At 62.1% G+C, this 57,021-nt stretch carries 48 protein-coding genes (1 of these 48 only partly in view); 24 read left to right on the top strand and 24 right to left on the bottom strand.

The annotated features are described in order from the left end of the window. Together GG26_RS05150 and GG26_RS05145 are read left to right on the top strand one after the other, a co-directional pair. Positions 1-746, top strand: the 3' portion of a protein-coding gene (locus tag GG26_RS05150; RefSeq protein ID WP_414389206.1) for a pentapeptide repeat-containing protein. The gene continues 532 nt to the left of window position 1, outside the view; 746 of the gene's 1,278 nt are visible here — the last part of the coding sequence; its start codon lies off the left edge, out of view; the stop codon is at positions 744-746. Positions 747-791: 45 nt separating this feature from the next. Next, on the top strand, positions 792-2,420 hold the full coding sequence (locus GG26_RS05145; protein WP_414389204.1) for an AAA family ATPase: 1,629 nt from the start codon (positions 792-794) through the stop codon (positions 2,418-2,420). On the opposite strand, the gene GG26_RS05140 is transcribed toward GG26_RS05145, so the two are convergent. Continuing rightward, complete coding sequence (locus GG26_RS05140) at positions 2,417-3,340, bottom strand: NAD(+) kinase (RefSeq protein WP_011429193.1); 924 nt, start codon at positions 3,338-3,340, stop codon at positions 2,417-2,419. The genes GG26_RS05145 and GG26_RS05140 overlap by 4 nt on opposite strands. Before the next feature lie 359 nt (positions 3,341-3,699). Here GG26_RS05140 and ispE point away from each other — a divergent pair, with 359 nt between their 5' ends. After that, positions 3,700-4,629, top strand: coding sequence for a 4-(cytidine 5'-diphospho)-2-C-methyl-D-erythritol kinase (ispE, locus tag GG26_RS05135; RefSeq protein WP_099812544.1), 930 nt, complete (start codon positions 3,700-3,702; stop codon positions 4,627-4,629). A 150-nt stretch (positions 4,630-4,779) separates the two neighbouring features. After that, positions 4,780-6,183, top strand: a complete 1,404-nt coding sequence (leuC, locus tag GG26_RS05130; protein WP_099812543.1) for a 3-isopropylmalate dehydratase large subunit — start codon at positions 4,780-4,782, stop codon at positions 6,181-6,183. Positions 6,184-6,244: 61 nt separating this feature from the next. Here the strand turns inward: leuC and thiD are convergent, their stop codons facing one another. The 9 genes from thiD to GG26_RS05085 all read right to left on the bottom strand — a co-directional run bounded on the left by thiD (position 6,245) and on the right by GG26_RS05085 (position 11,420). After that, entirely contained in the window at positions 6,245-7,069 is an 825-nt protein-coding gene (gene thiD / locus GG26_RS05125; RefSeq protein ID WP_228375400.1) for a bifunctional hydroxymethylpyrimidine kinase/phosphomethylpyrimidine kinase, read from the bottom strand. A gap of 220 nt (positions 7,070-7,289) precedes the next feature. Further along, positions 7,290-7,490, bottom strand: coding sequence for a hypothetical protein (locus GG26_RS05120; protein ID WP_011429198.1), 201 nt, complete (start codon positions 7,488-7,490; stop codon positions 7,290-7,292). A gap of 69 nt (positions 7,491-7,559) precedes the next feature. Further along, positions 7,560-7,877 carry a 2Fe-2S iron-sulfur cluster-binding protein gene (locus GG26_RS05115; RefSeq protein WP_168173317.1) on the bottom strand — a complete coding sequence of 106 codons (318 nt, stop codon included), beginning with the start codon at positions 7,875-7,877 and terminating at the stop codon, positions 7,560-7,562. Further along, entirely contained in the window at positions 7,877-8,134 is a 258-nt protein-coding gene (locus tag GG26_RS05110; RefSeq protein WP_011429200.1) for a DUF1816 domain-containing protein, read from the bottom strand. Before GG26_RS05110 ends, GG26_RS05115 begins: the two co-directional genes overlap by 1 nt. Before the next feature lie 46 nt (positions 8,135-8,180). Continuing rightward, complete coding sequence (gene rlmB / locus GG26_RS05105; RefSeq protein ID WP_011429201.1) at positions 8,181-9,245, bottom strand: 23S rRNA (guanosine(2251)-2'-O)-methyltransferase RlmB; 1,065 nt, start codon at positions 9,243-9,245, stop codon at positions 8,181-8,183. 32 nt (positions 9,246-9,277) lie between these two features. Beyond that, the gene (locus GG26_RS05100) at positions 9,278-9,709 is read right to left on the bottom strand and encodes a ribonuclease III domain-containing protein (RefSeq protein ID WP_011429202.1); all 432 of its coding nucleotides are present in this window, start codon (positions 9,707-9,709) and stop codon (positions 9,278-9,280) included. A 384-nt stretch (positions 9,710-10,093) separates the two neighbouring features. Further along, a complete protein-coding gene (locus tag GG26_RS05095) occupies positions 10,094-10,570 on the bottom strand; it encodes a photosystem I reaction center protein subunit XI (protein ID WP_011429203.1) in 477 nt (158 codons plus the stop codon). A gap of 125 nt (positions 10,571-10,695) precedes the next feature. Next, positions 10,696-10,815, bottom strand: a complete 120-nt coding sequence (locus GG26_RS05090) for a photosystem I reaction center subunit IX (RefSeq protein WP_011429204.1) — start codon at positions 10,813-10,815, stop codon at positions 10,696-10,698. A gap of 59 nt (positions 10,816-10,874) precedes the next feature. Then, positions 10,875-11,420 (bottom strand): photosystem I reaction center subunit III, encoded by a 546-nt coding sequence (locus GG26_RS05085; RefSeq protein ID WP_011429205.1) that lies wholly within the window; start codon positions 11,418-11,420, stop codon positions 10,875-10,877. A 166-nt stretch (positions 11,421-11,586) separates the two neighbouring features. On the opposite strand from GG26_RS05085, the gene tsaD reads away from it, so the two are divergent. Continuing rightward, entirely contained in the window at positions 11,587-12,681 is a 1,095-nt protein-coding gene (gene tsaD, locus GG26_RS05080; protein ID WP_414389198.1) for a tRNA (adenosine(37)-N6)-threonylcarbamoyltransferase complex transferase subunit TsaD, read from the top strand. Here tsaD and mnmG read toward each other — a convergent pair. Further along, complete coding sequence (gene mnmG, locus GG26_RS05075; RefSeq protein WP_414389196.1) at positions 12,645-14,576, bottom strand: tRNA uridine-5-carboxymethylaminomethyl(34) synthesis enzyme MnmG; 1,932 nt, start codon at positions 14,574-14,576, stop codon at positions 12,645-12,647. The genes tsaD and mnmG overlap by 37 nt on opposite strands. Before the next feature lie 295 nt (positions 14,577-14,871). Between mnmG and thrC the strand changes: the two genes are divergently transcribed. The 6 genes from thrC (at position 14,872) to GG26_RS05045 (ending at position 21,265) form a co-directional block, all read left to right on the top strand. Continuing rightward, positions 14,872-16,212 (top strand): threonine synthase, encoded by a 1,341-nt coding sequence (thrC, locus tag GG26_RS05070; RefSeq protein WP_414389194.1) that lies wholly within the window; start codon positions 14,872-14,874, stop codon positions 16,210-16,212. Positions 16,213-16,310: 98 nt separating this feature from the next. Then, positions 16,311-16,835 carry a fasciclin domain-containing protein gene (locus GG26_RS05065; RefSeq protein ID WP_414389192.1) on the top strand — a complete coding sequence of 175 codons (525 nt, stop codon included), beginning with the start codon at positions 16,311-16,313 and terminating at the stop codon, positions 16,833-16,835. A gap of 36 nt (positions 16,836-16,871) precedes the next feature. Beyond that, positions 16,872-17,147 carry a ubiquitin-like small modifier protein 1 gene (locus GG26_RS05060; RefSeq protein ID WP_011429210.1) on the top strand — a complete coding sequence of 92 codons (276 nt, stop codon included), beginning with the start codon at positions 16,872-16,874 and terminating at the stop codon, positions 17,145-17,147. Further along, on the top strand, positions 17,144-17,752 hold the full coding sequence (locus tag GG26_RS05055) for a DNA-3-methyladenine glycosylase (protein WP_414389189.1): 609 nt from the start codon (positions 17,144-17,146) through the stop codon (positions 17,750-17,752). Before GG26_RS05060 ends, GG26_RS05055 begins: the two co-directional genes overlap by 4 nt. 16 nt (positions 17,753-17,768) lie before the next feature. Continuing rightward, positions 17,769-19,037 carry a peptidase C39 family protein gene (locus tag GG26_RS05050; protein WP_414389187.1) on the top strand — a complete coding sequence of 423 codons (1,269 nt, stop codon included), beginning with the start codon at positions 17,769-17,771 and terminating at the stop codon, positions 19,035-19,037. Positions 19,038-19,408: 371 nt separating this feature from the next. Further along, a complete protein-coding gene (locus GG26_RS05045) occupies positions 19,409-21,265 on the top strand; it encodes an NHL repeat-containing protein (protein WP_414389185.1) in 1,857 nt (618 codons plus the stop codon). 29 nt (positions 21,266-21,294) lie between these two features. Here GG26_RS05045 and GG26_RS05040 read toward each other — a convergent pair whose 3' ends face one another. The 3 genes from GG26_RS05040 to GG26_RS05030 form a co-directional block, all read right to left on the bottom strand. Continuing rightward, positions 21,295-22,761, bottom strand: a complete 1,467-nt coding sequence (locus tag GG26_RS05040) for a DASH family cryptochrome (RefSeq protein WP_414389183.1) — start codon at positions 22,759-22,761, stop codon at positions 21,295-21,297. A gap of 1 nt (position 22,762) precedes the next feature. Next, positions 22,763-23,074, bottom strand: a complete 312-nt coding sequence (locus GG26_RS05035; protein ID WP_240527288.1) for an HU family DNA-binding protein — start codon at positions 23,072-23,074, stop codon at positions 22,763-22,765. A gap of 259 nt (positions 23,075-23,333) precedes the next feature. Then, entirely contained in the window at positions 23,334-23,561 is a 228-nt protein-coding gene (locus GG26_RS05030; RefSeq protein ID WP_240527287.1) for a cytochrome b6f subunit family protein, read from the bottom strand. 125 nt (positions 23,562-23,686) lie between these two features. On the opposite strand from GG26_RS05030, the gene GG26_RS05025 reads away from it, so the two are divergent. Next, positions 23,687-24,148, top strand: a complete 462-nt coding sequence (locus tag GG26_RS05025; protein ID WP_414389180.1) for an ATP-binding protein — start codon at positions 23,687-23,689, stop codon at positions 24,146-24,148. 10 nt (positions 24,149-24,158) lie between these two features. On the opposite strand, the gene GG26_RS05020 is transcribed toward GG26_RS05025, so the two are convergent. Further along, positions 24,159-25,946: a DUF3352 domain-containing protein gene (locus GG26_RS05020; RefSeq protein ID WP_240530349.1), complete on the bottom strand. Its 1,788-nt coding sequence runs from the start codon at positions 25,944-25,946 to the stop codon at positions 24,159-24,161. Positions 25,947-26,042: 96 nt separating this feature from the next. Here GG26_RS05020 and pheT point away from each other — a divergent pair, with 96 nt between their 5' ends. The 3 genes from pheT (at position 26,043) to GG26_RS05005 (ending at position 31,674) form a co-directional block, all read left to right on the top strand. Further along, the gene (gene pheT / locus GG26_RS05015) at positions 26,043-28,520 is read left to right on the top strand and encodes a phenylalanine--tRNA ligase subunit beta (protein ID WP_414389178.1); all 2,478 of its coding nucleotides are present in this window, start codon (positions 26,043-26,045) and stop codon (positions 28,518-28,520) included. Positions 28,521-28,723: 203 nt separating this feature from the next. Then, a complete protein-coding gene (gene argB / locus GG26_RS05010; RefSeq protein ID WP_414389229.1) occupies positions 28,724-29,626 on the top strand; it encodes an acetylglutamate kinase in 903 nt (300 codons plus the stop codon). Positions 29,627-29,835: 209 nt separating this feature from the next. Beyond that, positions 29,836-31,674 (top strand): ABC transporter ATP-binding protein, encoded by a 1,839-nt coding sequence (locus GG26_RS05005; protein ID WP_414389176.1) that lies wholly within the window; start codon positions 29,836-29,838, stop codon positions 31,672-31,674. Here GG26_RS05005 and GG26_RS05000 read toward each other — a convergent pair. Next, complete coding sequence (locus GG26_RS05000; protein WP_041438058.1) at positions 31,671-31,877, bottom strand: hypothetical protein; 207 nt, start codon at positions 31,875-31,877, stop codon at positions 31,671-31,673. The genes GG26_RS05005 and GG26_RS05000 overlap by 4 nt on opposite strands. A gap of 176 nt (positions 31,878-32,053) precedes the next feature. Between GG26_RS05000 and GG26_RS04995 the strand changes: the two genes are divergently transcribed. The 3 genes from GG26_RS04995 (at position 32,054) to GG26_RS04985 (ending at position 34,609) form a co-directional block, all read left to right on the top strand. Next, positions 32,054-32,425, top strand: a complete 372-nt coding sequence (locus tag GG26_RS04995; protein WP_414389173.1) for a hypothetical protein — start codon at positions 32,054-32,056, stop codon at positions 32,423-32,425. A 190-nt stretch (positions 32,426-32,615) separates the two neighbouring features. After that, positions 32,616-34,127: an AAA family ATPase gene (locus GG26_RS04990; protein ID WP_011429223.1), complete on the top strand. Its 1,512-nt coding sequence runs from the start codon at positions 32,616-32,618 to the stop codon at positions 34,125-34,127. 131 nt (positions 34,128-34,258) lie between these two features. Beyond that, positions 34,259-34,609, top strand: a complete 351-nt coding sequence (locus tag GG26_RS04985) for a DUF1257 domain-containing protein (protein WP_011429224.1) — start codon at positions 34,259-34,261, stop codon at positions 34,607-34,609. Positions 34,610-34,727: 118 nt separating this feature from the next. Here the strand turns inward: GG26_RS04985 and GG26_RS04980 are convergent, their stop codons facing one another. After that, positions 34,728-35,966 carry a phosphoglycerate kinase gene (locus GG26_RS04980; protein ID WP_414389171.1) on the bottom strand — a complete coding sequence of 413 codons (1,239 nt, stop codon included), beginning with the start codon at positions 35,964-35,966 and terminating at the stop codon, positions 34,728-34,730. A 177-nt stretch (positions 35,967-36,143) separates the two neighbouring features. On the opposite strand from GG26_RS04980, the gene pds reads away from it, so the two are divergent. From pds to GG26_RS04965, 3 genes are all read left to right on the top strand, one after another. Beyond that, positions 36,144-37,562 carry a 15-cis-phytoene desaturase gene (pds, locus tag GG26_RS04975; protein ID WP_414389169.1) on the top strand — a complete coding sequence of 473 codons (1,419 nt, stop codon included), beginning with the start codon at positions 36,144-36,146 and terminating at the stop codon, positions 37,560-37,562. A 156-nt stretch (positions 37,563-37,718) separates the two neighbouring features. Next, positions 37,719-38,606, top strand: a complete 888-nt coding sequence (locus GG26_RS04970; RefSeq protein WP_414389167.1) for a phytoene synthase — start codon at positions 37,719-37,721, stop codon at positions 38,604-38,606. 75 nt (positions 38,607-38,681) lie between these two features. Further along, complete coding sequence (locus GG26_RS04965; RefSeq protein WP_414389165.1) at positions 38,682-39,497, top strand: ABC transporter permease; 816 nt, start codon at positions 38,682-38,684, stop codon at positions 39,495-39,497. Here the strand turns inward: GG26_RS04965 and GG26_RS04960 are convergent. The 5 genes from GG26_RS04960 to GG26_RS04940 form a co-directional block, all read right to left on the bottom strand. Continuing rightward, a complete protein-coding gene (locus GG26_RS04960) occupies positions 39,494-44,551 on the bottom strand; it encodes a DEAD/DEAH box helicase (protein WP_414389163.1) in 5,058 nt (1,685 codons plus the stop codon). The genes GG26_RS04965 and GG26_RS04960 overlap by 4 nt on opposite strands. Before the next feature lie 268 nt (positions 44,552-44,819). Beyond that, positions 44,820-45,215 carry a PIN domain nuclease gene (locus GG26_RS04955; RefSeq protein WP_011433301.1) on the bottom strand — a complete coding sequence of 132 codons (396 nt, stop codon included), beginning with the start codon at positions 45,213-45,215 and terminating at the stop codon, positions 44,820-44,822. A gap of 2 nt (positions 45,216-45,217) precedes the next feature. After that, on the bottom strand, positions 45,218-45,421 hold the full coding sequence (locus tag GG26_RS04950; RefSeq protein WP_011433302.1) for a type II toxin-antitoxin system VapB family antitoxin: 204 nt from the start codon (positions 45,419-45,421) through the stop codon (positions 45,218-45,220). A 44-nt stretch (positions 45,422-45,465) separates the two neighbouring features. Further along, entirely contained in the window at positions 45,466-50,130 is a 4,665-nt protein-coding gene (locus tag GG26_RS04945; RefSeq protein WP_414389161.1) for a DUF559 domain-containing protein, read from the bottom strand. After that, positions 50,127-53,021: a helicase-related protein gene (locus GG26_RS04940; RefSeq protein ID WP_099812524.1), complete on the bottom strand. Its 2,895-nt coding sequence runs from the start codon at positions 53,019-53,021 to the stop codon at positions 50,127-50,129. Before GG26_RS04940 ends, GG26_RS04945 begins: the two co-directional genes overlap by 4 nt. A 284-nt stretch (positions 53,022-53,305) precedes the next feature. On the opposite strand from GG26_RS04940, the gene GG26_RS04935 reads away from it, so the two are divergent. Both GG26_RS04935 and gap read left to right on the top strand, forming a co-directional pair. Next, positions 53,306-53,821: a cyclic nucleotide-binding domain-containing protein gene (locus GG26_RS04935; protein ID WP_168173629.1), complete on the top strand. Its 516-nt coding sequence runs from the start codon at positions 53,306-53,308 to the stop codon at positions 53,819-53,821. Positions 53,822-54,001: 180 nt separating this feature from the next. After that, positions 54,002-55,021 (top strand): type I glyceraldehyde-3-phosphate dehydrogenase, encoded by a 1,020-nt coding sequence (gene gap / locus GG26_RS04930; RefSeq protein WP_011429234.1) that lies wholly within the window; start codon positions 54,002-54,004, stop codon positions 55,019-55,021. Here the strand turns inward: gap and GG26_RS04925 are convergent. Then, positions 55,006-55,608: a 2'-5' RNA ligase family protein gene (locus GG26_RS04925; protein ID WP_011429235.1), complete on the bottom strand. Its 603-nt coding sequence runs from the start codon at positions 55,606-55,608 to the stop codon at positions 55,006-55,008. The genes gap and GG26_RS04925 overlap by 16 nt on opposite strands. A gap of 169 nt (positions 55,609-55,777) precedes the next feature. On the opposite strand from GG26_RS04925, the gene GG26_RS04920 reads away from it, so the two are divergent. Next, the gene (locus GG26_RS04920; RefSeq protein ID WP_414389158.1) at positions 55,778-56,200 is read left to right on the top strand and encodes a (2Fe-2S) ferredoxin domain-containing protein; all 423 of its coding nucleotides are present in this window, start codon (positions 55,778-55,780) and stop codon (positions 56,198-56,200) included. Here the strand turns inward: GG26_RS04920 and GG26_RS04915 are convergent. Next, complete coding sequence (locus tag GG26_RS04915; RefSeq protein ID WP_011429237.1) at positions 56,188-56,820, bottom strand: lysophospholipid acyltransferase family protein; 633 nt, start codon at positions 56,818-56,820, stop codon at positions 56,188-56,190. The two genes, GG26_RS04920 and GG26_RS04915, sit on opposite strands and share 13 nt — an antisense overlap. Positions 56,821-57,021 lie beyond the last annotated feature (201 nt).

Below are 57,021 nucleotides of genomic sequence, written 5' to 3'. Positions count from 1 at the left end.
TGAGCAGGGCTTACCTGAGCGGGGCCAACCTGAGCAAGACCGACCTAAGCAGAGCCGACCTGAGCTGGGCCAACCTGAGCGAGGCCAACCTGAGCAGGGCCAACCTGAGCAAGACCGACCTAAGAAGAGCCGACCTGAGCCAGGCCAACCTGAGCGGGGCCGACCTGAGCCAGGCCAACCTGAGCGGGGCCGACCTGAGCAGGGCCAACCTGAGCAGGGCCAACCTGAGCGGGGCCAACCTGAGCTGGGCCGACCTGAGCCAGGCCAACCTGAGCGAGGCCAACCTGAGCGAGGCTGACCTGAGCGGGGCCAACCTGATCTGGGCCAACCTGAGCGGGGCCGACCTGATTGAGGTCAACCTGAGCAAGACCGACCTAAGAAGAGCCAAGCTGATCCAGGCCAACCTGAGCGGGGCCGACCTGAGCCAGGCCAGCCTGAGCGAGGCCAACCTGATTGGGGCCGACCTGAGCAGGGCCAACCTGAGCGGGGCCAACCTGAGCTGGGCCGACCTGAGCAGGGCCAACCTGAGCGGGGCCAACCTGAGCTGGGCCGACCTGATCAGGGCCAACCTGAGCGAGGCCAACCTGAGCGGGGCCGACCTGAGCAGGGCTGACCTGAGGGGAGCAAAGCTGGGTGGCACGAACCTAAAGGGGGCAAACCTATGGGGCGCAAAACTAAGTCCCGGCTGGGATCAATTCGCCGACTTGAAAGGGGCCATCCTCCCCGACGGAGCCATCCATCCCTAGCCTGATCCCTTGGCTACACTACCTACAGCCGCTCTCAGTGGATCCATGAGTCCCTCAGATCTCGCCTTTGCCAGCAATCACCAAGACATCCTCACACTGCTGGACTTAGTGGTTCGCGCCCGCTACCCTTTGATCTACCTGGTTACTCCCGAAGAAGCCCCGGCAGAGGAGCTCCTGCAAGTTCTAGCCGATTCCCTCAAGCCCAAGCGCAAACTCCTAATCTGGGATATCGTCTCCGGCTGGTCAGATAACGGCCAAAACAAAGGCCAATTGATGCCTGCTCTGGGCCGCATCGGCGCCATCAAAGAGGACGAGGCGGTTATTTGTGTTCTCAAAGACCTAAACCCCACCCTGAGAAATCCGGAACGCTCGGACAATTACCCCGTCATCCGCTACCTGAAAACCCTGGCCAGAGAGAGCCGCCACAGCCGCAAGTCCATCATCCTCTTGGGCCAAGAAGCCGTTGTCCCTGCCGAGCTGCGCGAGGAAATTGTGGTCTATGATTTTCCCCTGCCCAGCATCGCCGAAATTGAGCGGATCATTACCCGCGCGATCCCTGCCCGTCAACTGGAGCTAAGCGGCCCGGCGCGGGAACAACTGGTTCGAGCCTGCCAAGGACTGACCCGGCAGCGCATTGAGCGGATCCTGGCCCGCGCCCTAGCCGCCAAGGGCAAGGTCAGCGAGGGCGATATTGACCTTGTTCTGGAAGAGAAAAAACAATACATCCGCCAGACGGAAATCCTGGAGTTTTACAACCCCTCCGAGACCTTGCAAAATGTCGGCGGCCTGGAAAACCTCAAAGCCTGGATTAGGGGGCGCCGCAACAGTTTTAGTGCCCAGGCCCGTGCCTATGGCTTGCCCAGTCCTAAGGGCATTTTGCTGGCCGGGATCCAGGGCACCGGCAAGTCTCTATGTGCCAAAACCATAGCCCGCGAGTGGCGCATGCCCTTGCTCAGGCTGGATGTGGGGCGACTCTTCGGCGGGATCGTCGGCGAAAGCGAAAGCCGCGTGCGCCAGATGATCCAAATTGCCGAAGCCATGGCCCCTTGTGTGTTGTGGATTGATGAGTTGGATAAAGCCTTTGGCGGCGTCAACAGCGAGTTTTCAGGGGATTCGGGCACCAGCAAGCGGGTCTTCGGCAGCCTGATCACCTGGATGCAGGAAAAAACCAAACCCGTTTTTATTGTTGCCACCGCCAACAATGTCCGCATCTTGCCGGCCGAGCTGCTGCGCAAAGGCCGGTTTGACGAAATTTTCTTCGTCAATTTGCCCAACCAACGGGAGCGGGAGGAGATCTTCCAAGTCCACATCCAGCGGCTGCGGCCCAACCGCGTGCGGGATTTTGCCTACCCTGAGCTGGCCATGGCCAGCGAAAACTTCAGCGGCGCAGAAATTGAGCAGACCATCTACGATGCCATGCACATGGCCTTCAACCAGGATCCGCCCCGCGAGTTTACCCAGGAGGATATTCTCGGCGCCATTCGCCAAACCGTTCCCCTGGCCGCCATCGCCCGCGACCAGATTCAAGACTTGAAAGCGTGGGCTGCCGAGTCCGGGGCCCGAACGGCCTCCCGAGATCAACACCTTGTGCACGAGCTGCAAACCCTGGTGCAAAAAAGAGGGCTGGGCCCCATCGAAGTCGACAGCCCCTCCTCATTTAAGTTTTCTAACTAAGGCAGCTCTACCGAGGTGGGCTTGGAGGCGTAGGTTAGGCCCCAGCCCAATTTCTCCCGCATGACGCGGAAAAACTCCGGTCGGCGTAGGCGAATCAAATCTGTGCAGTAGGGGGCGCGGACAACGCGAATTTGGTCTTCTGGCAGGATGTAGCAGCCGGCATTGCCGTCCGCTACCAAAACCAGCGGCTGAGGGCTGGCGGGGCTGATCCATACCTCTTCCGAATCGGGAAAGACCAGAGCCCGTGAGGCCATCGAGTGGGGACAGATAGGGATCAACTGCAACACCGGCAGGCCGGGAGTGATGACCGGCCCTCCCGCAGAAAGGGCATAGGCGGTGGAACCGGTGGGGGTGGCTAAAATAATGCCGTCGGCAGCCACATCCAGCGGTGAGTGATCCCCAATGGTTACTTCAAAGTGGCACATGCTGGTCAAGGGCTCGCGGTGGAGCACCATCTCGTTGAGGCTGAGCACCTCCCAGCGCAATTCGTTGCCGCGGTAGGCCTGCACCAGCAACATGCTGCGGCGATCGAGAATGTACTCGCCAGCAATGGCTGCCTTGGCCGCCTCCTCCAGGTGGGTTAGGTAGGTCTCTGTCAGAAAGCCCAGGTGGCCCGTGTTCACGGCCAGCAAGGGGATCCCTTTGGGGGCCAGTTGCCGGGCTGCTGCCAAAACGGTGCCGTCTCCCCCCAGCACCACGGCAAACTTCATGCTCTCGTCAAAGCCGGCGGGGGCCAGGCTGTCCACCTTGGTCAAGCAGACGGGACTGTCGGGCTTGGCGTAGCCAAGGATGCCGCCCCAGTTGGGTGCGACACAGACTTCCCAACCCTGTTCCTGAAACCAGCGGGACAGGGTTTCGCTGCTGCGCTTGGCGGCGGGCTTGGCGTCGTTGTAGAGGATCCCGGCTTTGGGCTTGCTCATGGGGCAGTGGTGAGGCAGAGGGTGCCAAAACTCTATCAGTTCTGGATCGGCTCTGGGATCCCTTCTGCAACCAGGACGGCAGCGGTCTCGGGTTTTGGTGAAGTAAACCTAGCTTCCGTTCCGGGGTGCCCTGGGCTCGCCTCCAGCTTCGCCCTTGGGCTGGGCAGCGGATCCCGCTTTGCGGGCGCTTTTGCAGCAAACGGTGGCCGGCCCGATGGCCATAGCCAATCCCATGCTGTTTCCTCCGCCCAGGGATCCCTTGCCTTAGAATCAGGCTGGAAGGCCTCCCCAGCAAGGTCTGGTTTCCCCTTGGTTTGGACAGGCTGAGGGGAGTTGCTGTCAACCTCGCTCCTTTCCCCATGCAAGCCTGTACCCTGATTGCCCGCGCCAAGATCAATCTCTACCTAGAAATCCTCGGCTCCCGCCCCGATGGCTATTCCGAGGTGGCCATGATCCTACAGAGCATCACTTTGGCGGATCGCGTGCATCTCCAGCGCCGTCCCCACGGGATCCTCTTGATTTGCGATCACCCGGAAGTGCCGGCAGATGCCCGCAACCTGGCCTACCGCGCGGCTGAGCTGCTGCAAAGGGAATGTCGGGCTGAGCTGGGAGTGGAGATCCAGCTGGAAAAACAGATCCCAGTAGCAGCGGGCTTGGCGGGCGGCTCAGCGGATGCGGCGGCAGTTTTGGTGGGTCTGAACCAGCTTTGGGGCCTGGGCCTGACGGTAGGAGAACTGCAGAGCTTGGCGGCCCGTTTGGGATCCGATATTCCCTTTTGTGTGCAGGGGGGGACGCAGTTGGCTACGGGACGGGGAGAAGTTTTACAGCCGCTGGCCGACTGGGAAGGGATCCCGCTGCTGTTGGCCAAGCCCCGGCATCTAGGGGTTTCCACCGCCTGGGCCTATCAGGCCTTTCGGGCTCGCCACGCCGCTGCCTCGCCTTCTGGCGCGCCCTCCCGGCCCACCTTGCCTCAGGTGCTGGCTGCTCTGGAGCGTCGGGATCTGCTGGGCTTGGCCCGCAGTTTGCGCAACGATCTGGAGCAACCAGTTTTGGCCGAGCACGCTATCGTGGGAAAATTGCGCCAGGCCTTGCTCGAGGCAGGAGCGCTGGGATCCCTGATGTCGGGCTCAGGGCCGACGGTGTTTGGGATCATGGCCAGCCTGGAGAGGGCCGCCCAAGCCCGTGACAGTCTGTGCCACCACTTTCCAGAGGTGGATTTCTGGGTAACCCAGTTTGCTCCCACCGGTATTCTGCTGGAGCCGGATCCCCAGGCCCTCCGTCTCCCCTAGGGCCGGTCAGCTCAACTGGGCTAGCCCGGCCTTGGGAAAGGTGCTTTGCCCGCCCCGACCTCTGACTTGACAAGCTTTGGTAACAAGTAGGACATTGAAGCTCTACGGAAAGCAGCTCAAAACTGGCTTGGCCGCAGGCCGGAGAGGAAGATGAGCGAGAGGACGTTGTTCGACAAAGTCTGGGACGCCCATACGGTGCGGGTTTTGCCCTCGGGGCAGACGCAGTTGTTCATCGGCCTGCACCTCATCCACGAGGTCACCAGCCCCCAGGCTTTTGCCATGCTGCGGGAGCGCCATCTGCCGGTTCTCTTTCCGGAGCGGACGGTGGCTACGGTAGATCACATTATCCCCACCGACAACCGGGCGCGACCTTTTGCGGATCCCTTGGCAGAGGAGATGATCCAGGAGCTGGAGCGCAACTGTCGCCAATATGGCATCCGCTTCTACAACAGCGGCTCCGGCCAGCAGGGGATCGTGCATGTGATTGCGCCGGAGCAGGGGCTGACGCAGCCGGGGATGACCATTGCCTGCGGCGATAGCCACACGTCTACCCATGGGGCCTTTGGGGCCATTGCCTTCGGCATCGGCACCAGCCAGGTGCGGGACGTGCTGGCCACCCAAACTCTGGCCTTGTCCAAGCTCAAAGTGCGCCGCATCGAGGTGCACGGCAGGTTGGGGCCGGGGGTTTACGCCAAGGATGTGATCCTCCACATCATCCGCAAGCTGGGGGTCAAAGGCGGGGTGGGCTACGCCTACGAATACGGCGGCAGCACCATCGAGGCCATGAGCATGGAGGAGCGCATGACCCTCTGCAACATGTCCATCGAGGGGGGAGCCCGCTGCGGCTACGTCAATCCCGACGCGGTAACCTTTGAGTATCTAAAGGGACGGGAGTTTGCTCCTCAGGGATCCGACTGGGAGGAGGCAGTGGCCTGGTGGCAAAGCCTGGCCAGCGGCCCCGACGCCGTCTACGACGACGTGGTGGTGTTTCAGGCCGCAGAGATCGCCCCCACCGTAACCTGGGGAATCACCCCTGGTCAGAGCATTGGGGTGGACGAGCGGATCCCGGCACCGGAAGAGCTGCCGGAAAGCGAGCGGGAGCTGGCCAAGGAAGCCTATGCCTACATGGGCTTGCGGCCGGGGGATCCCATCGTGGGCACGCCAGTGGATGTCTGCTTCATTGGCAGTTGCACCAACGGCCGCTTGAGCGATTTGCGGGAGGCGGCCAAGATTGCCAAAGGACGGCGAGTAGCGCCTGGAGTGAAGGCGTTTGTCGTGCCCGGCTCGGAGCGGGTCAAGCAGGAGGCGGAACGCGAGGGCCTGCGCGAGATCTTTGAGGCGGCAGGGTTTGAGTGGCGGGATCCCGGCTGCTCCATGTGTTTGGCCATGAACCCAGACCGCCTCGTAGGCCGGCAGATTAGCGCCTCTTCTTCCAACCGCAACTTTAAGGGTCGCCAGGGATCCCCCAGTGGGCGCACCCTGCTCATGAGCCCGGCCATGGTGGCGGCGGCGGCCGTGAGCGGCAAAGTGGTAGACGTGCGGGAACTGCTCTAGCCAGCGGGGCCGTTCAACCTCCCCCGGCAGCCTGAGCGGCTGCCGGCTGCGAAGAAGGGGGCTAAGACTGGAGAAGCGGGTAGAAGTGCCCCACCGGCCCTTGTCCTGCGCCGATGGCCAGAGGATGCCGCAGGGCTTCGGTAACATAGGCCTTGGCTGCTAGCGTCGCCGCCAAGGGATCCTTGCCCCAAGCCAGTTGCGCCGCAATGGCTGCCGAGAGGGTACAGCCGGTGCCGTGGGTGTGGCGGGTGGGGATGCGCTCGCTTTTGAGGATCTCCAGCCGCTCGCCGTCAAACCACACATCCACCCCCTGCAGTTCCCCTGGCATACCTCCCCCCTTGACCAAAACCGCCTTACAGCCCAGGGCGTAGATGCGGCGGCCCGCCTCCTCCATATCCGCCAATGACTGCAGCTCCATCCCTGCCAAAATCTGGGCCTCGTAGCGGTTGGGGGTAACGACCTGGGCCAGCGGGATCAGCCGCTCGCGGATGGCCTGGATGGCGTCTTCTGCCAGCAGCTTGGCCCCGGTGCGGGAGACCATCACCGGATCCACCACCAGCGGCTGCAGGGCCCACCGCTCCACTTGGCGGGCCACCTCCCGCACGATCTCGACATTGAGCAACATGCCGGTTTTGATCCCTTGCACCCCGATATCCTGCACCACCGCCTCAATCTGGGCGGCCACCGCCTCCGGCGGCAGCGCATCCACGCGGTTGACCCCGAGGGTGTTTTGGGCAGTTACGCAGGTGAGGGCGGAAGTGCCGTGGACGCGCTGGAAGGCAAAGGTGCGCAGATCCGCTTGAATGCCCGCTCCGCCGCCGCTATCGGATCCGGCAATGGTGAGGGCAACAGGGGGATGCTGCTCGGCCAACATTGGAGCCGACATTGGTTCAGATGTGGGGACAGACATTGGCCAAAGGACAAAAACTGCCGAGGGTACCGCTAGCCATTTCTGTCCTTCAGCGTAGCAACGAAATGATTCCCGCTAGCCTCTGAGGTCTTGGGAAAACTCTTTCAGACCCGATAGGCAACGCAGTTGCGAACGCGCCGGCGGCGCGGGCGCTATCCCCAACTCCCCTCTTCCTAAGGAGAGGGGTGGGCTGTCTTCAATCGGAATGGCCATCGTCGGTAGTAGCTACTACCTCCACCCAAGCCCTATCCCCCTCCACCGCCGTCAGGCTCCAGCGCAGAAGCTGAGCTGGCTGTCCTAGCTCCTGGGCCACCTGCTCGGTAAGGGATCCCTCCAGTCGAGCAGCAGAAACCGGCAGGCTTAGGGGCAGGGAAAGGCGGAGAAAGTGCAGCTTCACAGGCCGTTAGAACTCCTTTGAGTAACCCGCACAGAATTGCCCTCAACGGGGGTGGATATCCAAGCAGGGCTAGGAGCCAAACTGGAGACGATAGACCTCCTCCTCTTGGTCCGTCTCCACCTCTAGATCGGAAGTAGGATAGGCTACACACAGCAGCACAAAGCCCTGAGCCTTGAGTTCCGGCCCGATCCCCATGGCGTCAGGCTGGGCCACGGATCCCGACTTCAGCCTCCCTGCACAGGTGGTACAGACTCCCGCCTGGCAGGAAGAGGGCAGCTCTAGGCCGTGTTCGAGAGCCGCCTGTAAAACTGTCTGATCTGCCGCCGCGGTAAACCGGTAGGTTTGGCCCCGGTGATGAACGGTTACCTGGTAAACCATAGCCGTCATCAGGAACGAACCCGCGAAGGAGTGCGGACCACCGTCAGCGACTGCGGCTGGCGCATTTTCTTTATCTGAACCTCGATCTTCTCAGCCCCCTCCGCCTTCAGGTCGGCGATGTAGCGACCTTTATGCGCCTCTGCTTCTTTCTCGCTGGCGAAGGGGCCGTAGTAATAGGTGCAGTCGTCGGTGGTGATCTCAACCCAGACTGCTAGGCCCCGCAGCCTATCCAACAGCCAGACCAAAGGGTTGCCCACGGGATCCATCCCCCCTATTAAGCGCAAAGGATGACTCAGGATCTTTTGCAATCACCTAGATTCTACTGCCTTCGTTGAGGATTTGTTGAGAAATGTTTCGACCTCGGTGGGGGGAGCGCTGCCGGTGGATCTCGTAGAGGGCGATGCCCGCCGCCACCGAAGCATTCAAACTTTCCGTGCGGCCCGCCAAGGGGATCGACAGCAGTTGGTCGCAGTGGCGCTGGGTGAGCAAGCTGATGCCTTCCCCTTCGGATCCCACCACCAAGGCAATAGGTCGGCGAAAGTCGGCGCTGTAGATAGGGGCAGCCCCCTGGCTGGTGGTGCCATAGACCCAAAACCCCTGCCCTTTAAGATATTCCAGGGCGCGATTTAAGTTCACCACCCGCGCCACCGGCAAAGTAGAGAGGGCCCCCGCTGCCACCTTCATCACCGTCGCAGTGACGCCTGCCGCCCGCCGCTGTGGGATCACCATCCCCTGCATGCCAAACGCCTCCACGCTGCGGGCAATAGCCCCCAGGTTGTGGGGATCCTGGATCCCGTCCAGCACCACCAGCACCGGATGGGGGCCGGACTGGCGGCTCTGTTCCACCAGCTCTTCCAGATCCACATAGCGGTAAGGGGTGGCCTGGGCGGCGATCCCCTGGTGGTTGGCTCCAGCGGTGAGAAGGTTTAGCCGCTGGAGAGACACCTCATCGATGACGGTACCCCGTGCTTTGGCTTCTTCCAACAAAGACCAAAATTGGGGGCTGTAGCGCAACCGCGGCAGCACCCACACTCGGTTAAGGGTGGCCTGGCTTCTCAGCGCAGCCAACACGGTTTGGCGACCGTAGATGATCTCTTGTTCAGGTTCGGCTTCGGGATCCCGGTTAACCTGCAGCTCCCCGTCTTCTGGACTGGCAACGGGAGGGCTGGGATTTGGCTGGGGGCGCTCCTGCTCAGCCTTGCGACGAAGCGGCTTTACGGGCGGCTCTTGCGCCGCCGGCTGGAGATGGAGCGGGGAGCCCCCCTCGCGCCGTTTGGTCTGCTTGGGCTTGTTGAAGGGTTGCCCCGCCCCTTGCCGCTGCAGCTTGCTCCGGCGAGACAGCCGTAAGGGAGGTTTGCATTGGGAAGGCTTGGGCATGGGCAGAGAACGGTGCAGAGTAAAAGCCGATCTTAACCTTCCCCCTCGCCTATCGTCTTGGCCAAAACATCGGTGAGAGCGAGAATGTGGCGTAGCCGCTCGGGATCGGTGAGGTAAAGGTAGCCCAAGATGGTTTCCAGGCCACTGGCATTCTGGTAGTCGGCCAAGGGCAAGTGGCGGGGTGGACGACCGCAGCCGTTGCGGCCCCAGCGGACGATCTCCCGCTCTTCAGGGCTGAGATAGGGCAAAAGCGCCAACAACAATCTGGCCTGAGCAGATCCGCGTACCCGCCTTACCACCTGCCGATGGTAAAGCTCTGGCCGAGTGGGAGGAAACAACTGCTGCCGTCGCACGTGCAGTTCGTAAATGGCATCTCCCAGGTAGGCCAGGGCTGCAGGCGACAGGCGACCGATCTCAGCCAAAGAGAAGCTTGCAGAAGTGGGATCGGACAGGAGATCGCTCACGACAGCTTACAAAAACTATTTGGCTATTTGGAAAAATGCCTAGAACCGCTGCCGTCGGTTCATAGCAAATTCGAGACTCCACTGGCTGGCTCAGTCTATGCTAGGGCAAGCTTCCTGCCTTCTGCCAGTCTCACTGCTGCCCTGAACTTTTCCCTCGCCTGCTCAGGTTATTGGATCACAAAGACGCTGCAAGCCTTGAAAAGCCAGCTGAAACCCCGTCAAGAAGCTGGAGAGCAAAATCCAGGGAAGCTGTGGGCAAGCAAGCCGGCATCAACGCGAAAAGCTGGAAAGCAGAGCCCATCTGGCCAAGCCGCCGCTCAGCAGAGGATGGAGAGACTCGCAAGGCCGTCCAAGACAAGGGGATGGATGGAGAGGGGAAGCCGCTTAACCAAAATTGGGAAACAACAGATCTCCATTGAGCAGAAGCAGGTAGGCGACGATTGCCCCACCCATGCCCCCTACCAAAAAGCCGGCGGCCAGTTCGCTCCAAGATTGGGATCCCTGCACCGGCCCGTCGTTGCGCTGCGGGGAGACGGTGCCGTAGAGAGAGAGAGCTGCCGTCATGATTAAGATCAGGCCACAGGCTCCCAGGAAACCGCTCAGCAGGCCGATGGGCTCGCTGCGCAGCGGCCCCAGCTTGGCAAAAGGCCCCACCAACCAATAGCCGTGGGCCATGCCAATTTCCAAACCCCGCCAAATGGAGCTCAATCCCGGCCGGTTGATGGGCAACCAGTCTATCAACAGACGGACAACAGGCGCGTGGTTGATCGGCGTCCAGAAATCGCCAATCTGCGGATCCCCTTCCGGGACGGCGATATATCCCCTATTAGGAGAAACGGTATCGGCAGTGGGTTCAACCATGTCGGCAACTCTGGTTCCAGTGCAAAAAGGGTTAGAAAAACCTCAAATTCCAAAAAGTCTGGCTTAAAAGACCAGGGATCCCTGTGGGTGTTGCTGGCGCGGCTGGGGATCCCTGGCTTGCGAGTTCAGAACGTCAAAATGTCGGGGAAGAAGCGGTTGATCTCGATGAACAGCGCAAAAACGAAGCTGGAAAACAAGATAAAGGCCACTGGAGCCGTGGTGAGAAACTTGGTGAAATCAGACATACATACCTCTCAAGTTGGATGGGTGAAGCTAAGCCAAAAGCCGAGGAGAAGCCCCTTCTTCAGCGAGGAGAGATGGGCACGGCCTCTTCCGGCTCCTGAATTTCGCCGCTGGCAATTTCCTTGAAAGCAGCGGCAGGCCAGGCCAAAGCCGTGAGGAAACAGCGCAGCGCCAAGGGGACGTCGATGATGCTTTCTTTCATCTCCGGCTCGTCGCTATTCCGGACAGCAATCAGATAGGAGCGCCCAGCCCAGCCCAGCCAGCCGGCGATGTAGAGGAAAAGCAGGCCAGGGATGAGAAACTCGCCTGCATGGCTCCAGCGGCCATCGGTAACCAGGTGGGGCAAGCCTTCTTCGCCACAGAGCAGCTTGCTGTAGCGCTCAAAGCGCTTCTCGGTTTGGGCCAACTTTTGCTGGTAGAGAGGAGCCAGGTTAGGGCTGGCATTGAGGATCTTCTCTTCGAGGCTGCTCAGCCGTTCGTTCATCAGGGCCTGAAAAGCGGGAACTTCGCTGCAAGGCTTCAGACCGATCAAGGGCTCTGCCTGCACAGCCTGGGCGAGGCCAAGCGCCAGGCAAAGGGCTAAAAGGAGACTCAAAAGGGTTCGCATAGCAGGATGTGTCCTTAAGCTAGGGGTCTAGGTCTGTTAAATGTGCAGGAATGCTAAGTGCAGCAACGGGCACTAAACGGTTAGTATCATACTCCCGAGTACCTCGCTCCAACGGATTGCGAGTTTTAGCTCACACAATTCTTAAGGAAACTCCCGCCTTTCCTCTATGCCCCGCCTCCTCGCCATTGAAACCAGTTGTGATGAAACAGCTGTGGCTGTGGTGGAGGCAGATGCGGCCTGGCCGACCTTTGCCCCACGGCAGCTCAGCTCTGTGGTGGCTAGCCAGATCGACCTCCATGCAGCCTACGGGGGCGTGGTGCCGGAGGTGGCTGCCCGCCGCCATGTGGAAACTCTGCCCTTTGTGCTGGAGTCCGCCCTGCAGCAGGCTGGGCTGGGCATGGCCGAGGTGGATGCTGTTGCCGTCACCTGTGCGCCGGGCCTGGTGGGATCCTTACTGGTGGGGCTGATGGCGGCCAAGACCTTGGCGCTGCTCTACAACAAACCTTTGATCGGGGTGCACCACCTGGAGGGCCACCTGTTCAGCGGCTTTTTGGCAGCAGCCGACTTGCGTCCCCCCTGCCTGGGCCTTTTGGTTTCAGGAGGCCACACCAGCCTGATCTGGATGAAGGACTACGGGGAGTACCAGACGATGGGCCGCACCCGCGACGACGCCGCCGGCGAAGCGTTTGACAAGGTGGCGCGGCTGTTGGGGCTGGGCTATCCGGGCGGGCCCCAGATCGACCGCTGGGCGCAACAAGGGGATCCCGATCGCTTCCCTTTGCCCGAGGGCAAACTGGATCACCCCTACGACACCAGCTTCAGCGGCCTGAAGACAGCGGTGCTGCGCCTGGTCCAACAGTTGCAGCAGGAAGGCCAGGAGCTGCCTGTGGCCGATATTGCCGCCAGCTTCCAGGCCTGCCTCACCCGCGTGCTCACAGAAAAAGCCGTGGCCTGTGCCGAGGCGCTGGGCCTCTCGACGCTGCTGGTTACAGGGGGGGTGGCCGCCAACCGGGAGCTGCGCGCTCGCCTGCTGGAAGCGGGCCGCCAAAAGGGCCTGCGGGTGGTGATCCCGCCCCCAAACCTCTGTACCGACAACGCCGCCATGATTGGGGCAGCTGGCCTTTGCCACTGGCTGCGGGGAGAGACCTCGCCCCTGGAGCTGGGGGTGGCCTCGCGCCTGACCCTGGAAGAGATCCCTTCCCTCTACATGGATGGGGGCGGAGCTCACAGAGAAGAACAGACGGGATCCGCCGCCCTCTGACGTTGCCTCACCTCTAGGTAGATGAGCAGCGCGTTGATGTCGGCGGGGTTGACGCCGCCAATGCGGGCCGCCTGGCCCACGGTCAGAGGCCGGACTGCCGCCAGTTTCTCCCGCGACTCTTTGGAGAGGGTGGGGATGGAGTGGTAGTCCAGATCGGGGGGCAGGGGGCGGTGGTACTGCTTGCTCACCTGCTCGATTTGGCTCTGTTGCCGCTGGATGTAGCCGCTGTATTTGACAGCAATTTCTGCTGCCTCCTGCTCAAAGGGATCCAGCTCCTCATTTCCCAACCCCAGCTCTAGCAGGTCGGCGTAGTGGATCGGGTTGCGGCGCAGGAGCTCGGCCAAGGTGGCGGATCCTTTGATCCCCTGGCCGGTCAGTTGGCTGAGGTGGATCCCGGCGGGGTCGTGGGCCTTGACCCGCTGGGTTTCTAGGCGCTCGATCTCGGCGGCAATGCGGGCCTGCTTGGCCTGGAAGAGGGCCCAGCGGCGGTCGTCGATGAGGCCCCATTCCCGCCCCAGGGGGGTGAGGCGTTGGTCGGCGTTGTCGGCGCGTAGGATAAGGCGGTATTCGGAGCGGCTGGTGAGCATGCGGTAGGGCTCCCGCAGCTCTTTGGTACAAAGGTCGTCGATGAGGGTGCCGATGTAGCTGGACTCCCGCGGCAGGGTTACCAGCGGCTTCCCCTGCACCAGGCGGGCGGCGTTGATCCCGGCGATCAGACCCTGGGCTGCTGCCTCTTCGTAGCCGGTGGTGCCGTTAATTTGGCCGGCACAGAACAGCCCCTGCACCTTCTTGGTCATCAGGGTGGGGTAGAGCTGGGTGGCCGGCAGATAGTCGTATTCCACGGCGTAGGCAGGCCGCAGCATGACGCACCGCTCCAGGCCGGGCAGGGAGCGCAGCATCTGGATCTGGATCTTTTCTGGCATCCCCGTCGAGAACCCCTGGATGTAGAGCTCCGGCAGATCCCGCCCCTCTGGCTCAATAAAAATTTGATGGCTTTCCTTGTCGGCAAAGCGGACGATCTTGTCTTCGATGCTGGGGCAGTAGCGGGGCCCCTTGGCCTCCACCCAGCCGCCGTAGACCGGCGTCTCGTGGAGGTTTTCGCGGATGATGCGGTGGGTCTCCGGCGTGGTGCGGGTGAGATAGCAGTCCATCTGCTCCCGCGGCACCCACACCTCCGGGTCAAAGCTAAACCAGCGCAGGTCGGGATCCCCTGGCTGCCGCTCCATCACGGAAAAATCGACGCTGCGGCGATCCACACGGGCAGGGGTGCCCGTCTTCAGCCGACCTGTCTCAAAGCCGAGTTGGCGCAGGGTGTCGGTCAGGCCTTCGACGGCAAATTCCCCCGCTCTGCCAGCAGGCTGCCAGTGGCGGCCAATCCAGATGCGCCCTCCCAGAAAGGTGCCCGTGGTCAGGATCACCGCCCCACAGCCGAAGACGCTGCCAAAATGGGTAACCACGCCCACCACCTCATCGTTGCGCCCCAGCACCAGGTCGGTAACAGTGCCCTCGCGGATGCTCAGATTGGGCTGGTTTTCCACCACCGAGCGCATTACCCGCGCGTACTCCCGCTTGTCGGTTTGCGCCCGCAAGGCCCATACTGCTGGGCCCCGCGAGCGGTTGAGCACCCGCTTTTGCAAATAGGTGCGGTCGGTAACTTTGCCCATCTCGCCGCCAAGGGCGTCGATTTCGTGCACCAGTTGCGACTTGGCCGGGCCCCCCACAGCGGGGTTACAGGGCTGCCAGGCGATCTTGTCCAGGTTCAACGTCAGCATCAAGGTATTACAGCCCAGCCGCGCTGCCGCCAGGGCCGCTTCACAGCCAGCGTGTCCCCCACCCACGACGATCACGTCGTAGTGGTCGAGAAAGTCCACGTTGTCCCGTCCAACTTTGAGCATAGGATCGCCCCCGCGGAATACCGGGATCCCCTATCCCAATTAGGTTGTTACAGCTTGTTTCTCCAGTCTAGCGACGGATAGAGGGCTATCCCCAAATCTCGGCAAGAGAAAGCCAGACCTCCACCAGTCTGCCGCTCCGAGGTTGCCCAAACCGGCTAGGATCCCGCTCTCCCCAGCCGGATCTAATTCAGACTATTTTAGTCGGGTTTAGTTGACGGGGTCGATCGCGGGTGATAGGATTGCCCTCGACGACGGGTAAACAAGATCCAGCCCTTTCTCCTGTCTGAGGCTTCCTATGACCCAAACCCTTTCCCACCGCCCGCTCAGCCCTGCCGATTTGCCGCCCAGCTCGGCCTTGCGCACCCTCCAGGTGGGCTTTAGGCGCTTGCGCTGTCGGGAATGTGGGGCCGAGTATGAGCCGGTGGCCAAGCACGTGTGCGACCTGTGTTTTGGCCCCCTGGAAGTGGTCTATGACTACGACTGGCTCAAGAGCGTTGTCAGCCGGCAGAGCATCCAGGCCGGGCCGCTCTCCATCTGGCGCTACCGACCTTTCCTGCCGGTCCTTTCGGAGCGGCCCATCGATGTGGGCACCGGCATGACGCCGCTGGTGAAGGCGGAGCGGCTGGGCCGGCGGCTGGGGTTAAAAAACCTCTACCTCAAGAACGACGCCGTCAACATGCCCACCCTCAGCTTTAAGGATCGGGTGGTGTCGGTGGCCCTGACCCGCGCCAAGGAGCTGGGCTTTACCACCGTTTCCTGCGCCAGCACGGGCAACTTGGCCAACTCCACGGCTGCCATCGCCGCCCATGCCGGCCTGGAGTGCACTATCTTCATCCCGGCGGATCTGGAGGCGGGCAAGGTGCTGGGATCCCTCATCTACAATCCCACCGTCATGGCCGTGGAGGGCAACTACGACCAGGTCAACCGCCTCTGCGCCGAGGTGGCCGATCGCTATGGCTGGGGCTTTGTCAATATCAACCTGCGCCCTTACTACTCAGAAGGCTCGAAAACCCTGGCCTACGAGGTGGCGGAGCAACTGGGGTGGCAACTGCCGGATCAGGTAGTGATCCCGCTGGCGTCGGGATCCCTGTACACCAAGATTTACAAAGGTTTTCAGGAGTTTGTGAAGGTGGGGCTGGTGGCGGAGAAGCCGGTTATCTTCCACGGCGCCCAGGCCCAGGGCTGTGCGCCCATTGCCCAGGCCTTTCGCGAGGGGCGGGATTTTGTTACTCCGGTTAAGCCGAATACCATCGCCAAGTCTATTGCCATCGGCAACCCTGCCGACGGCATCTACGCCCTGGAGATTGCCCGCAAAACCGGCGGCCAGATCGCGACGGCCACGGATCCCGAGATCGTGGCCGGCATCAAGCTCTTGGCCGAGACCGAGGGCATCTTCACCGAGACGGCTGGCGGCACCACCATTGCCGTGCTCAAACGCCTGGCCGAATCGGGCCAGCTTGATCCTGAGGCGGTTACGGTAGCCTATATTACCGGCAATGGCTTGAAAACCCAGGAGGCGGTGCAGGCGCACGTGGGCCATCCGCTGGTGATCTCGCCCAAGCTGGAGAGCTTTGAACAGGCATTGGAGCGCGCCCGCACTCTGGAGCGGCTGGACTGGCAGGAGGCTTCGGTTTGAAGCGAGAGGGATCCCCCTGGGCTCTTAACGGCGTCTTAATGAAGAGAAGAACTGTTACGATCCCTGGCACAGACCCACTCGCTCAGGAGCTCTGCACCATGCCTATCCTCCGTTCTGTCCGTCACTTTGCGCGTCGCTGCTTGCCGGTGGCAGTGGCGGTGTTGACCCCCCTTGCTTTGGCTCCCACGGCTCGGCCTCAGGGGCTGAACACCATTGCCGTTGAGCTGGAAACTTTGCCCAGCAGCTACTCGACGTTGGCGACGGCTTTGCGGGCGGCGGGGCTGAACACGGCGTTGGCGGGGCCGGGGCCGTTCACGGTCTTTGCCCCTTCCGATGTGGCCTTTAGGAAACTGCCGCCGGGCACCGTGGAGACGTTGCTGCAGCCGGCCAATCGGGATCAGCTCACCCGCATCCTCACCTATCATGTGGTGCCGGGGCGGATTACCTCGTTTGACCTGCGGCCTGGCCAATCGGCCACTCTGACCACCTTGGCGGGGCTGCCGCTGCGGGTGCAGGTGGGAGCCGATGGCAGCATCCGGGTCAACGGGGCCAATGTGAACTTGGCGGATATTCCGGTTTCCAACGGGGTGATTCACGGCATTGACGGGGTGCTGCTACCCTAGTCTTCTAAGGTTGGTCGCTGGACGAAGCATTGGCTTATGGCAGTCAAGGTGTTAATTCCCACCACGCTGCGGGTGCTCACCCGGGATCAGGAGGTGGTAAGTTGCGAGGGATCCACCGTTCGGGAATTGCTGGAGGCCTTGGAGCAGACCTATCCGGGCATCAAGGCGCGGCTGTGCGATGAAAAGGGGGAATTGCGCCGCTTTGTCAATCTCTATGTCAACAGCGAAGACATTCGCTTCCTCCAGGGATCGGACACGCCTCTACAGGATGGGGATGAGGTGAGCATCGTCCCTGCTGTTGCCGGGGGATGAAAGTTGCCGAGCCGGCTGTGGCTGCTTGGGAGTGGTTAAGCAAGCCGGCGCCGCTGGTGGCGCCTACGTTGCTGGGCATGGTGCTGGTGCGGCAATTTGCCGATGGGCTGCAGGTGCGGGCGCAGATTGTGGAAACGGAAGCCTACACCGCCGGCGATCCGGCATGCCACGCCTATCGCCGCAAGACCCGCCGCAACCAGGTGATGTTCGGGCCGCCCGGCCATCTCTACGTCTATCGCATCTACGGCCTCTACCACTGTCTCAACATCGTCACCGAGGCGGAAGGGATCGCGTCAGCGGTTTTGATCCGGGCAGCCCAGTTGGATTGCCTGCCGGAGTGGATCCCGGCCAACAAGCGCTTGAAACCGGCGCGGGTGGCGGCGGGGCCGGGCCTGCTCTGCCAAGCGCTGCGCATCGACGGATCCCACAATGGCTGGCGGCTGGAACCGGTGGCAGCCGGCCAGGAAGGCATTTGGCTAGAGGGATCCCCTGCTTGGGAGGCACAGTTCCCCATTGTCCAAACTACCCGCATCGGCATTACCCGCGGTGCGGAGCTCCCGTGGCGCTGGTACATTAAGGGGCATCCGGCGGTGTCGCACTATTAGTGGGGGCAAGCCGACAATGCTGCCGCAAGGCAAAGACTCCTGGCAAAGGCTGTCTGGGCTGGTCAGCGGCGTTGTGCTGCTCCTGCCCGCGTTGGCCCAGCCGGTTGCAACTTCTCCAGGACTCTTGACAATGCAAGCCCAGCGCCACTCCCCCTATCGCACCAGGTTGCAGCGCTGGCATGCCCCCCAAGGTTTTCAGGGCTGGTCAGCCCGCGGGATCCGGCTGAACGCCCAAGGGCAATTGGTCTTAGATCCAGAGAGCTGGCGGCAAGAAGTCAGCCTTGAGGAGCCGCAGTCGCCATTGCGCGGACGTCCTTTTCATCCCCCCGGCAGCTATTGGGTGGGAGAAGCCATCAGCCCGGAAGTTCCCGCCAGCTTTCCTCTGGTGGAAGCAATCGTCTCCTGGAATGCCACCACCCCTCCCGGCACCTGGCTAGAAGTGGAGATCCGGGCCAAGCTTGCGGGGCGCTGGACGAAGTGGTATCACGCCGGCGTGTGGGCTGCCGATCCGCCCACCCTGGCCAGCCACTCCGTGCGCGGGCAGGAAGACGCAGATGGCAACCTGCACACGGACTTGTTGGTGCTCAAGGATACCCACAACGGGGCAGAGGCTTTCCAAGTCAGGGTGCGCCTGTTCACGCAAGAGGCGGGCCGCTCTCCCCTGGTGGATCAGGTGGCGGTTGCCTTTTCCAACCAGCCGGCCCAGCCCGACCGCCTCTCCCCTGGGGATCCCAGCCGCTGGGGCCAGGTCTTGGAGCTGCCCTTGTGTTCCCAAATGGTCTATGCCGACGGGGGAGCAGCTTGGTGCAGCCCCACTGCCTTGGCGATGGTGATGGCCTACTGGCAGCGGGATCCCCCCCCCTGTGAGCCGTTGGTGCGCGCCGCGGCGGCCGGGGTGTACGACCGGGTTTACCAGGGCCACGGCAACTGGGCCTTCAACGTGGCTCATGCCGCCGAGCGGGGTTTGGCCGGCGTGGTGGCGCGGCTGCAGAGCCTGGCCCAGGCAGAAGCCTGGATCGCGGCCGGCGTGCCGGCTATCCTCAGCTATGCCTGGGGCGAGGGCGAGCTGGAGGGGGCGCCGATCCCCAAAAGCAACGGCCATCTGGCGGTGCTGGTGGGGTTCGACCGCCAAGGGGATCCCATCCTCCACGATCCGGCGGCCAAGACCAACGAAGAAGTTCGCCGCACCTACTGCCGCGACCAGCTAGAGCCTTTGTGGTTGGCCCACTCCGGGGGTACCGTCTATTTGATCTATCCGCGAGGGTGGCCAATTCCGGACCCATAGGTTAGCCCCGGCCTTCCACCGGGCTGGAGGCTTCTGCTCGAAGAGGCTGGGATATCGAGCGGACAAAAACGAACATGGCTTGGCGAGCATCCGATTGCCATCTGGCTTTTCGACGGGGATTTGAGTAAGGATATTAAGAAGTGAGGAGTGCAACTCACCCTTGGGTGAGACGGCTTAAGCATGGATAGGGTTAGGGTTCAAGGCCTGCGAGGCTGGCTGAGGGGTTTCCCTATGCCGAGCAGGCGGTGGGGCGCGGCTGTCCGCAGAAAAAGTAGCGGGGCAATTTCTGCCGGCTTTTACGTGAGTTGCTATCGACATGGAGGTTTGGGTTCCCGCCGCTTCCCAGTTTGTGGGAGAGGATGAGCTGCATCATGCCACGACGGGCTTCCCCTGCACCGCTATCTTTGCCGGCGCTGAGTGCTCTGGTGCTGGCCCTCTCGGCCTGCGGCGAGCTCTCTTCCTCTAATTTGTCTCCCAGCGTCGTTTCCCCTTCTGCCCTGCAGCCGGTTTCCACCCCAACTCCCCTCGCCCCCGCCGCTCTCACACTCGAACAGGCCCGCCAATCGGGTTTGGCGGTGCCCAACAACCGCATCGTCCTGCTCCTCCAGGAACAAGGATCCGATCTGGTGGCCCAGCTCCCTGCCTCCGAGGTGGATCGCTGGCTGGCTCGTACCCCCACCTGGCCGGGGGTGGAGGGGATCGATCTCAGCATTACCCTGGGCAGCTATCGCCAGACCGCCAACGCGCCCCTGCGCCTAGGGCAGCCGGCCACCTTCACTTTTACCAACCCACCTGCCGGGGAAGCGGAGCTCAGCGCCATTGCCTACCGGGGATCCACCGCCTTGGCCCAAGGAAAGGGATCCCTGACTCTTTCTGCCCGCTCTGGAAGCGCTGACAGCAGCAGTCGCCGCCTGAGCCTGCTGGTGCTCTCCGAGGTGGGAGTGCCGCTGCTGCACGCAGGGGCAGGGGTGCCGGCGCCTGGCCAGCCGTTGTTGCTGTCGGGGGAAAATCTGGAGCGGGTGGAAAGCGTTCTTTTTGCCTCAGCCGCCAATCCGGAGCGCATCCTGAGGGGGGAAATTCGCTCGCGCAGCCGCAACAGTCTGACGGTGATGCCGCCAGCCTCCCTTTCCGGCACCGTTTGGGTGGCGGTGGCCGACGCTGAAGGACAAGGACTGGGAACCTGGATTGACGAGTGGCCCACTCCCACCCCCACTCCTACAGCGGCCTCGGGCTGGCGAGTGGAGACCCTCCTCGATGGCCGCACCGCTGCGGCAGCCAAGCCGGAGGGCAGCAGCTCCGATAACGAGGGGGAGGCCGGGATCTCCCTGCAGCAGATCGGCGGCATTGCCGCAGACCCCGAGGGGTTCTTTTACTTAGCCGACCCGGCCCAGCACCGCATTTTCCGGCTTTCCCCCGCAGGGGAACTGGAGGTGTGGGCGGGCAGCGGCAAGGCCGGCCACCGGGATGGGGTGGCGGAGCAGGCCCAGTTTCACTCCCCCCAAGGGCTACTTTGGGATCCCAAGGGGGGGTTGTGGGTGGCCGACAGCGGCAACCATTGCCTGCGCTACATCAGCCGACAGCGGCGGGTGAGCACCTTTGCCGGCACCTGTTCAGCCGGCCACCGAGATGGAGAGCGCGACGAGGCGCAGTTTCGCGAACCCTTTGGCCTGGCCCTGGGTCTGGACGGCAGCCTTTACGTGGCCGATCGCGCCAACCGCCGCATCCGCCGCATCACTCCCACGGGCAAAGTGACGACGGCCGCTGGCACCGGCCAGCCGGGATCCGCCGATGGGCCGGCAGAGCAAGCCCAGCTTCTGGAGCCGACAGCTCTGGCAGTGGACAAGGCGGGTAACCTCTGGATTGCCGATAGGCATCGCCTGCGCCGGCTCTCTGCCGACGGGCAACTGACCACCCTCTCCCAGGCGGAAGCAGGCTACCGCGATGGCCCTCTGGCGGAGTCCCGTTTTCAAACCCTTGCAGGGCTGGCCTTCGACAGTGCGGGGGTCCTCTGGCTGGCCGACCAAGACAACCGCCGCATTCGCCGTCTTCAGCCCAGCGGGCAGGTCTCTACCCTGGCCGGGGGGGATGAGCCGGGCTGGCAGGATGGCCCGGTGGTCTCAGCTCGCTTCCAGCGGCCTGGCTCTCTACTTGCCTTGCCAGACGGCAGCTTGGTGGTGGCGGATGCTGGCCTGCCTGGCTTGCGGCGTCTTAGCCGCGTCGTCCCCTAGCCCGCCACTCCCGTTTCGAGGGGATCCCCCTAGCCGCGGCGGTAGCGGGCCAGGGCCGCTTCGTAAGCCCGCCGACTGGCCTGCAGGGACTTTTCCAGATCCACCACAGGGCGGGGATAGTCCACCCCTAGCCGCACGCCAAACTGCTTTTGCTCGGCGGCGCTGAGGCGATAGGGCTCGTGGATCTTGTCCCCGGGGATCCCGGCCAGTTCCGGCAGCCAGTGGCGCAGGTAGTGGCCCTGGGGATCGTAGTCGCGGGATTGCTTGGGAATGTGGAAGTAGCGGAAGCCGCGGGCATCGTTCCCTACGCCGGCGGTGTAGTTCCAGTTGCCGTAGTTGCTGGCCACGTCGTAGTCAATCAGCAGCGATTCAAACCATTCCGCCCCCAGACGCCAGTCGATCCCCAGGTTTTTGGTGAGGAAGCTGGCCACATTCTGCCGCCCGCGGTTGGACATGAAGCCGGTGGCGGCCAACTCCCGCATGTTGGCATCCACCAGAGGGTAGCCGGTCTCGCCGCGGCACCAAGCCTGAAAGCGGTCCCAGTCCTGCTGCCAGGGGATGGGGATCCCTTGGATCCCCGAGGGACGAAACAGCTTGGCCCCATGCTTGGCCAAGATGAAGCGAAAGTAGTCCCGCCACAGCAGCTCAAACACCAGCCAGTAGGTGGATTCGTTGCGCACCCGCTCCTCCTCGTAGCGCTTGACTTCGGCGTAGACAACGCGAGGGGAGATGCAGCCCAACGCCAACCAGGCAGAAAGGCGCGAGCTGTCGTTGGGATCCAGCATGCCGTTGCGGGTTTCTTTGTAGACGCGCAGCCGGTCCAGATCCCAGATATAGGTCTGCAGGCGGGCCTGGGCGGCGGTGCTGCCGCCGGTATAGACAAAGCGGGCGCGGGGATCCGGCGGCGGCAAGCTCAACCCCAGCGCCGCCAGGGTGGGCAGGGGGCCAGGATCTAGCCCCGGCGGCAGGGGCGGCAGGGAAGGGATGGGCAGGGGAGCGCGAACTTCGGCCTTGGCTTCCACCTGCTGGCGAAAGCGGGTAAACACCTCCGGCAGGTCTGCCAGGGCAAAGGGGAGATCTTCGGGGTGGTAGAGGGTGTGACCCCAGTCCAGATGGAGCCGGATCCCCAAGGGCTGCAGCGCTTGCTGCAGGGCCTCAGCAACCGCCTCCTCCTCGGTGCCCACCTCTTCGTGGGCATAGACGGCCTCCACCCCCCACTCCCGCGCCAGGGCCGGGATCACCTGCTCCGGCTGGCCTTGGCGAATGACTAGGTCAGAGCCGCGGGCCCGGAGCTGCTGCCGCAGGTCGGCCAGGCTCTCCAGCAGGAACTGGGCGCGGAAAGAGCCGGTCTTGGGAAAGCCAAAGGCCGTCTGTCCAAAGTGGCGCGGATCTAGGCAATAGAGGGGAATGAGGAGAGATCCCTGCTGGCAAGCCCGCGTCAGCGGCTGGTGATCTAGCAGGCGCAAATCGGTGCGAAACCAGAGCAAAACGGCCATTCTAGACGGATGCCAGCGCTTCCGCTTCTTCTTGGGGATCCCTCCTGGGTCGCCCCAGTTCCGGGCTGGGGACGAAATGGGGCACCTGGGCAGCGGGGATGTGGATGGGGGCCTTGGTGCGCGGGTGATAGGTTTGCCGGGCCGGGCGGTAGCGCAACGAGAAGGTGCCAAAGCGCGCCAGCCGCACCGATCCTCCTTCCGCCAGACATTGGCTGATGCTGTCTAGCATTGCCTCCAGAGCAGCGGCAGCCATTTTGACGGTCAGGCCATCCACCTGGGCGGCCATCTGGCGGGCCAGCAAACGACGATTCAAATGGGGAAGAGAAGCCACGACCACTTATCCAGACAACGGCAACGGGACAACAGCGGCCCTGAGCTTGATGCTCCCAACCTGATATGGCGAGAACTCCATCGGAAAAGAGAACGGCATCTCCCAGGCCGGCTACCTGAAGCTGAAATGTAGGCTTGAGGAAACTGAGAGCTGGGGCGGCCACCTTGCGGCAACTTACACGCAGAGAGGATCCGACACCGCAACTGCCACTAATCCACTGTCTAGCCGGTAGCCAGACTGCTCAACTCGGCTCATCCTTGGCGTGGCCGGAATCGACCACTTCCAGCTCGCTCTCGAAAAACCAGTGCCGGGAGCGATCGGGAAATTCCAAAATGTAGCCGATGCCACTGCCATCGACCACCCGCCGTGCCAGCACCACAGCCTCCTTGCCCACCAGCGCGCTCACCTCTTCTTGTCCGCGATCCTGAATAGAGCGCACCCTAACCTTATCCCCAACTTTGATCACCATAGTCGATCAGGGTAACCGCGAAGAGCTTTACCACTCAAGATGGTACGCCAAAAAGGATCCCTGCCGGAATCTGGCCCGACCGGGCTGAGGCCAACGGGGATTGGCTAGGATGGAAAAAGAGCGTTGTGCCCCCGACTGCCCCTGTGATTGCCCTCTCCCTCAAGCCAGCCCACTGCTCCTGGAGCGTTATCAGCTTTCCCTCCACCCTCTATACCCAGCCGGTTCTGGATTTGTTGATTGCCAGAGTTCCCCCCCCCTGGAGGGCGGAGGTGCGTTTGGGCCTGCAAGAGGCGATCATCAATGCCGTTCGCCACGGCAATGGCCTGGATCCCAACAAGAGGGTGATCGTCGAATACGCCAGCTCCGAGCCGTTTTATCAGTGGCTGGTGCGGGATCAGGGATCCGGCTTTCGTCCCCAGGAGGAGCTAAACCGCTGCCGCTGCGGCATCCTGGAAACGGAAGAGTCAGGGCGGGGAATGCTCCTGCTCACCCAAATTTTCGACTTTGTGCAGTGGAACGAGACGGGCAACCAGCTCTACTTGGGCAAGTACATTCACCCCGGCTGCCGGGATCCCTGGATAGTTTGACGGGCTCCACTCAGTACCACTGCCAAAATAGCTTGCCCCTCTGGAGGAGCCAGTGCCCCCGATCCGGATAGGGAGCCTCGGACAGCGTCAGGGCAGTGGTGGCGAAGGCCAGGCGCGTGGACGACCAGCGGGATCCCTGCAGTTGGGGCAGCCAAGTTTCCGGTAGAACCCCCAGGGATCCGTACCCATAGCCCAGGTTGCGGTGGGGCAGGGGGGCCACCAGGCTGCGCCAGGCGCGGCTGGCGCTCAAGGGAGGATCCGCCAGGGCCGCTTCCAAAGCCGCCAAAGAAGAAGCCAGGTAGGAGTAGCCTTCCCGGTCGGTGTGGTACACCTGGGCCGAGAGAGGCGATGCTTCCGGGATGGCGGGCAGGGCTTGGGGAAGAGCCTCTGCCGCCTGCACCCGGGGAGAGCCTCCCCTGCCGCTGACCTGCAGCAGCCCACCGGCCAAGAGGGGGATGTCTTCTCGCGGCGTGGAGTGGCTTGGCTGGGGTTGCGGCTGGGCCGCCGGCTTGCTCCAGACAGTGGCGGTGCCATGCTTAGTTGCAATCGACACCACCTGCCAGCCCTGGGCGATTGCCCGCTCATCCAGCGTTGGCGCATCCGGCCTCTTGCCAACCCACAGCCAGGCCAGTTCCCCATCCGTGGGCAAAAAGGCAAGGGCAAACTCTCCCCTTTCCGGCAACAAGTGCTGCCAGTCCAGCTCCACCTGCAATTGCAACTGCTGCAGCCATTGGCCGGGATCCAGCCGCAGGCCGAAGAGGCTCAGGGGTTGCATCCGCCCCAAGCTCTGCCAAAGGTTGGCCCAGTTCTGTCCGGAAATTAGCGCTAGCGTCTCGTCGGGCAGATGCCGAATAACCTGCGGATGAAAAGCTTCTACCGTCGGCAAAGCGAACTCAGCAGGCGTATGCCAAAGGGCGGCAGTTTCGGCCACCAACCCCCGAAAGTTGACCCCCAGCCCCAGCCCCACTGCCTGCAACGCCAGAGCGTCGGGAGAGGGCGATTCCGGATTTTGCCAGAAAGCCCAACCCACATGCGCCTCCTGTAGCGGCTGGATCACCTGCCGAAACTGCGGCTTGCTCACCAACGACAACTGCGGCAACTGCCACGCATCGATGGCGGCGCGAATGGCAGCAGCCTGTTCTGCCAGCAGCACATAGCGCTCGCCGAAAAGGGCTGCCGTGAACCCCTGCAACTCCGGAAGCGGGCTGGACACCACCTGAATGCCCTTGTAGGTATCCACCTGCACTGGCAAGCCGGCTAAGCTCTGCCGCTCCCACAACAGGTTCAGCTCGAATTGGGCAAGCGCCGCGTCGCGAGTTTCCAAGGCAACCAAGGTGCCCCACTCCGGCAAGCTGGCCAAGAGGGTGCTTTTCCCCAGCCAGGGCTGCACCTCCCGCTCGAAATCCAGGGCTCCCCCGGCCAGCATGGCTCCCAACCAGCCCGGGCCTGCGCCGGAGAAAAACTTCCGCCACTGCTGACGAGTGGCGCGTCGCTGGGAAGCGGGGGTTGCCGCTTGCCAAAATGCCTGCAAATCCTCGAGAGGGGCGGCCAGCAGCAACAGCGCCTGGGTGGAACGGGGAGCTAGGCCCACAATCGGCGGCAGCGCCGGGCGAGATAGCAACAAAGCCAGAGGGCTTTGGGTGAGCAGCCAGGTGATAGCCCACACCACCAGGGCAGCCAGAAGGCCCAGACCGATCAGGATCCCGCGCAAGAGTTGCCGTTGTCCCATACCCACATCCACAGCCTGAAAGACGCGCCGTCTTGCCTCGATGCCAGTACCTCGGCACGGCGTAACCATCTTACCTGCGAGGGGAAGTTTGCGCGCCTTGCTTGCCTTTGGCCCGAACTCGGAGTGAGCGATAATGGGTGCGGCGTTTGCAGCGATGGCTCAGCGATGCGCATTTCCTTGAAGTGGCTGCGGGAATTGGTGGACTTTGAGCTTTCCCCGGAAGAATTGGCAGAAGCCCTTACTCTGGTGGGGTTTGAGGTGGAGGAGATTGAAGATCGCCGCAGTTGGGCAGAAGGGGTGGTGCTGGGCAGGATCCTAGCCGCCGAGCCCCATCCCAATGCTGACAAGCTGCGCGTTTGCCAGGTGGACTTGGGATCTGAGCAACCGGCCACCATCGTCTGCGGAGCGGCCAACGCCCGCGCCGGCTTGCTGGTTCCTGTGGCCACGCCGGGCACTCATCTGCCCGCTGTGAACCTGACCATTGCCAAAGCGGAGAAACGGGGAGTGCTCTCGGAAGGCATGATCTGCTCTTTGGCCGAGCTGGGGCTGGAGAGGGCTTCGGAAGGGATCCACGAATTTCCGCCTGATTTGGATCTCAAGGCCCACCCGCTGGGGTCTGACGCCCGCCCGCTGCTAGGCCTGGACGATGTGGTGTTGGATCTCACTTCCACCGCCAACCGCGCCGATGCTCTGAGCATGGTGGGGATCGCCCGCGAGGTGGCCGCCCTCACCCGCAACCCGCTGCGCCTGCCGCCGGTTCAGCCCCTACAGGCCAAGCCCATCCCCAACTTCAACCTGCGCATTGCCGACGCCAAGGCCTGCCCCGCCTACAGTGGCGTGTTGATCGAGGGAGTGAAGGTCGGCCCTTCTCCCGACTGGCTCAAGCATCGCCTGGCCGCCGCTGGCATGCGCTCCATCAACAATGTTGTCGATGTTACCAACTTGATCTTGCTGGAATGGGGCCAGCCCCTGCACGCCTTCGATTGGGATCGCCTGCTGCAGGTCATGGGCAAGAAGAAGCCCACTATTGAGGTGCGCTTTGCCCAGGCGGGAGAAACCCTGAAAACCCTGGACGGCCAAACCCGCACCTTGCACCCTGAAAGCCATCTCATCGTGGCCGGCGGCCAGCCGGTAGCCCTAGCAGGTGTGATGGGGGGAGAAGAGACAGAAGTGAGCTCGGCCACCACCAGCATTTTTTTGGAGGCCGCCCTCTTCGACCCGGTGGTGACGCGCCGCTCGGCCCGCTCGCAGGGACTGCGCACGGAAGCCTCGGCCCGCTATGAGCGGGGGGTTAATTTTGCCACCCTCGACCTGGCGCGGGATCGGGCGGTGCAGTTGATTTTGGAGCTGGCGGGAGGATCGGTGGTTGGCCTCACCACCTTTGACCAACGGCCACCGCTGGAGCGGACGCTGAAGCTGCGGCTGTCGCGCCTCATCGACGTGTTGGGGGAAGAGGTGCGGCCAGAGGATGTGGAGGAGATCTTGCCGGCCTTGGGCTTTCAGCTTTCCCGCTGTCAGGCAGTTGCCCCGGAGGCTCCCCCCCTCCCTGCTACGGAGACAGCAGGCGTGGCCGGCTGCGTTTGGCAGGTGTCTGTTCCCCCCTACCGCCTGCGGGATGTCGAACGGGAGATCGACTTGATTGAGGAATTTGCCCGTCTCTACGGCTACAACCGCTTCTCCGAAACCCTGCCCACGGAGCCGCAGGTGGGATCCCTCTCTGCACGGGAAACTTTGACCCGGCAAATTCGCGAGGTGATGCGGGGCATCGGCCTGACGGAGGTGTACCACATCTCCCTCTGTCCGGCAGAGGAGGACAGCTCCTTGGTCAAAATCGCCAATCCGCTTTCCCCCGAGTACTCCGCTGTGCGCAAGGCGCTGTTGCCGGGCTTGGTGGAGGCTTTTCGCTTCAACTGGGATCAGGGCAACGGCCCGCTGCAGGCTTTTGAGATTGGCCACGTCTTTGCCTATGCCCCTCCCTCCAGCCCTGAGCCCTATCAGGAGGCGGAGCACTTGGGCGGCATCCTGGGCGGGGACCTCAACCCCAATGACTGGCGGCACCACAGCCGGCCCATGGACTGGTTTGAGGCTAAGGGGCTCTTGGTCTCGGCGCTGGAGCGGCTGGGGTTTACTTCTGAGTTTCGCCCCGATCCCCCCGAGGCGCAATCGCCGCTGTTGCACCCCGGTCGCCAGGCCGGCATCTGGATCGAGGGATCCCGCATTGGCCTATTTGGGCAGTTGCACCCCCGCCTTTGCCAGGAGAAGGATTTGCCGGAGGAGGTCTATGGGTTTGAGGTGGATCTGGATCCCTTGTTGGCCAGCCTGGAGAAGCGGGGCCTAGTGCAATTTTCCCCCTTTTCGCCTTTTCCGGCCTCGGATCGGGATATCGCCTTCTTTGCGCCGCTGGAGCTGTCGGTGGCAGACATCGAGAAAGTAATCCGCCAGGCGGCAGGCCCTCTGCTGCAGTCGGTACAGCTTTTCGACGAGTACCGCGGCCAAGGGGTACCGCCAGGGCAGCGCAGCCTCGCCTTCCGACTGGTGTACCGCGCTCCGGATCGCACCCTCACCGATGCCGAGGTGGAAGCTGCGCAAAACCAGGTGAGGGCGCAGCTAGAAAAACACTTTCCCGTTACCCTGCGCAGCTAATGGCTTGCTGTTTTTGGCAGTGGCCGGCGAGCGCCTTGCTGTTTGGCAAAGAGAGGGGCTGCCGCTTGCAAAAAACCTAACCCGGAGCCCGCCGTTTGTCTGCAGGCAATATTACGATCTTCTGGGTCAAGGTTTCGTGTTGTGAGGGACGTCCGGCAGTGCAGACCAACGCTTCTCTTCCCGCGGCGACCGGTTCGCAGGCTGTGGCCTGTGATCCCCTGACGCGGGCGCAGATCCTCATCGAGGCTCTGCCCTACATCCAGCAGTACCAGGGCCGTGTCATTGTCATCAAGTACGGGGGCGCCGCCATGGTGCAGCAGGAGCGCCGAGCTGAGGTGCTGCGGGATATTGTTTTTCTGGCCTGTGTCGGCATTCGGCCGGTGCTGGTGCACGGCGGGGGGCCGGAGATCAACAGTTGGCTCCAGAAGCTGGACATCCCCTTCAAGTTTGTGGACGGCCTGCGGGTGACCGATGCGGCCACCATGGAGGTGGTGGAGATGGTGCTGGTGGGCAAAGTCAACAAACAGATCGTGCAGCTCATCAGCCTGGCCGGCGGCTCGGCGGTGGGGCTGTGCGGGCGGGACGGCAATTTGATTCGAGCCCGCTCCCAGGGCCGGGCGGAAATCGGCTTTGTGGGGGAAGTCAGCAGCATCAACCCCCAGTTGGTGCAAACTCTGTTGGAGGGCGGCCAGATCCCGGTGATCTCCAGCGTGGCCGCCGACGAGACAGGCCAAGCCTACAACATCAACGCCGATACTGTGGCGGGAGAGCTGGCGGCCTCTCTGGGGGCAGAAAAGCTGATCCTTCTCACCGACACCCCTGGCATTCTCAGAGACCCTGAGGATCCCAGCTCCCTGATTACGCTCCTGGATATCGAGACGGCCCGCCAGCTTATCCAGACAGGGGTGGTCAGAGGGGGCATGATCCCCAAGGTGCAGTGTTGCATTCGCGCTCTAGCGCAGGGGGTGCGGGCTGCCCACATTCTGGACGGGGGATCCCCCCACTCTTTGTTGTTGGAGCTACTGACCGATGCCGGGGTGGGCACTAAGCTGATCCCCTCTCAGTTTTCTGCCCAGTTGCGGGAGCAGAGCAACGGCTTCCGCTAAGGCTTGTCTTCTAGGCCTCTTTGAAACCTGCCCCGGCAGGCCCTGAAACCGCCGGTTTTCCATCTGTCCCCCAGCAACAAGCGGCGCCCCCAACCCCCCTCTCCCAAAGGGAGAGGGGACGGGGGTGAGGGCCAAGCCTCATCAGGGAGAGAGCTTAGAGTAGATCAGAGCTCTCCATGAGTCGTCTTCATCTTTTTGGGTGTAAGTCCGTGAGCCTTGCTACCTCTTCCTCCGAGGCCGCTTCCTCCAGGGATCCCCGAAGCGATTGGCGGCTGCTGCGGCTGCTCTGGCCCTATGCCCGTCGGCACCTGAAGCTGTTGTTGGCGGCCTTGGCCTTTTTGCCGCCCCTGGCCCTAGCCGATGCGGTGCAGCCGTTGATCCTGCAGCGGGCCCTGGACGGCCCCATCGCCCAAGCGCTTGCCCAAGGCGACAGTGGGATCCTCGCCGGCCTCTGGCCCTACGCGGGCCTGTTGATCCTCACCCTGCTGGCCCGCTGGGTTTTTCAGGCCCTGGAAGGGTATAGCAGCCAGAAGCTGGGGCAGTTGATGACCCGCGACATCCGCAACGATCTCTTCGCCCACGTGCTGGCCCTGCCGGCCCAATTTTTCGATCGCACCCCGGTGGGCAAGTTGATCACCCGCATCACCAGCGATGTGGAGGCCTTGGGAGATGTGTTTTCCACCGGCGCGGTCGGCATCGTCAGCGACCTCTTTACCCTGCTGGTAATCGGGGTGGTGATGCTCAGCCAGCGCTGGGATCTGGGCCTGCTGCTGATCCTCATCGTCCTGCCAGCCAGCGCTGTAGTGGTCGAGCTGCAGCGCCGCTTTCGCGATGCCAACTTTCGCGTGCGGGAAGAGCTCTCTAAGCTCAACGCCTGGATCCAGGAAAACGTCTTGGGCATTGCCGTGGTGCAACTGTTTCGGCGGGAGCGGCTCAACAGCGAGATTTTTCAAACCATCAACCGCCGCTACATCCAAGAGGTGGATCAGACCATCCTCTACGACGCTGCCCTTTCCGCCGTTTTGGAGTGGGTTGCCTGGCTGGCGGTGGCCGCTCTCCTCTGGGTGGGCGGGCAGCAGGTGCTGGCAGCCGGCAGGGGGGAGTGGCTGGGATCCCTGCCCCGAGAACCTCTCACCTTCGGCAGCCTCTACGCCTTCATCCTCTTTTCCCAGCGCTTTTTCAACCCGCTGCGCCAGTTGGCGGAAAAGTTTACCGCCCTGCAGGCGGGGTTCACCGCCGTGGAACGCATCGACCACATCCTCCGCCTGCCCGTCGCCATCCGGGATCCCGTCAGCCCCCGCCACCTGCCCCCAACCGCCAAAGGAGAGGTGCAGTTCGAGCATGTTTGGTTTGCCTACAACCCCGGCGAGTGGGTGCTCAAAGACCTCAGCTTCACCATCCGCCCCGGCGAAAAGGTCGCCCTCGTGGGGCCCACCGGCGCTGGCAAAAGCTCCATCATTCGCCTACTTTGCCGCCTTTACGAAGTAACTCGCGGCTGCATCCGCATCGACGGCGTGGACATTCGCCACCTGCCTCAGGCCGAGCTGCACCGTCACCTGGGCGTGATCCTGCAAGATGGATTCTTGTTCTCTGGAGATATCCAGCAAAACATCACTCTAGGAGAGGAGGGCGAGCTGGCAGAAGTGGAGCGGGTGGCCCGTCAACTCCACCTGCACGAGCTCATCCGCGATCTGCCCCAGGGCTACGCCACCCCCGTGCGGGAGCGGGGCAGCAACCTCTCCAGCGGCCAAAAACAGCTCATCAGCTTTGTGCGGGCCCTGTGGCGGGATCCGAAAATCTTGGTCTTGGACGAGGCCACCGCCAGCCTAGATGTGGGCACCGAGGCCCTGATCCAATCCGCCCTGGAAACCCTGCTGCGGGATCGCACCGCCCTGATCATCGCCCACCGCCTCTCCACCATCCGCCACGTGGATCGCATCCTCGTGCTGCAGCGAGGGGAACTGAAAGAACAGGGATCCCACGCCGAGCTCATGGCCCTCAACGGGCTCTACGCCCACCTCTACCGGCTGCAAGATTTGGGCAGCTAGCGACCAGAACCAAAGCGAGACCGAAGCGCCCGCAGGGTGGTGAAGCTGGCATCCGCAAGCGCGATGCGGGCTTTGCAGAGGAGCAGATTGCCATTATCTAAAGCCGTGTCTTTCAGGCTGGCCAAACCGTCGCCGGCCTGCACCAGAAACCGACGGCTCCAGGTGGAGAAGTTTTTGCTGAAGGTGTTGATCAGGCGTTCCATGGGGACTGCTCGTTCCGCTTTGAGTCTCCTACTTAGCCTACTCCGCCGGCAAGCGATCTCCGCAAGCCTGAGCAATTCCCGAGAAAATTGTTACAGATTATTAAAAACTTGCTGTCAAGGCGGCAGACTAGCTATCATGAACCGCAAGTCCGGCATACACCGAGAAACAGTTAGCCATGAGTCAGCGGCCAGAGGTTGTGGAAGGCGCAGCGGCCAAGCAAAAGGTGACGTTGTATCTCCCACCCGAGTTGCACCGGAATCTGAAGATTCGGGCTGCCGTGGAGCGGGAGCCGATGTCGGCAGTAGCGGAGAAGGCCCTCACCTTCTACCTGCTTCACCCGGAGGTCATCGAAGGGGTGCAAGGCAGCGCCTACCGCGTCCACCGCTGCCCTGAGTGCGGCCATCCGTTTGTCATCCGCAATGGGGAGGTGGTTTCGCTTCACCAGCAGTCCGCTTCTGAAGCCATCCTCGAAGAGGTGGAGCCGGAATACTGGGGAGCGGCCTCGGCCTCCGAAGAGCAACGACAAGACGAGCTGGTGCCCTGCTAAGGCTTTTTGCGCTGTTTCAAAGGTATGCCTCTTTGTGAGCTTGAGCAGACAGGAGGGGTATAAAACAAGGGTTAGTAAAGAGCAAGTCAGGATATCTCAAGTACTTTGAAGACAGGCAAACTCCAGACGCCGTTTTCCTTCCTTTCTGTCGGTTTCGCTTAGATTTCCCTCCGCGCAGTTGGTGTTTCCCATGCAAGAGCTCAGCATTCTCATCCAAGCTCAATACCCACTGCTCTACCTGGTCACTCCAGAGGAAGAACGGGCGGAGGCAGCTCTGGCGGCGATCGCTCGCACCCTCAAGCCGCAGCGGCGCCTGTTTGTCTGGACGGTTACCCACGGCATTGTTGAATACGGCAACCCCCGCAGCCTCACCCAGCACAACACCCAATCCCCCCAGCCGGCTATTCAGTGGGTGATGGAGCAAAAAGATCCCGCCATCTGCGTCTTCAAAGATCTGCACGACTTTTTGGACAACACCGAAGTCAAACGCTGGCTGCGCGATGCCATCGCCAGCTTGAAGGGATCCCACAAAACCATCTTGCTGATGTCGCCGGTGCAGGTAATTCCCGTCGAGCTGGAAAAAGACATTTGCGTGGTGGACTTTCCCTTGCCGGACATGGCCACCCTGGAGCGCACCCTCAACCGGCAGTTGGAGCAGCTTCCCCGCGGCGGATCCCTGAGCCCTGAGGCGCGGGAAAAGCTGGTCAAGGCAGCCCTTGGCCTAACGCAAGACGAGGCGGAAAAAGTTTACCGCAAGGCGGTGGTGATGCACGGCCGCCTCAGCGAGGCAGAGGTGGATATCATCCTCTCTGAGAAAAAGCAGCTGATCCGGCGCAACGGCATCCTCGAATTCATCGAAGAAGACGAGACCATCGACGCCGTCGGCGGCCTAGAGGAGTTAAAGCGCTGGCTGCTGCAGCGCTCTGAGGCCTTTACCGAGCGGGCCCGCGCCTATGGCTTGCCTCAGCCCAAGGGACTCTTGATTCTGGGCGTACCTGGCTGTGGTAAGTCCTTGATCGCCAAGACCACCGCCCGCCTCTGGGGCCTGCCGCTGCTGCGCCTGGATATGGGCCGGGTCTACGATGGCTCTATGGTCGGCAAGTCGGAGGCCAACCTGCGCAGCGCCCTGCGCACTGCTGAATCGCTGGCGCCGGCCATCCTTTTTATCGACGAGCTGGACAAAGCCTTCGCCGGAGCGGCAGGTTCCAGCGACTCCGACGGCGGCACCTCCAGTCGTATCTTTGGCTCCTTTCTCACTTGGATGCAGGAGAAGCGCTCGCCGGTGTTTGTCATGGCCACGGCCAACCGCGTGGATCGCCTGCCGGGCGAATTCCTGCGCAAAGGCCGTTTTGACGAGATTTTCTTCGTGGATCTGCCCAACATTAACGAGCGCATGGAGATTTTCCGGATCCACCTGAAGAAGCGGCGGCGCGACATCAGCCGCTTTGATCTGCGCCAGCTAGCCGCCGCCTGCGAGGGCTTCTCCGGCGCGGAGATCGAACAAGTTTTGATTGCTGCCATGTACGAAGCGTTTGCCCAGAACCGCGAATTTACCCAACTGGACATTTTGGCAGCAACGAAAGCAACTCAACCGCTATCTCGCACCATGACGGAGCAAGTGGTAGCGTTGAGGGAATGGGCCCAGCAGCGGGCTCGGCCTGCAGCAGCCTCTGTAGCCGAGTACCAGCGGCTGGAGTTCTAGCAGGGGGGTGAAAGGCCAGAATCGCCTTGGCAGAGGCAGAGACGGCTAAAGCTCAACCTTCCCCGCTAGGCGTTGCCCATTGTTTGTGTTGATGTTCCAACCCCTACACATACACAAAGGAGAGAAACACCATGTCTCATTTTAGCACCTTGCGCACCAAGATCACCGATGGCCAGATCCTGGTTAACTCCCTGCGCGATCTCGGCTACACCGTTAAGCTGAACGCCGATGTGCGTGGCTACAACGGCCAGCGTGTTCGTGCCGACATCGTGGCCCAGTTGGAGGGCGACTACGATCTGGGCTGGTCCAAGAACCCCGACGGTTCCTACGACCTGATCGCCGATCTGTGGGGCGTGGCCAAGAAGCACAACCAAACCGAGTTGATCAACTCCATCAACCAGAAGTACGCCGTCAACAAGACCTTGGCCGAGGTGAAGCGCCCTGGCTTGAACAACGCCAACGTTAAAGTGGTGATGCACTAAGCCGGATCCCGTCTCGCCATTGCTGCGGCCATCTGCGCCGAGCAGATTAAAAGAGGGGCTGAACTCAGCCCCTACTTTTTTGCTTTTTGCTGCTTTTGGGTTAATGAGCCGAGCTACCCTACGCTTCGCTAAGGGCGGCGATGCCGGGCAGCTCTTTGCCTTCCAGCAGCTCCAGGCTGGCGCCGCCGCCGGTGGAAATGTGGGTCATTTTGTCGGCTAGGCCCACTTTTTCCACAGCCGCCACCGAGTCGCCGCCGCCGATAATAGTGATGGCACCGGCCTGGGTGAGGTCGGCCAGGGTGCGGGCAATGGCTTCTGTGCCAGCGGCAAAGCGGTCGAACTCAAACACACCCATCGGCCCGTTCCAGACTACGGTTTTGCACCCTTGCAGGGCGGCCTGGAAGGCTTTGACCGATTCGGGGCCGATGTCCAGGCCCATCCAGTCTTCCGGAATGGCGTGGATGGAAACCGTCTGGGCGTTGGCGTCTTTGTCAAACCTATCGGCGACCACCACGTCCACCGGCAGCAGCAGCTCCACGCCCCGCGCTTTGGCCTTCTCCATCAGGGAGCGGGCCAGATCCAGCTTGTCGGTTTCCACCAAAGACTTGCCGGTTGGGATCCCTTGGGCTTGGTAGAAGGTGAAGATCATGCCGCCGCCCAGCAGAAGCTTGTCCACTTTTTCCAGCAGGCGCTCGATGACGCCAATCTTAGTAGAGACTTTGGAGCCGCCGATGATGGCCGCTAGCGGTCGCTGGGGGTTCTCGATGGCGCCTGATAAAAATTGCAGCTCCTTTTCCACCAGGTAGCCGGCCACAGCGGGCTGGAGGTAGGCGGTGACGCCGGCAGTGGAGGCGTGGGCGCGGTGGGCGCTGCCAAAGGCGTCGTTGACAAACAAGTCGGCCAGGGAGGCCAGCTTGCGGGCAAATTCTGGATCGTTGGCTTCCTCTTCGGGGTGGAAGCGGACGTTTTCCAGCAGGGCCAGCTGGCCGTTTTCCAGAGAGCTGACCACGGCTTCGGCCTCAGGGCCAATGCAATCGGGGGCAAAGGCCACCGGCTGGCCCAGGAGCTGGGCAAGGCGGACGGCCACAGGGGCGAGGCTATTGCCCTCGCGGGCGATCTGGATGGCGCCGGTCGCCTTGTCTTTCTGGATGGGGCGGCCCAGGTGGCTGGTGAGGATGACCTTGGCGCCCGCCTGGGCCAAGGCTTGGATGGTGGGCAGGGAGGCGCGAATGCGGGTGTCGTCGGTGATGTTGCCCTGGGGATCCAGAGGGACGTTGAAGTCGGCCCGCACCAGCACACGCTTGCCCTTGAGATCAAAGCCGGATGACAGCAGGGATCCCAGTGTTTGTTTGGCCATCGTCGTCCCTCCCCCTGGAGCCAAGAGAATTTTTTTCTAGTTTTTCTCCCGTATCCTACCAGGGATCGGATCCCGGCGGGAAACCCGGGCTCTGGAAATCCTCTCCTCCCTGCCTGCGGCCTGAGCGATTGTAACGGTTTGCAAATAGAATGAAAGTGTTGCTTGATCGTCATCATCATGCGTGTTGCCATTGCTGGGGGAGGGCTGGCGGGGCTGGCCTGTGCCAAGTATCTCTGTGATGCCGGGCATCAGCCGCTGCTGTTTGAGCGGCGGGAGGTGCTGGGGGGGCTAGTGGCCGCCTGGAAAGATGCCGACGGGGACTGGATCGAGACGGGGCTGCACAACTTTTTCGGCGCCTACCCCAACACCCTGCAACTGTTCCGGGAGCTGGGCATCTCCGACCGCCTGCAGTGGAAGGAACACAGCTTGATCTTCAACCAGCCGGACAAGCCGGGCACCTACTCCCGCTTTGACCTGCCGGACATTCCCGCTCCCTTTAACGCCATTGTCGGCATCCTGCGCAACAACGACATGCTCACCTGGAGCGAAAAGGTGAAATTTGCCCTGGGGCTGGTGCCGGCCATGGTGCGCGGCCAGCGCTACGTGGAGCAGATGGATCGCTACAGCCTCTTAGAATGGCTGCGCCGGCAGGGCATCGATGAGCGGGTCAACACGGATATTTTCATTGCCGTCTCCAAGGCGTTGGCGTTCATCAACCCGGACGAGATCTCGGCCATGGTGCCCCTGACGGCTCTGAACCGCTTTTTGCGGCAAAAGGACGGCTCTAAGATTGCCTATCTGGATGGCGCCCCGCCGGAGCGGCTTTGCCAGCCGATGGTGGACTCCATCGTGGCCCGCGGCGGCCAGGTGCATTTGAATGCGGCATTGCAGGCCATCGACCTCAACCCCGATGGCAGCGTGGCTGGCTTCCGCTTCGCCACCCCTGCCGGGCCCCTGCAGGTAACTGCCGACGCCTACGTGTCGGCCCTTTCGGTGGATGCGCTCAAGGAGCTGCTGCCGGCTCGGTGGTGGGAAATGCCCTATTTCCAGCAACTGCGCGAGCTGGAAGGGGTGCCGGTGATCAGCCTGCAGATTTGGTTTGACCGCAAGCTCACCCACATCGACCACTCGCTCTTTTCCCGCTCGCCGCTCTTGAGCGTGTATGCCGACATGAGCAACACCTGCCGCGCCTATGCGGATCCAAAGCGCTCGATGCTGGAGCTGGTGCTGGCTCCGGCTGCCGAGTGGATTGATCGCGGCGATGAGGAGATCTTTGCCGCCACGCTGGAGGAACTGAAAAAACTCTTTCCCCAGCACCTTACCGGCCCCAACCCCGCCCGCGTGCGCAAGTGGGTGGTGGTGAAAACGCCGCGCTCGGTCTACAAGGCTACCCCTGGCAGACAGCAGTATCGCCCCACTCAAGTTACCCCTATTCCCAACTTCTTCTTGGCGGGCAGCTACACCCTACAGCCCTTCCTGGGCAGCATGGAGGGGGCCATCCTCTCCGGCAAGTGGGCGGCGGAGGCCATCAACAAGGGGATCCCATTTCAACGCGCTTCTGTCTCGGCCTCAACTCTGGCAGCTGCGGGGGTCTAGCTCTCCGCCGTCCGCCTCCTATACCTTTTGAATCTTTCTTTTCCCCACAACCTCTTCTAGGCTATCCGCGGCGTCCGCTTTCCCGTAGTGTTGATATGTGCCCTCGCCGTTCCTCTTCCTTCTCTATCCTGGCCCTGTGCTCCTGGAGATAGCCAGATGAGTCCGCTTGAGCAATCTTTTGCCCTCTGTCGCCAGATTACGGCCAAGCACGCTAAGACTTTCTACCTGGGATCCCTGCTCTTGCCCCAGGCCAAACGGCGGGCCATCTGGGCCATCTACGCTTGGCTGCGGCAAACCGATGAGTTGCTGGATGGACTGGAAGCCAGCCAGGCAGAGGTGGAGGTCACCCGCAGCAAGCTGGAGCAGTGGGGATCCCATCTGGAGTCGCTCTTCCAGGGAGGCGAGCCGCAAGTCCCCACGGACCTCGCTTTGATCCACACCATCCGCACCTACCGCCTTTCCATCGAGCCGTTTCGCGAGATGCTGCGGGGGCAGAGCATGGACTTGGATACCCAGCGCTACGCCACCTGGGAGGATCTGCGGGTCTACTGCTACCGCGTGGCTGGGGTGGTGGGGCTGATGTGCTCGGAGATCATGGGGTTTGTGCCGGGCCGGGATGGCCGCGAGGAGGCGGTGGCGCTGGGGATCGCCATGCAACTAACCAACATCTTGCGGGATGTGGGAGAGGACGCCCGCCGCGGGCGGATCTACATCCCCCTGGAAGATCTGCGCCGCTTCAACTACTCCGAGCGGGACCTGTTTAACTATGTTATTGACGAGCGCTGGATGGCTTTGATGGACTATGAGATCCGGCGGGCTAGAGAGCTCTATGCCCAAGCGGAACGGGGGATCCCTACCCTGCAGCCGGACTCCCGCTGGCCGGTAGCCGCTTCCTTGATGCTCTACCGGCAGATTCTCAACGCCATCGAGCGCAACCACTACCAGGTTTTTCGCACCCGCGCTTACGTGTCCACTCTCAGCAAGGCATTGGCGCTGCCGGTGGCCTGGTGGCGGTCGCGGCGCTCCAACTACTACGGTTACTAGTAGGGAGCAGCAAGCAGTTCCCCACGGCCGCGGCAGCAGAAAACAAGAAGACCTCTAATACAGCGAAGAAAACCTATGGTAAGCCGTGCCCTGACCCTACCCTATCAGCGAATCTGGGAAGACAGTTTAACCATCTTCTGGCGCGACTGGCTGGATCTGCGGGGGCGAGTTTGGCAGGTGGTGGCCTCGGGGCTGGTGGCTCCCCTCATCTACATTGTTGCCTTTGGGGTGGGCCTAGGGGGATCCCTGCGGGCCGAGGCTTTGGCCGACGTGGCCGGAACCACCGCAGCCGGTTCTTACTTGCGCTTCATTTTGCCGGGGATGGTGGCTCTTTCGGCCATGACCATCAGCTTTGCCGGCACCACCTTCTCCATTTGCGGATCGCGGCTGTTTACCAAAAGCTTTGAGGAATTGCTGTTGCTGCCGGTACACCCGCTGGCGCTGCATTTGGGCAAGGTGCTGGCGGGCATTGTCCGCGGCTTGCTCACGGCTTTGGGGGTGTTGGCGGTGGGGGTGCTGGGCACCGGTGCTTGGGGCCTGCTCCATCCCCTGTCGCTGCTGGTGCTGCTTTTGGATTGCGCCGTCTTTGCCGGCATTGGGGTAATCGCCGGCTTGAAGGTGCCCAGCCTGGAGAGTGTGGGGGTGCTGACTAACTTTCTGATTACGCCCATGTCCTTTCTGGGGGCCACGTTTTTTGATCCCAGTCAGTTGCCAAGTTACCTGCAGGTCTTGGTCTATTGCCTGCCCCTTTCCTACGCCAGCATCGGCATGCGGGCAGCCGCCTACCAGCCCCTGGCGGAGTTCCCTTGGTACACCGTGGCGGTGCTGGCAGGGTTGGCGGCCATCCTGGCCCTGGTGGGAGCTTACCTGTTTTCCCACCAGCAGGATTAGTTGCCCTTGCCAAACACCTCTGGGTAGCGAGCCAGTTGCTCCCGCAGGTCTTGGTCGTAGCGCAGGGCAATTACTCGGTAGCCGTGCCCCAAAAGCTGAGAGCGCAGTTGGCGATCCTGGGCAGCCTGGGCGGGATCGTCGTGCACTGCGCCGTCGCAGAAGATGCAGATGTTGGGATCGTAGAAGAAGTCGGCCACGCAGCGGGGCTCGGCGAGGGCTTTCTGGGCCTCATCGGGAAGGCGATAGCCCCCTTCGGCCAGCAGCTCCAGGAAGCGGCGCTCCAATTCGGAGCGAGGGTCGAGGAGCTGGCGCAGCCACTCCAGTTGCTCTTGGCGGGAGCGGCCCAGGGGACGCAGCTCGGTGCGGCTATGGGCCAGCTCCCCCAGAAGATCTCGAATCTTGTATCGGTCGAGCTCCAGCGCCTCCCGTTGGTTGGCGTAGCTGAGCAGACACTCGTAGCAGGCTGCGCGGCACTCGGGCCGCAGGTCTTGGATCCCGGCTTCTGAGAGCTGGAAGTGGCAGATCTCTAGCGCCGCCTGGGCCACTTCGGCAAGGGCCTGGGGTTCCTCCACCAGCCGCCGCAGGACGCCGGCTCCCCCTTCTGCCGTCTCGTAGAACAGCAGGGCCCGATGGGATCCCTGGCCGATGGACTCGGCGGCCAGCTCCGTCTCTTCCAGCTCAAAAGTCTCTTCGATCCCTCGCTTGAGGGCATAGCGCAGGGTCGTTTCTAGGGCCTGCAGATTCCCCAGGCTGGGCTGAACCAGCCGCACCAGCAAGAGGTTTTGGGTAGCGCGCACTGCCAGGCGGATGGGCTGCAAGGACATCTGGCTAGACGAGCTAGCCCTATTGCCCCCAAGCTGAGCTCGAGAAGGGACTTCGCCATTGTCAAAGTTGACCAGGAAACCTCGCCCCCCACTGCCCCCCCAGCCGGAGTTGATGCGCAGCAGCGTGGCGGCTGGGGCATAGCGCAACTGCAGCAGGGGAGTTTCGCCCCTTAGCACGTCGGCTTCCTGGACGCGGTAGCCAGAGCTTTCGGGAGCAAACTGGAAGAAGGTCTGCAGCTCGTAGCCTTGCCGCCGCCGCTCCTCTTCGTCAGCTGTGATGCGATCCCGCCGCCGCATGCGCACATTGGGCATTTCCAGAAGCTGGGTAAAGAGGCTGTTTTGCCCATCGAACTGGGTGCCGCAGACGGGGCAGCAATCCAGGTGGGGATCGGCAAAGGCCCCACAGCTAAAACAGAGCTTGTGGCTACTTTTGCGCTCCTCCAGGCCGCCGGGCGGAGCCTGAAACGCCACTGCTTCCCACTGGCAGCCCTCATGGTAGAGGAAGTTGTGGGGGGCAAACTCGCGAATGGCCAAAAACCGGGGCCGGGCGATAAACTCCCCTTCGCTGCCGCGGGGCACCCAGGCGCGCACGGGCAAGGCAGGGAAGTTGTAGCCGGGCAGGAACCCTTCGCTGGCTAGGTAGCGGTAGGGGTAGAAGTCGCTTTCCTCCCGCTGGGTATCGATTTGCAACAGCAGGTTCCGCTGGCGCAGAGCCTCCTGCTGGCGGCGCCTGGCTTCCTGCTGGTCTTCCCGACGGCGAGCCGTCTGCAGTTGCTGGTTAGCGGCTTCCAACTGTTGCGTGGCGGCCCGATAGAGCTCCCGCCAGCGGTCAAAAGCGCGGTCAAAGGCGCGGGGGGCTTCTTCAATAACCTGCTGGATCCAGCGCCGGCTAAACCAGCCGCTGCGCTCTAGCACTTCCCGGTCAGCAGCCAAGAGCGCCTCCACCCGCTCCGCCACCTCTTGGCGGGCTGCCTCCCCTAGCTGAATGGAAGCAACCACCTCTTCCCGCAGGGGCAACTCTGGCCGATCCAAGTTGATGACCGTTTCGATGGAGTTGCCCAAGGGCAGGCGCACCTGGGCCAGCCAGACGGCGTGGATGTGGGCCCGCAGCAGCGACTCATTGGCCAAGTCCAGGCGGGGAGGTCGCACCCGTCCAGCCACCATTTCGGCCCGGCGGCGAAAGTAGTACTGGTCGTGGCTGTTGAAGGCGCCGCAGTAGCTGAGGATGAGCCCCGGCTGCCCCTGGCGACCGGCCCGACCGCTGCGCTGGGCGTAGTTGGCTGGCGTTGGGGGAACGTTGCGCAGGTGCACCAGATCCAGATCGGCAATGTCGACCCCCAGCTCTAGGGTGGGAGAGCAAATGAGGTAGGGAAGGCGGCGCTCCCCGGGCTCATTGCGGAAGCGTCTCTCTCGCCGCTCCCGCTCTCCTGGCCGAACCACTTGGGCAGTGTGCTCCCTAGCCTCCAGGGATCCCAGCCCTGCTGCCCCGGCCTGGTAGAGGCCCTGGAAAAAGAGATTAACGGGGCGGCGGGCAGAGGAGTAGCCGCTCTGCTCGGCCCGGCGGGAATACAGAGGATCTGGCGGCGGCGAGCCATCGCCCAGGCACCAGCGCAGACAGCCAGCGTTGAGCTGGTAGGCTTCCTGGCCATTCTCCGAGTGGCGCCGCAGCAGGTCGTAGCTAACTAGGAGAGAAAGCAGGGATCCCAGAAGCTCGTCGTAAGCTTCTCTGGTCAGCTCGAGATACTTGATGAGAAAGCGCCCAATAGCGCTGCGGTGGCCCAGGCTGAAAGTTGTTATGTCCTTTCCGTCGCAGCTTTGGCGGGCAAACCAGGTGGCCGTCCGCAGCTCGTCGTACTCTTCTAGGCCCCAAAACTCGTTGAGATGTTGCTCGGCCCGCCGGCGCAGCGTTCTCTGGGGTTCTTTCTCGAGCAGACGGACATCGATGGCCAATTTCCGCCGAAACTGATCCAATACGGCCCGCAGCAGGCCCTCTCGCTCGCCAACGGTTGCTTGGCCAAACCAGGGGTGAAGGGAAGCCAGGGCAGGGCTTTGGCAAAGCTCTTTGAGCCCGCGGTATTCGATTTTCAGCAGCCCCACCTGTTCCAGGTTGGGATGGGTGACCCGCCAGCCGCGCCGCAGATCTTCGTAGAGACGGTATTCTGTCAGGTCTGTAAAGGTCTGCCAAACGTCCTGAGCAAGGGAAGACTGGGGATCCAAATCGGGGTTTTGGGTAATGTCGGCAAGGCTCAAGCCTGAGGCCTGCACCACTGCCGGGGCTACCTCTGAGAAGTCCAGCTCTTTTTTCTCCTGCAGGGCAGCATAGAGCGAGGCCCGCAGAAGGGCCACATGCACAAAATCGTTGAAGTGGCCGGCCTGCAGGGAGGCGTCCTGGCGGTTGTCGGTAAAAGTCAGCAGCTTGCTGCAAGCGGCCTGGGTTTGCTCGGCATGGCGCAGCAGGGAGGTGGCAAGGATGGTGGTGGCGCTGGAGCGGCCTTCGCTGGAGAGGGAAGCCAGCTTGACAAACTCCCGCTCGCGGCCACGGTAGTACTCGCCGCAGGCCAGGCACAGGGAAAAGGGGTGGGGCTGCCACCACATCTTCTGCGCCTCCGCCTGGGGGTACTCGGAAAAGGAGCCATCCGGGCGCACCCAGACGGCTTGGGGGACGCGCTTTCCCCAGTTGGACCTGAGTCTGCCCTCAGGGGTGTACCAGTCTTCGGGGATCTGCTCCAGCGACCACTCGTTGTCAATGGGATCCAAGCTGAGGTAGCCGGCCTGCTGGTCTTCGCCTTCCTCAACCTCTTCCCCCAGAGGATAGGGCAGGAAGTGAGTCTTTGACCTGAGGACGTGGTAGTAGTCCTGGCCACAGTGGCGGCAGAACTTGACGGGGAAAAACAGCTTTCCTTCCCCTGCTTGCACTTGTCCTTCCAGGGAAAACTGCCGCTTGTCCCGACTTTCCAGGGTGGCATAGAGGGTGCGGCCCTGGGAGATAAACTGGTGCAACTTCAAGGCCGGGCCGCGGCTAGAGCCCTCCCGCAGGCTGCTGGCGTGGGCCAGAAACTGGCGTAGGGACTCGGTGCAGCTCTCAGGGGTAGTGCTGGTCAGCTCTGCCAGTTGGGCGGCTACCTTGGAAAGCTCCCTGGGCACGCGGCGCCTGAAGCTGCCATCGGGACTTTGCTCCAGGCCCAGCTCATACTCCAGCCAGCGCATCAGGGGATGGCGGCGCAGATCGGCCTGGTTTGTAGGCCAAGGCAAGTCCAGGGCGCTCTTCAGCTCTGCCACCGTGGGTGGGCCGCCCTCGGTGAGGGGGGCCAGGGTTTCCTCAATGACGTGCTCCGGCCCAAAGGGATGGCCAAAGAAGCGGCTGGCGAAGTCGGCCACGGTCTGGCGGCGCTCCTGGGCGTCGGCTTCTGGTCGGGAGATCATGGTGGCGCTGGTGCCAATATGCACCAAGTTCTTGGCCCCACAGCGTCCTTTTAGGCGGCGAACCAGCATGGCCACATCCGCCCCTTGCCGACCCCGGTAGGTGTGCAGCTCGTCAAAGACCAGAAAGCGCAGCCCTCCCATCTCGGGATTCAAAAACCGCTGATCTTCAGGACGAACCAGGAGGAGTTCTGCCATCACATAGTTGGTGAGCAGAATTTGAGGTGGATCCCGCCGTAGCTGGTCTCGTTCGTTTTCCGAAGTTTCCCCGGTGTACTTGGCAAAGCGCAGCGGAAAAGGGCGATGGTAGGCGCGCTCGTAGCGCTCGCGCAGAGTTTGTAAAGACTGGTATTGGGAGTTAACCAGGGCGTTCATGGGATAGACCACCAGGGCCGTCACCTGGCCCAGGGATCCCCCCTGGCGAATCCAGTTGTCAATGATGGGCAAGAAGTAGCAAAGGCTTTTGCCAGAGCCGGTGCCGCTGGTAACGACAAAACTCTTGCCTGCTAGGGCCTTGGCAACAGCTTCCTCCTGGTGGCGGTAGAGGCGGAAGGGTCTGCCATCCTCAAAGCGGAAAATGCGGGCTGTTTCTTGGGCAATGCGCCCCGCCTCGGCCAACTCGTCAACGGTTGGACCAGATACATAACTAGGGCTGAGCTGGAGGAGGGGTTCTGGCCAGAGGTGGATCCCTTCCTCTAGCGCTTGCTCTACAAACGCCTGTGCCCGTGGGTCGGCAATGAGAAAAAAGGAGCGGACAAAATCGCGATAGTCGTCCAGAACAGTGGCGTGGAGATCAAAGATGGTGGACATCGAATCTGCCCTTAAGGCCCGCTTGGTTAGCTCAAGCCTAGCTTGAAGATGCCGCAAGTGGTGTTTGAAACCGCACCCACCAAGATCTACGGCCCGCTGAACGGCAAAAAGATATCTCCGAAGTGGGATCGGCAATGCGCCAGCTTCCCCCACACCTCCAGTACCCGCCGACGGCTGCAGCGTTCTCCGAATGCAGGAACCAGAATCCCTTGCCTTTAGGCAGGGGGTATGTCAAGAGAAAACTGGTCTGCAGAAGGCCACCTCTGCCTCATGGACGAATAACCCGCAATCCTAGATGCGCCTCGTAGCCATCGAAGTCACTGTCGTGGTGGAGGAGCGGAACATTGTTCTCAATGCACCAAGTGGCAATCAAACTGTCTATTGTTTTGCGCACCGTCACGCCTTTGCGACGCAACAAGCGAAAGTTCTGCGCACTTTTCACCGCCAGGGAGGGGTTAACCATTTGCACCTGATGCAATTTCACCAGAGCACAGCGAGCCTGCTCGAAATCGGCATCTTTGCGAAAGCCCTGCAAGACTTCTGCCAAAATCAGGTCGCCCACCAGGATAAGAGTTTGATCCAGGGCCCAATCCAGATAGTCGGTGTGAAGCGATGAAATGCCGTTGAAGTAATCAATCCAGATGGTGCTGTCCACCAGGATCATCCTCAGTCCTGCAGGCACGACAGGCGTTGCTGCTGCAAATTGCCCTCCCATTTCAACTTGCCGCGTAAGTTGCGGATCTCAGCTTGCTCGTGTAGGCGAATCAGGACACGCAGCGCTTCGTGAATCACCTCGCGCTTGGTCTTGAGGCCGGTTACCTGGCGGGCACGCTCGATCAGGTCGTCATCCAGGACGATGTTGGTGCGCATGAGGAGCCACTTGTGTGTATAGAAATGCAGCTTGTATGTGTATTTTAAGCTTTTGTTGAGTGCTGCGCCAGCTTCTCCCACGCCTCCAGCACCAGCCGCCGCGTGCGGTGTTCGCCGAACTGATGCAGTTCCTTCTCCTTCAGCACGCGAAAGGTTTCGCCGGGGAAGGTGCTAGCGGCAACACGGGCAGCATACCCCGCCGGGTCGAGCAGGTCGCGCACCTCTTCCCACGGATCGAGGATGTCGGCAAGTTCGCGTTCGGTCAAATCCGCCGGGTCGAGGATGTAGCGCAGTTGCTTGCGCGTCAGGCCGTAGAGCTGGGCGTAGTACGCATCGAGTTCGGCACGCAGCACCGCGCGGCGGTCTTCGTCCCAGCGAAAGGGCGGAAAGGGGATGCCCTTCTGCGGGTTGGTTTCGATCTCCGGGTAAGCGCTGATCCAGGATGGCAGGCGCCATTCATGCCTGCCGACAGCAATACGGTTTGCATCCCACGCAGCATGGATGGCTGCCCGCAACCCGTCATCAGCTTCGTTCCACACATCGTCGGCGAAGGGCTTGAGATCCCAGGCAGTATAGGTCAGTTCCAGTGCGCGCGGCACAATGAAGGCGAGATCGGCGGGGGTGTAGGCAGTGGGGGGAAAAATAGGGAGTTGGCGGAGGATGAAGAAAGTAAGATGCGTCCCACCAATTTTCTGGCGCAATGCCCAATCAAAAATCAGGACATTTAGATTGGCTAGAAAACACGAGAGATGAATAGCCGAAATCTCACCCGTAAGGACTATGGGCATCGTATGTCCTACCCCCACTCTGGGCAGCAGGCTGAAGATGGCAGTGCGCTCGTTAGTGGCGTTAGTAACATCGCGGAATCCCACCAACCACCCACGCTGCCAGTCGCCCAGGCGCTTCGTTACTTCTTCAGCGGGCACCCAGTACCAGGGCTGGACAACAAAGTGCGGGTCGGCGTGCTGGTGCTCATCAGGCGTGGGCAGTTGGGTGCTGGCGCGGTCGCGCACGCCCTCATAGGTGCCGTAGCGGTGGTCATAGTGCCAGATCATCTTGGCTTCGTAGAGGGGGAGGTAGCCCTCACCCCCGGCCCCTCTCCCAAGGCTTTGGGAGAGGGGAGAAGGATGCTCGTAGGAATGGGCAGTGACATAGGCAGCAATTTCTTGGAGGACTTGTTCTGTGCGGTCGAGTATCTGGTCATTGGTAAAGCGCAGCATGGCAAAGCCATGTTCGCGCAGGATTTCCTCCCGCAAACGGTCGCGTTCCTGCTGAGTGGGTTCACGGTGCACGGCGCCATCTATCTCAATGATCAGGCGGGCATCGTCACAGAAGAAGTCGGCGATGAATTGTCCAATCGGATGTTGACGTCGGAATTTTCGGCCTAGCAGCCGACGGTCACGCAACAATTCCCAGAGCAGGCTTTCGGCGGTCGTCGCCTCGCGACGCAACTGCCGCGCCCTGGCAATCAGTTCCTGGCTGGCCCTGGGTAACTTGTACTCCCCCTCTCCCGCAGCGCGAGAAGAGAGGTCGGGGGCTGCGATCCTTCCCCCCTCTCCCGCAGCGTGGGAGAGGGGGCTAGGGGGTGAGGGCATAAACACATTCCCCACCAACCGATACCCCTTCGCCTCCAGCTCCGTGCGGGTGCCGAAGAGGTGGGAGTCGTTGGACATGTGAAACATCGCTAGGAAGCGCACGCCCCAGGGGTTGCCCTCACCCCCCCGGCCCCCCGGCGAGGGGGGAGAGTTTTCATTCACCAGCACCGGCACGCGCTGGTAGATAGCCTTCGTCAGCTCAGCGTCCTGACGGGTGCGGAAGACGGGCAGGGTGCGGGTGTTGGGATTGATACGGGCAATGTCGTCGGCGGTTAGGGTGAATACACGGCGTGGGTCGCGCAGGTGTTCGGTGCGAGTTGCAAAGAAGGTGAAGGTAGGGGTGCTCTCCGACGTGCTTCTGCTGCGGATGGTAAGCAGGCAGAACTTCATGCGACTATCTACTGCTGGAAAGATTTTTTCGCGGTTTTCAAAATCAAACAGGCTAACTAGCTGCCCCTTTTCCACCAGGTCGGCGAAGAAGAATTGGTTGGTGGCGTCGGTGGCGATGCCGGTGGGGACGATGAGGCCGGCTTGTCCCTTAGAGTTAAGGAGGCTTCGCACGCGCTCGGCAAAGACCGAGTAGGTGTTGATGTCCCCGCGGCCGGTGAGGGGGTATTGTCCGCTGCCGCGCAGGAAGCGACTGGCGCTTTCGGCGGCATGCAGGGCGCGCTGATAGGCTTCCCACAGGGCAGGGTTGGTCTGCGGCAGGGCGGCGATCAGCCGTTTGCGGGCGGCGGCGTTGGCGGCGCGGGCAATCTGCGGGTCGCGGACGGCGAAGAACTCTTCTTCCTGCAATTTGATGCGCTCCCAGGGCGGGTTGCCGAGGATGATGTCGAAGCCGCCCTCACCCCCCTGGCCCCCCTCTCCCAAGGCGTTGGGCGAGGGGGTAAGGTGAAACACCTCCGGGAACTCCAGCGGCCAGTGGAAGAAGTACTGCTCGCAGGCCAGGGCTACGGCGGTGGCCAGAGCGCGGGAGTTGGCTCGATTTTGCAGCCGCTCGCTGACTGCTTTCGTGGTAATGGCCGCCGAGAAGTCTGAAGTCAAGTGCTGGAAAAAAGCCGCCGTCCAGAGGTTGCAGGCTTCTGTCAGTTTCTGGTGTTCTGGGTTTTGACAGTAGCGAGTGTAGAGCTCCTGCTTGCGGCGTACGTTGGCTGGCGAGTCGTCCTGGATGGCTTCGAGCTGCTGGAGCTCCTGGCTGAGCTGGGCCACCACTTGGTCCGCCTCAAGAGAAAGAGAAAGCTGGCCCGTTTCCAAATCCCTGCGCTCGGCGCGATTTCGCCTCTTCAGAGAGCGGGCAGCCTCCCTGGAGTGGGCACTCACCGCCTCGAAAGCAGCGTCGGGAAGGCCCTTGTCCAGAACTTTTAGATCCAACATCCCCACCAGCGAGTCGCCGCATTTGATGCGGTGGTCGAGGAAGGTAAGCGGCTTGCCGGCACAGTGGGCCTCCAGCCACAGGGCCACGCGGCAGAGTTCCACTGCCAAGGGGTTTTTGTCTACGCCATAGATGCAGTGGCTCACCACGTCGCGGATGGCCTCGCGGACACGCTCGGGGGCGGGTTCCTCTTCGCCGGTGCGGATCTTTGCCAGTTCCTTGCCCAACCTGCGGGCGGCAGCAAGCAGGAAGTGACCGGATCCGCAGGCGGGATCACACACACGGATGGACAAAATCGCTTGCTCTTTTTCCTCAGGTGGGCGAGCGGCTTTCAGCCGTTCTTCAATCACTGGCTCCAGCGCCGAGCGGATGAGTTCGGCCACTAGCTCCGGCGGGGTGTAGTAGGAGCCTGTGCTCTTGCGCTCTGAGCCGTAGCTCAACTCAAAGCGAGGCGCCCCTTGCCCAGTTACAATCTGAGGCTGGTAGTCGAGCAAGCTTTCGTAGACGGATCCCAGCTCCTCCACGTCCAGGGCAGCGTAGTTCACCCGGCAAGGGGGAGAGGTGGGGCTTTCTTGGTAGTAGGCCAAGTGCCAGAAGGCCTGCAGCAGATCCCGGTTGCTGAGGCTGCAGCTATCCAGCTCCAGGGGAGCAAAGAGGTCCCCATTGAGAGGGGCAGCCCCCAAAAGCTGGGCCAGCTCCTCTTGGGAGAGCACCCGCCAGAGCACTCGCAGGCTGCACCAGAGATCCTCATGTTCCGTAAAGGCGCTCCGCCGCTCCAAAAGCTGCCGCAGCCGACCCACGCCGTAGTGATCCCGGTAGAGAGGACTGGCGCTGATAAGCCCCCGCTCCTCTGAGACCAGCAGGAACAAGAAGCGATAGACTAGCCGCAGCAACTGGCGGTAGAACTCCAAAGCTGCCGACCCGCCAGAAGCCAGCCAATCCCGCAACTGGGAGTTCTTGGGGTGGGAGAGAAAGCCATTGGCCAGGCCCTTGAGGCAGGCTTCCACCCCATCCCGCAGTCGCTCCCGCACCCGGCCGCCCTGCTCCAGAGCCTGCTGGTAGTACTTTTCCAACAGACAATCCGCCGCTTGCCCTGCAACTTGGGGCAGCCGGCTGCGGTGCAGCAGCCGAAAGAGAAGGGCAAAGTCGTTAAACCGCTGCTCCTCTAGGATTTGCCTTAGGTCAAACTCCACATAGGCCTGCCGACGCACATAGGTGGAGTCGCGCAAAAGGCGCAGGGTCACGCCGTTGGTGACGATGCCCCAGAGGTGCTCGCTGCGGTTGAGATACTCCTGCAGCAGCGAGTGAGGGGCTAGACGCGGCCTGCCAGTAGGAGCCAGCCGTCCCAGCTCCTGGCGCACCCCCACAATGTGCACCGGCGGAGCGTCCTCTGCTTCGCCAGCTCGGTGGGAGATGGCAAAGGTGGCGCCGTCAATCTCGTAGGCCCGCTGGTTGTAGCGCAGCTCGTAGCCCAGAAGGCTGAGAAAGGGAATGACCCAGGCATCGCGGGTAACCGACGTGGCCGGATCCCCTTCTGGCAGACGGGCCAGCCGACGGCGGAAAACTTCCCACTGGGTGCGGGCATCGGCAAAGACGCTGGCCATCTCCTCGGTCAGGCTGCGCTTGTCGTCTAGCCCAAAGTCTCTCGGCTTCTGGCCCGGCAGCTCGCCGGCCAAAAGCTGCTCCAGGATGTCCGGCCCCAAGAGGCCCCCTTCAAGGCGTAGTGCAGGAAATTGGCTCATCTGGACAGCAGAGGTTGTAGGACAAGAATTCCCAGCAGATCCGGGGGAAACTGCGGCTTAACCTCCAGCCCGCGCACGCGCTGGGAGATAGCCTGTCGGATGCGCCTGTGGGCATCAGCCAGCTCGCCAGCCCGCCGGCAAATGGCCTCCCGGATCCCTTGCTGAAGGGGGTGTCCTAGGCCCCAGTTTTCTGCAGTCGGCGGCCAGGGGCTGAGGCTGTCTAGCACATGCTGCACCAACTCCTGCTTTTCCGCGAGCGGCAGGTTGGCATCTGGCGTGGCTTTGGCCAAAAGCTGGAGCGCTGCCCCAGTTTCCAGCCAGCGGGCTGCGCCTCTTTCCAGGCCAACCCCTCCCAGCACCAGCACCTCCTCCGCCAGCAGAGGCTGAGCCAGCGGCTGCTCCACCAGGTAGCGCACGCGCAGCAACAAGAGGGTGGTGAGCTCGGCCACAGCCCGCGTCCGCACAACCCCGCAGCGGGAGACGACGGCCTCTTCAGGATTATCTAGAGCCTTCTCCAGCAAAAAGTGGGCCAGGGCAGCGATGAGGCGGTGGTTGCGGCCAACGTACTCCGCTCCTTCTGGCGTGGGGGAGACAAAGCTAATCCGCCAGTGTCCACCCTTGGGCTGGGGCAGGGCTGAACGAATGGCCTCCGGCAGGGTTGCCGTGCCCTCTCGGCTGAGGTTGACCTGGAAGACTCCAGACTGCCGGTCAGGGATCACGGCCAGGCCCAGGCGCTGGGCGGCAGCGAGAAAAAATTGCTGTACTGCCTGCGGATCCCCCAGCACGGCGTCTGTAGCCTCCAGTTCCCGCTGCACTTCTTCAGGCTTGAGGGATCGCTGGGCAAAACGGGTGCGGTTGCGCCGCTCCTGCTCGGCAGAGCGATCCCACCGGGCGTGAAACCGGCTCACCTCTGCCATCCCCAGATCCAGCTCCAACTGGCGCTCCCCTGAGCCGGATCCCTGGCGCAAAAAAAGCGCCTCCAGCACCGCCTGGGTAACGCTTTCACTCGCTTCGGGAACAGGCACGTGGGTGCCAAGGGTGCGGCGAATTTCCCGCGCCTTGTCCAGCAGCACCTTTAGCACCACGCCGTCCACAGGGTTATCTCGCCCAAAAAAACGAATGACCTTGACCCGGGGGGCCCGTTGGCCGTAGCGATCCACCCGCCCCTCCCGCTGCTCCAGCCGGTTGGGGTTCCAGGGCAGGTCGTAGTGGATGACGGCTGTCAATTTTTCCTGCAGGTTGATCCCTTCCGAGAGGCAGTCGGTGGCCACCAGCACCCGTGGCTGGTCAACGGCCATTTCCGCAATCTTGGCCTCCCGCTCCTCGTCGCCCATGCGGCCGGTTACGCAGGCTACCTGAGTTGCGGATCCCAGGTGTTGTCGAAGGTGGTCGGCAAGATACTCCGCCGTGGCCACATAGCGGCACCAGAGAATGGGGTGAAAGCTCTCTTTGAGGAGCCGCTTCACTAGCTCGATGGCCCGCGCCAGCTTGGTGTCTTGGTCTACGCCACGCAGTTGACCAGCCAGGCGGGCGAGCTCGCGCAGCCGGCGGCGGTCGCTGTCGGGCAGAGTTTGATCTGCTGCTTCGAGGGCTGGCAGCGGTAATTCGTCGTCAGTACGCTCTTCTGCTGACTCGAACACCCAGCGGCTAAAGCTCTCCTCGGCCTCTTCAGCTTCTTCCTCCCGGGAGCCTGCACCGCGATTGGCCAGCGCTGCCAAGGCCGCTGCCGGACTGGACATGACACAGCGCAAAAGAGCCAGCGCCCCCCAGTAGCGTACTCGCCGCCGCCGCTGTTCCATCTGCTGGCCGGTGCGCACCAGCTCCGCGCAGAAGGCATAGGTGCGCTCAAACAGCTCGCGGTAGCGGGGCGAAAGGTCATAGGTCTCATCTTCAGCTTCTCGGCTTGGGAAGCAGGCGGTTTCTTGCCAGGTCTCCTTAATGTCCCGCCGCGTGCGCTGGACAAAGTGACGGGCCAGCTCGAGGCGCTGGCTCTCAGTGAGATCCTGAAAGTCCCACGCCTCAAACTCAGGCCGCAGCAGCCCCAGCAAGGAACGGAAGGCCTCTGGGATGCCGCTGTGGGGAGTAGCCGTCAGCAGAATCAGGTGGCGGTTGGGCGCTTGGGCAATGGCTCTCAAAAGGGCATGCCGCTCCTGCTGAGCTCTGCCGGAACTGGCCGCCGCCGCACCGTGCACTTCGTCGGCAATGACCAGCTCAGGACAAAACTGTAAAAATTGAGGGCGGTTGCGCTCTGTTTTGACAAAATCAATGCTGGCCACCTGCACCGGGAAGTATTCGTAGAGGCTCTGTCCCAGCGGGGTTTGCCGCTCCAGTTGCCCTACCGTCCCCGAGCGGATAACTACCGGCTCGAGGTGAAACTTCTCGGCCAGCTCCCTGGCCCACTGCTCGCACAAATAAGGCGGGCAAAGGACACAAAAGCGCCGGATCTCGCCGCGATCCAGAAGTTCTCTGGCTATCAGCAGCGCTTCGATGGTCTTGCCCACTCCCACGTCGTCGGCAATAAACAGCCGCACCGGATCAAGGCGCAGCGCCATGAGCAACGGCACAAACTGGTAGGTTCGGGGCCGGATGGAGATGCGCCCCAGCGAGCGAAAGGGAGTGGCGCCCTCGCGCAAGATAAGCCGCGCTGCCTGCCAGAGGAGATGGGCGGCTGCAGCATCGGCAACTCGGTCGGCGCAGGGCAGCGGGAAGAAGGCCGGCTCGATGCGCTCAAAGGGCAAGGTGCCGCCTACAAGGTTCATCAGTTGTCGGTGAATGTGAATCGCATCCTCTGGCGTACCAGTAAGGGGCCGCAGCACTACCCCTTCTTCGGAATCAGCGGGGAGCACCACCCACTCGCGGTGGCGGCAGCAAACAATTGAGCCAGGCTGCATCGATCGGGATCCCTAGAGAGCTTTCTCCATTTGAGATTTGTATACAGATTTGTATACATCTTTGCCGCTTTCCGGGAATGACTGCCGAGCTTCTGCGGCTTTTTTGAGAACCCCCTACAGCCTGCCTGGACAGAACTTCTGCCGGCGCCAAAAAATTCTACGTGTTGGAAAATGGCCCAGTTGGGTCTCGCCCAAGCCTTTTGCAGGGATCCCTCCTACCCAAAACGTGGGGTGACGGTAGGATGAAACAGAGCTGGCCCCAAGCACTTCCAGCCGCTTGCCCGATGAGCAGCAGCCGTTATCCGTTTGAGCGCGTTCGCGAGCACTTGCTCTTTCAGTCTTTGGAAGATGCTGAGTGGAAGGCATTGACGGCTGCCCTACTGCCCAGCCGCTTTTCCCCCGGCCAGGTGATCTTCCAAGAAGGGGATCCCAGTAGCGACCTATACGTAGTTCTCAGCGGGATCGTGGAGCTGCGTCGCCAGTACATGCGCCATCCCGGCGATTATTGGCTGGCCACGCTGCATGCCGGGCGCGTGTTTGGGGAACTTTCCTTGCTGACGGGACGGCGACGTTCCTTTACCGCGGTGAGCCTGACCGAAGTGCAAACCCTGCGCCTCTCCCGCGAGGGGCTGCTCCTATTGCCCCTGGAAGTCCAGCTGAAGCTCTACCGCGCCTGGACCCAGATCATCGGCGAGCGCCTCTTTTGGCTCGACAGCATGTTCGCGGATCTGCTGGAACAGCGGGGAGCCGAAAACGTGGCCTCGGCTATGGCCTTGCTGCAGCAGCGCTACCCCGCTTGAGGAAAGCCAACCCCTGCAGGCAGGCCGGGATCCCTAAAGTTAAATATCAGTTGATACTACTCAAAAAAGAGGCCAGAAATCAAGCGGTGGGATCCCAAATTTTATCTTCAGAATAGCCAGGGGTTGCGGTATTATGTGCTAAGCAGCCCCAAAGCACTTCAAGCAGCGAGGTTAAGAGCAGTGGTCAGGGTAGCCATCAACGGATTTGGTCGTATCGGTCGCAACTTTTTGCGGTGTTGGCTGGGTCGCTCCCAGTCCAATCTCGATATTGTTGCCATCAACGACACATCAGACGCCCGCACGGCTGCCCATCTGCTCAAATACGATTCCATTCTCGGGCCGCTGCAAGGGGCGGAAGTGGAGGCCGTCGAGGGTGGCCTGCTGGTTAACGGCAAGCATATCCACGCCGTTTCCGATCGCAACCCCAGCAACCTGCCCTGGAAAGAGTGGAAGGTGGATCTTGTTATTGAAGCTACAGGGGTGTTCGTAGACTATCAAGGGGCCTCTAAGCACCTTGAGGCGGGAGCCAAAAAAGTAGTGATCACCGCTCCGGCCAAGGGGGGCGACATTCCCACGTTTGTATATGGCGTTAACCAACACACCTATGACCCGGTGCGGCACAACATTGTCAGCAACGCCAGTTGCACCACCAACTGCCTTGCCCCCATCCTCAAAGTGTTGCTGGACAAGTTCGGCGTCTTGCGGGCCACGATGACCACCACCCACAGCTACACCGGTGACCAGCGGATTTTGGATGGCGGCCACCGCGATCTGCGACGGGCGCGGGCGGCGGCGTTGAGCATGGTGCCCACCACCACCGGGGCGGCCAAGGCGGTGGCGCTGGTGATCCCCGAACTGAAGGGCAAGCTGAACGGGGTGGCGGTACGGGTGCCCACGCCCAACGTGTCGCTGGTGGACTTGGTGGTGCAAACGGAGCGGCGCGTGATTGCCGAGGAGGTGAACGCGGCTCTCAAGGACGCTTCAGAGACCACGATGAAAGGGATCATTGCCTACTCCGATATCCCCTTAGTCTCCATCGACTACCGCGGCCACGACTGCTCGGCGATTGTGGATGCCGAGATGACCAGCGTGCTGGACGGGGATCTGGTGAAGGTGATGGCCTGGTACGACAACGAGTGGGGCTACTCGCAGCGGGTGCTGGATCTAGCTGAATATATGGCTGCTCACTGGGTTGAGTAGGCTGTTGTTTCCTGCCTCAATCCCTCAGAGGCGGAGAGGGAGAATTCGGCAAAAACCTGCCAGCGCTTGCCGTCATGGAGGAGGAGGGTCAGGGCAGAGGCGAGAAAGGATCCCTGGAAGAGGCGAGCCTTGAACTGCGGCCAGGCGGCGCGGAACTGGGCCGGCTGGAGATCCCGGAAGGCCACAGTCATGTGGGGCACAAAGGGACGGGCTGGAGCCGTTGCTTCTTCTTGCTTGAGAAGGAGGCTCATGTGCCGCTGGGCCTTGGCCTGAAGCTGTTGCAGCTCGGGGGAGGGCTCGACGTGAATATAAATAACCCGTGGCGGGAAGGCGCCGAAGCCACAGAGCTCAACGGCAACTGGCGCCTGCTCCTTAGCAAATGCTTCTAGGGATCCTGTCAGGGCCGCCAGCTGGGCAGTGGGCCACTCGAAAGGAGGCACCAGGGTGATGTGAGGGGGCGAGCGCAGGGCTGCGCGGCTGGCGAATTGCTCGGCAAACTGTTGTTTAATGGCGGTCACTTGCTCCTGCAGATCTGGTGGGGGAAGGAGGGCGAGAAATAGCCGCTGTTGGGGAGCATCGATCAGCATTGCCGGACAGGTGAGGGATCCTTTTATCCAGGCTAGGGCAGCACATCCCCAGGCCTCTACCCCATTTCCTAGGGGTCAGAAGGTTTGTCGGGATGCCCGACGTCTTCTTTAACTGCTCATATAATTATCTAGTGATTATTCGGTGGCAGTAGGAGACACGGATCCTCACATGACCCAGCTTTCCGCTCCCCTTCCCACGCCGGCAAGCCCATCTGCAGAACCTCAGCCGGATCCGATTCCGTCTTACCATTGGCATCTGTTCCTCTGCGCCGACCAGACCAAGCCCAAGTGCTGTGAAAAGGCGGTGGGGCTGGAAGCCTGGGAATACCTGAGGCTGCGGATCCAGCAGTTGAACCTGGAGCTGGCGGGCGTGGGCCCTCTGCGCGTCAACCGCACCAAGGCCAATTGTCTGCGGGCCTGCAACTACGGTGTTCCTGGGCCGGTGTTGTTGGTGTACCCCGTCGGGTTCTGGTACCACTCGGCCACGCCGCCGGTGATAGAGCGGGTGCTGCAAGAGCACATCTTGGGGGGAAAGCCGGTGGCCGAGTATCTGGTTGCTCAAGATACTCTGATTGCCCCTCAGCGCCCCTGATCCAGGAGGGCATGGATGGCCTCCACGCAGGCCGCGGTTGCCTGCTGCAGCTCAGCTTTGTCGCTGGAAGCCGGCGGGGGGATCAGCCTGCCGATGCGCACCGTGATGGGGCAAAACAAGCGCGGCCAGCGGGATCCCTTGGGCAGCACCTTCTCGGTGCCCCAGAGGGCTACGGGGAGCAAGGGTGTCTGGGTGCGCGCTGCCACCAAGGCTGCCCCCAGGTGAGGCTGGGGGATGCGGCCATCGGGGGTGCGGGTGCCGTTGAGAAAGATCCCTACCGCCCAGCCCTGGGCCAGGGCTGCCTCTGTGGCCCGCAAGGCGCTGCGATCCGCACCTCCCCTTTTGACCGGGTAAGCCCCGTAGAGCCGGATCACCTGCTTCAGCACCGGCACCTGGAACAGCTCTTCTTTGGCCATGAAGGCTACCGGGCGGCGCACCGCATTGGCCACCAGCGGCGGATCCAAGTGGCTGGCGTGGTTGCTGACGATGATCAGGGATCCGTGGCGCGGCACGTTTTCCTGGCCATAGGTGCGGCCAAAATACAGTCCCCGAAATAAAGGGTTGACCACCAGCCACTTGAGCAGCCAGTAGGCCAACCAATCGCGGCGGCGATAGCCCATCTGGACGATTTCCCAACTTAAGGGTAGCTCCCTCTTGAGTGTAGGGGAAAGGGGGGGATCCCTAAGGACTTTGGAGACAGGTTTTCCGAAGACCTTCACCTAGGGTGGGATGCGGCGAGGGGAGACGCCGGGAAAACGTTGCGCCAAGTTTTAGCTAATCCGCCGTTCGCGCTAGCGGGACGTAGTCCTGGAAGCCCCGCT

The organism is Synechococcus sp. 'PEA 65AY6A-5F PE A' (assembly GCF_047462575.1).
GTDB lineage: Bacteria > Cyanobacteriota > Cyanobacteriia > Thermostichales > Thermostichaceae > Thermostichus.
This window is presented reverse-complemented; position numbering and strand designations above follow the sequence as displayed.

What these genes read in the sequence shown, in the direction of transcription:
- GG26_RS05145 (WP_414389204.1), top strand. Translation starts at nt 792, where the DNA reads ATGAGTCCCTCAGATCTCGCCTTTGCCAGCAATCACCAAGACATCCTC.
- GG26_RS05140 (WP_011429193.1), bottom strand. Translation starts at nt 3,340, where the DNA reads ATGAGCAAGCCCAAAGCCGGGATCCTCTACAACGACGCCAAGCCCGCC.
- ispE (WP_099812544.1), top strand. Translation starts at nt 3,700, where the DNA reads ATGCAAGCCTGTACCCTGATTGCCCGCGCCAAGATCAATCTCTACCTA.
- leuC (WP_099812543.1), top strand. Translation starts at nt 4,780, where the DNA reads ATGAGCGAGAGGACGTTGTTCGACAAAGTCTGGGACGCCCATACGGTG.
- thiD (WP_228375400.1), bottom strand. Translation starts at nt 7,069, where the DNA reads ATGTCGGCTCCAATGTTGGCCGAGCAGCATCCCCCTGTTGCCCTCACC.
- GG26_RS05115 (WP_168173317.1), bottom strand. Translation starts at nt 7,877, where the DNA reads ATGACGGCTATGGTTTACCAGGTAACCGTTCATCACCGGGGCCAAACC.
- GG26_RS05110 (WP_011429200.1), bottom strand. Translation starts at nt 8,134, where the DNA reads ATGGATCCCGTGGGCAACCCTTTGGTCTGGCTGTTGGATAGGCTGCGG.
- rlmB (WP_011429201.1), bottom strand. Translation starts at nt 9,245, where the DNA reads ATGCCCAAGCCTTCCCAATGCAAACCTCCCTTACGGCTGTCTCGCCGG.
- GG26_RS05095 (WP_011429203.1), bottom strand. Translation starts at nt 10,570, where the DNA reads ATGGTTGAACCCACTGCCGATACCGTTTCTCCTAATAGGGGATATATC.
- GG26_RS05090 (WP_011429204.1), bottom strand. Translation starts at nt 10,815, where the DNA reads ATGTCTGATTTCACCAAGTTTCTCACCACGGCTCCAGTGGCCTTTATC.
- GG26_RS05085 (WP_011429205.1), bottom strand. Translation starts at nt 11,420, where the DNA reads ATGCGAACCCTTTTGAGTCTCCTTTTAGCCCTTTGCCTGGCGCTTGGC.
- tsaD (WP_414389198.1), top strand. Translation starts at nt 11,587, where the DNA reads ATGCCCCGCCTCCTCGCCATTGAAACCAGTTGTGATGAAACAGCTGTG.
- mnmG (WP_414389196.1), bottom strand. Translation starts at nt 14,576, where the DNA reads ATGCTCAAAGTTGGACGGGACAACGTGGACTTTCTCGACCACTACGAC.
- thrC (WP_414389194.1), top strand. Translation starts at nt 14,872, where the DNA reads ATGACCCAAACCCTTTCCCACCGCCCGCTCAGCCCTGCCGATTTGCCG.
- GG26_RS05065 (WP_414389192.1), top strand. Translation starts at nt 16,311, where the DNA reads ATGCCTATCCTCCGTTCTGTCCGTCACTTTGCGCGTCGCTGCTTGCCG.
- GG26_RS05060 (WP_011429210.1), top strand. Translation starts at nt 16,872, where the DNA reads ATGGCAGTCAAGGTGTTAATTCCCACCACGCTGCGGGTGCTCACCCGG.
- GG26_RS05055 (WP_414389189.1), top strand. Translation starts at nt 17,144, where the DNA reads ATGAAAGTTGCCGAGCCGGCTGTGGCTGCTTGGGAGTGGTTAAGCAAG.
- GG26_RS05050 (WP_414389187.1), top strand. Translation starts at nt 17,769, where the DNA reads ATGCTGCCGCAAGGCAAAGACTCCTGGCAAAGGCTGTCTGGGCTGGTC.
- GG26_RS05045 (WP_414389185.1), top strand. Translation starts at nt 19,409, where the DNA reads ATGCCACGACGGGCTTCCCCTGCACCGCTATCTTTGCCGGCGCTGAGT.
- GG26_RS05040 (WP_414389183.1), bottom strand. Translation starts at nt 22,761, where the DNA reads ATGGCCGTTTTGCTCTGGTTTCGCACCGATTTGCGCCTGCTAGATCAC.
- GG26_RS05030 (WP_240527287.1), bottom strand. Translation starts at nt 23,561, where the DNA reads ATGGTGATCAAAGTTGGGGATAAGGTTAGGGTGCGCTCTATTCAGGAT.
- GG26_RS05020 (WP_240530349.1), bottom strand. Translation starts at nt 25,946, where the DNA reads ATGGTTACGCCGTGCCGAGGTACTGGCATCGAGGCAAGACGGCGCGTC.
- pheT (WP_414389178.1), top strand. Translation starts at nt 26,043, where the DNA reads ATGCGCATTTCCTTGAAGTGGCTGCGGGAATTGGTGGACTTTGAGCTT.
- GG26_RS05000 (WP_041438058.1), bottom strand. Translation starts at nt 31,877, where the DNA reads ATGGAACGCCTGATCAACACCTTCAGCAAAAACTTCTCCACCTGGAGC.
- GG26_RS04995 (WP_414389173.1), top strand. Translation starts at nt 32,054, where the DNA reads ATGAGTCAGCGGCCAGAGGTTGTGGAAGGCGCAGCGGCCAAGCAAAAG.
- GG26_RS04990 (WP_011429223.1), top strand. Translation starts at nt 32,616, where the DNA reads ATGCAAGAGCTCAGCATTCTCATCCAAGCTCAATACCCACTGCTCTAC.
- GG26_RS04985 (WP_011429224.1), top strand. Translation starts at nt 34,259, where the DNA reads ATGTCTCATTTTAGCACCTTGCGCACCAAGATCACCGATGGCCAGATC.
- GG26_RS04980 (WP_414389171.1), bottom strand. Translation starts at nt 35,966, where the DNA reads ATGGCCAAACAAACACTGGGATCCCTGCTGTCATCCGGCTTTGATCTC.
- pds (WP_414389169.1), top strand. Translation starts at nt 36,144, where the DNA reads ATGCGTGTTGCCATTGCTGGGGGAGGGCTGGCGGGGCTGGCCTGTGCC.
- GG26_RS04970 (WP_414389167.1), top strand. Translation starts at nt 37,719, where the DNA reads ATGAGTCCGCTTGAGCAATCTTTTGCCCTCTGTCGCCAGATTACGGCC.
- GG26_RS04965 (WP_414389165.1), top strand. Translation starts at nt 38,682, where the DNA reads ATGGTAAGCCGTGCCCTGACCCTACCCTATCAGCGAATCTGGGAAGAC.
- GG26_RS04960 (WP_414389163.1), bottom strand. Translation starts at nt 44,551, where the DNA reads ATGTCCACCATCTTTGATCTCCACGCCACTGTTCTGGACGACTATCGC.
- GG26_RS04955 (WP_011433301.1), bottom strand. Translation starts at nt 45,215, where the DNA reads ATGATCCTGGTGGACAGCACCATCTGGATTGATTACTTCAACGGCATT.
- GG26_RS04950 (WP_011433302.1), bottom strand. Translation starts at nt 45,421, where the DNA reads ATGCGCACCAACATCGTCCTGGATGACGACCTGATCGAGCGTGCCCGC.
- GG26_RS04945 (WP_414389161.1), bottom strand. Translation starts at nt 50,130, where the DNA reads ATGAGCCAATTTCCTGCACTACGCCTTGAAGGGGGCCTCTTGGGGCCG.
- GG26_RS04940 (WP_099812524.1), bottom strand. Translation starts at nt 53,021, where the DNA reads ATGCAGCCTGGCTCAATTGTTTGCTGCCGCCACCGCGAGTGGGTGGTG.
- GG26_RS04935 (WP_168173629.1), top strand. Translation starts at nt 53,306, where the DNA reads ATGAGCAGCAGCCGTTATCCGTTTGAGCGCGTTCGCGAGCACTTGCTC.
- GG26_RS04925 (WP_011429235.1), bottom strand. Translation starts at nt 55,608, where the DNA reads ATGCTGATCGATGCTCCCCAACAGCGGCTATTTCTCGCCCTCCTTCCC.
- GG26_RS04920 (WP_414389158.1), top strand. Translation starts at nt 55,778, where the DNA reads ATGACCCAGCTTTCCGCTCCCCTTCCCACGCCGGCAAGCCCATCTGCA.
- GG26_RS04915 (WP_011429237.1), bottom strand. Translation starts at nt 56,820, where the DNA reads ATGGGCTATCGCCGCCGCGATTGGTTGGCCTACTGGCTGCTCAAGTGG.